This window comes from Bradyrhizobium cenepequi (assembly GCF_020329485.1).
GTDB lineage: Bacteria > Pseudomonadota > Alphaproteobacteria > Rhizobiales > Xanthobacteraceae > Bradyrhizobium > Bradyrhizobium cenepequi.
Genome location: NZ_JAGKJI010000009.1, coordinates 107,068 through 164,203 on the forward strand (window position 1 = coordinate 107,068; position 57,136 = coordinate 164,203).

Below are 57,136 nucleotides of genomic sequence, written 5' to 3' on the forward strand. Positions count from 1 at the left end.
TGCCGCAATCCCTGAACTTCGCGAGATTCTCCGGCTTGAAGACCGTGTCCCAGCTATCGATCCGGCCCCCGGGGCCAAGAATCTTCTGAGCCATCTGGACGTTGTAGCCGATGCCGGTGGTGCCCCACATGTAATTGGCAGCGTAGTTGTTGCCCGGATCGTAGGTCGCGAGCTGGTTGGTCACCACCGGCCAGGCATTGGCGAGGTTCGGCAGTTTCGACTTGTCGAGCTTGAGGAAGACCTTTGCGGTGATCTGGCGCTGCAGGAAATAGCCGGTCGGCACCACGACATCGTAGCCCGACTTGCCCGCGAGCAGGCGCGTTTCCAGCGTCTCGTTGGCATCGAAGGTGTCGTAAGTCACCCTGATGCCGGTCTCCTTGGTGAAGTCCTCCAGCACCCCCGGCGCCATATAGTTCGACCAATTGTAGAAATTGACCGTGCGCTCCTCGGCGCGGGCGGATGGAGAGGCGAGCAGGGCCGCGGCCAGGAGGGCGGCGAAACGAATGGAATGACGGCCCTGCTCGTGCATGTCTCTACCTCTTGCGACGGTGCACCGCGTCCGACAGACGTTCCAACGCAGCGTCGAGGGTTGCGTCCTTCTTTGCAAAGCAAAAACGCACAACCGAGATCACCGGATCCTTTTCGTAGAAGGCCGAGACGGGGATCGCAGCCACCTTGTAGTCGGTCACGATGCGCCTGCAGAATGCCTCGTCGGTCTCATTGAGCCCGAGCGGCGACAGGTCGACGGTGAGGAAATAGGTGCCCTGCGATTTCAGGACGGGAAAGCCGAGGCTCTCCAGTCCTTGTGTCAGCCTGTCCCTGCTCCGTGCCAGATCCTTGCGCATATCGTGAAAATACGGGGCCGGCTTGCCGAGCCCATAGGCCACCGCCGCCTGCAGATTGGGCGCCGTGGTGAACGTGAGAAACTGATGCACCTTGGCGGCAACCCGCAGAAGCGGCGGCGCTGCACAGACGAAACCGATCTTCCAGCCGGTGAGCGAAAAGATCTTGCCGGCGCTGCCCACCTTGATGGTGCGGTCCCGCATGCCGGGCAGCGTGATCAGCGGAATATGCTCACGGCCATCGAAGACCACGTGCTCCCAGACCTCGTCGCAGATCGCGACCACGTCGAACTCCTGGCAGAACCGGGCCAGCAGTTCGAGATCTTCACGCGGATAGACCACGGCGGACGGATTGAGCGGATTGTTGAACAGCACCGCCTTGGTCTTGTGGTTGAAGACGCTCCGCAGCATCTCCTCGTTCAGCCGCCAGTGCGGCGGCTCCAGCCGCAACAGACGCGGAATGCCTCCAGCCTGACGGATGATCGGCAGATAGGAATCGTACACCGGCTGGAAGACGACCACTTCATCACCCGGTTCGACCATAGCGAGGATCGATGATGTCAGCGCTTCGGTGCCGCCCGAGGTCACCATCACTTCCGTCATGGGATCGAGGTTGAGCCCGTGCCAGCGGCCGTAATGAGTCGCAATCGCCTGCCTGAGCTCCGGGATGCCCATCATCGATGGGTACTGGTTGTAGCCGTTGATGGAGGCGTCCGCGGCCGCGCGACGGATGTCCTCCGGACCGGGATCGTCCGGAAAGCCCTGCCCGAGATTGATGGCCTTGTTGTCGCGCGCAAGCTGCGACATCGCTTCGAAAATGGTGACGGGAAGGTCCGCGAAGACCTTGTTCATGGAAGTCATGGAAAGGTCAGCCGCCCGCCTTGGTCGGCAATCCCGCCGCCTTCCAGGCCAACATGCCCCCTGCCAGATGCTTGTCGTAGGGCAACCCCGCCGACTGCGCCGCGAGCGATGCCGTCACCGAGCGCTTGCCTGAGCGGCAGGCGAACACGACCTCTTGCCCCTGTGGATCGGGAATCTCGTTCGGGTCAAACGCCGACAACGGCACCACGACGCCATCGGGATAGGCCTCGGCAGCGACCTCATTGGGCTCGCGCACATCGACCAGGAGATAGCGTCCATCCGCTATTCCCTTCGACACCTCCTGAGGCGTTAGATCTTGCACCTTGTGGTCCGCCACACGCGTTCTCCAGACAATTCATTGAGCTCAGCCAGCCGCTGTTTCGGGCGCAAAGTCGCCTCTTGCGCAGGGAAAATCAAGCACCGCAAACGGCTTAGGGAAGGCAAAAAGCTAGATCGTCACCTGCGTTCCAACCTCGACGACGCGACCGGTTGGGATCTGGAAATAGTCGGTCGCGTCGTTGGAGCTGCGGCTGAGGGCGATGAACAGATGGTCCTGCCAGCGCGGCATGCCGGACTGCGCCGCAGGCTTGAGCGCTCGCCGCGACAGGAAGAACGAGGTCGACATGATGTCGAAGTGCCAGCCGAGCTTGCGGGCAATCGCCAGCGTCTTCGGCACGTTCGGCGATTCCATGAAACCAAAGCGTAGCGTCACCTTGGAGAAGGTCGGGCTGATCTGCTCCATTCGCACCCGCTCGGACGGGTCGATCCGCGGCGTCGGCGCGGTCTCGATGGTGAGAATGACATTCTTCTCATGCAGCACTTTGTAGTGTTTTAGACTATGCATGAGCGCGGTCGGCGCGCTGGCGGGATCGCTGGTCAGGAACACCGCCGTGCCGGAGACGCGCTGCGGCGGCCGCTTCTCCAGCATCGCCACGAGATCTGTGAGCGGGAATTCCAGCTTGCGCGACTTCTCGAACAACAGCCGGCTGCCGCGCCGCCATGTGTACATCAACAGCATCACGGCTCCGCCGAGCGCGAGCGGCACCCAGCCGCCTTCCAGCACCTTCAACAGGTTTGCCGTCAGGAAGGTGAAATCGAGAAACAGGAAGGGTGCGATCAGCGCTGCGGCAGCGATCGGCGACCATCGCCAGACTTTCCACACTACGACAAAGCCCATCATGCCCGTGACCACCATGGTGCCGGTCACCGCGATGCCATAGGCCGAGGCCAGTGCGCTGGAGGAGCGGAACATCAGCACCAGCAACAACACCGCGATGAGCAGCAGTAGGTTGATGCGGGGGATGAAGATCTGCCCCGAATGAGCTTCCGAGGTATGGCGAATCTCGAAACGGGGCAGCAGGCCGAGCTGGATCGCCTGGCGCGTCAGCGAATAGGCGCCGGTGATGACGGCCTGGCTGGCAATGACGGTCGCGACCGTCGCGAGCACGACCATCGGGATCAGCGCCCAGTCCGGGAACATCAGGAAGAACGGATTCTCGATCGCCTTGGGATCGACGATGACGAGCGCGGCCTGCCCCATGTAATTCAGCACCAGCGCCGGCAGCACAATGAACAGCCAGGCGAACTGGATCGGCCGTTTGCCGAAGTGCCCGAGATCGGCGTAGAGCGCTTCCGCGCCAGTGACAGCGAGAAACACCGCGCCGAGAGTGACGAACCCGATCACGCCGTGATGGAGCATGAAGGAGACCGCGTAGAGCGGATTGAACGCCAACAGGACTTCGGGATGCCTGGTGATCTGCGGCACGGCTGCGATCGCCAGTACCGCAAACCAGATGCACATGATGGGTCCGAAGAATGCGGCGACCCGCGCCGTGCCGTGGGACTGCACCGCAAACAGCGCCACCAGGATCAACGCCGTGATAGGCACGACATAATGTTCGAAGGTCGCAGTGACGAGCTTGATGCCTTCGATCGCCGACAGCACCGACAACGCCGGCGTGATCACCGCATCGCCGTAGAACAAGGCCCCGCTGATGATGCCGAGCATCACGACCACGGCGGCGCCCTTGGCAACGGCGCGTTCGGCCAGCGCCATCAGCGCCAGTGTTCCGCCCTCGCCGTGGTTATCGGCGCGCAGCAGGATCACCACGTATTTGAGCGTGACCACGATGATCAGCGCCCACAGGATCAATGAGAGCACACCGAGCACAGCCTGCGTCGTGGCAACACCACTGTGCGCGCTGGCCGCGACGACGGCTTCGCGCAGCGCATAGAGCGGGCTGGTGCCGATGTCTCCGTAGACGACGCCGATGCTGCCGAGCGTCAGCGCCCTGAACCCCGCCGTGGAATGCGCTTCCCCATGTCCATTGGCCGCGGGCGTTTCCGCCTCGGTGACCGCACTCTCGGACGACATGGGAGGGAGCCTCTATTGTTCACAGCACAACGAAACAGAGTGGCAGGGCTATATCCCCCCACGAATGCATAGGTTAGGCAATAATCAGGCCTCCGCCATGCGCTTTACACATAGGTGGCGTTTTGGCCAGCCAGAATCGTGCCGCCGGTCAAATAGTTACCTGCGTGCCGACCTCAACCACTCGCCCGGTGGGGATTTGGAAATAGTCCGTGGCGTCATTGGCGGAGCGGCTCATGGCGATGAACAGGTGATCCTGCCACAGCGGCATGCCCGACTGCGCCGCGGGCTTGAGCGACCGACGCGACACGAAGAATGAGGTCGCCATGATGTCGAACTGCCAGCCAAGCTTGCGGGCGATCACCAGCGCCTTGGGGACATTCGGCGATTCCATGAAGCCGAACCGGAGGCGTACCTTGGAAAACTTGTCGCTGACGCGTTCCATGTGAACACGTTCGGAAAGATCGACGCGCGGCGTCTGCGCCGTCTCGATGGTTAGGATGACATTGTGCTCGTGCAGCACCTTGTTGTGCTTGAGGTTGTGCAGCAGCGCGGTCGGCACGAAGCCGGGATCGCTGGTGAGGAAGACCGCGGTGCCCTTGACGATATGCGGTGGCCGCTTTTCCAGGCTCTTGATCAGGTCATCGAGCGGCACCTCGATGCGCCTGGTCTTGGTGAGCAGGATGCCGACACCGCGGCGCCAGGTCCAGATCATGACCGTCATCGCAATGCCAAACAGAAGCGGCACCCAGGCGCCTTCGAACAGTTTCAGGAGATTGGCGCTCAAGAAAGTCATATCGACCACCACGAGCGGCACAATCACCGCGGCTGCGGTCGCCACACGCCAGTTCCACAATTTCCAGATCACGACAAAGCCCATGATGCCGTCGACGACCATGGTGGTGGAAACGGCGATGCCGTAGGCCGATGCCAGTCCGCTCGAAGTGTGGAACAGCAGCACAAGCAAGAGGACCCCGATCAGCAGCAAGCGGTTGACGCGCGGCAGATAGATTTGCCCGGCATGGGACTCGGAGGTGTAGCGGACCTCGAAGCGGGGCAGCAGGCCGAGCTGCACCGCCTGGCGGACCAGCGAATAGGCACCGGTGATGACGGCCTGGCTCGCGATCACGGTGGCCGCGGTCGCGAGCACCACCAGTGGCAGCAGCAGGAAGTCGGGAACCATCCGGTAGAACGAATTCTCGATCGCGGACGGATCGGCCAGCACCAGCGCCCCCTGCCCGAAATAATTGAGCAGAAGCGACGGCAGCACGAAGAACAGCCAGCCGGACTGGATTGGCTTGCGGCCGAAATGGCCGAGATCGGCATAGAGAGCCTCGCCGCCGGTGACGGCCAGGAACACCGCGCCCAACGTCACCAATCCGATGGTGCCATGCGTCAGCAGGAACTGCAGCGCGTAATAGGGGTTGATCGCCGCCAACACCGACGGGTCATCCCTGATGTGGACCAGTCCCATCACGGCGAGCGTGGCGAACCACACCACCATCACGGGCCCGAAAGCGGAAGCAACCAGCGCGGTGCCGATGCGCTGAACCGAGAACAGTACGATCAGGATGAAGATCGTGACGGGCACCACGTAGTGTTGCAGTGCCGGCGTCGCCAGCTTGAGGCCTTCGACCGCCGACAACACGGAAATCGCCGGCGTGATCATGGAATCGCCAATGAACATCGAGGCCCCGACCACGCCGAGCGCCAGCAGCAGCCAGCTTCTCCGCCCCATCGCGCGCTGCCCCAGCGCCATCAGCGAGAGCGTGCCGCCCTCGCCGTTGTTGTCGGCGCGCAAGAGCAGCAGCACGTATTTCGAGGTGACGACGATGAAGAGCGCCCACAGGATCAGCGAGAGCACGCCCAGGACAATGATTCGAGATACCGGCTGTCCGTGCGTGGCGCCAGCGACTGCCTCGCGGAACGCATAGAGCGGCGAAGTGCCGATATCGCCGAACACCACGCCAATACTGCCCAGCGTCAGGGCCCAGAAGTTGGAGGTGACCGGTCCCTCTTGGACCTCGCTGGATGAGGCGCTGACAGCCATGGCGGAGAAAACGCCCTATCTGCTGGTTTGATCCGGCGCGGCTATCCACGCTTCCGCGTTCCCTGTCAACCGTTGCGCCGGACGCGCATCCGTGGCAGGCGGACAGGCGGCAGATAGTAAATTCGGCGGATTACGGCTTCAAGCCGGGCGGCAGCGGCGGATCCTCACGCATCAAGGTAATGGTGACGCGACGGTTTGCCGCGAGCGAAGGATCGTCCGGAAACAACGGCTGGCTGTCGGCCTTGCCCGACACCGCAAAGATGTGTGACGGCGGCAACCCTTCGCGCTCGAGGATCTGGCGCACTGCATTGGCGCGGTCCGCCGACAGGTCGAACGCACCATAGTCGCTGCGCGCCGGCACGAAACCGGCGGCCGTGTGGCCGACGATGGATACGCGCAGCGGCGTTGCCTTGAGCGGCCCAGCAAGCTTCTGAATCAGCCGCCGCGTGCGGTCGTAAGGCACCTTGGAGCCGTCGGAGAACATCGAGCGGCCGTCCTGATCGACGATCTCAAGATTAAGGCCGTCCTTGGTTTCCTCGAACATGATGTGTTTGGACATTTCGGTCAATTCCGGCATGTCCTGCAAGGCCTGCCGGAGCGAAGCGGACGCCAACGCGAATGCGCGGTCGGTGTGCAGCTTGGCGCCGTTCTCCTGGTTGCGCTCCTTCTCGTCGGGCGTCGGCTTGTCCGAGGTTTCCTCCGGCGAGATATGCTCGACGTTCTTCAACTTCGGTCGCGTTGGCAGGCCGTCGGATTCGATGATGCCGGAATAGCGCACATTGGTCTGCGAGCCAAAGGCGTCGCGCATCGAGCCTGCAACGATCTTCAGCTTGTTGTTGTCCATGCTGGAGAAGGCGACGAGCATCACGAAGAAGCTCATCATCAGCCCCATCAGGTCGGCGAAGGTCACGAACCAGCCGTGCCCTCCGGTGTGTGCATCGCCGCGCTTTTTCTTGGCCATCGCGTGAAGCTCCGGACCATTCCCAGGCCGAAGGTCAGGCCGGAACCGGTTCGCCCTCTCCTTCGCGGTGCTTCTCCGGCAAATAGGCGAGCAGCATTTCGCGGACCAAGGCCGGGCTCTTGGAATCGCGGATCATCAGGATGCCGTCGATGATCAGCGTGCGGTTGGTCTCCTCGTCCAGGAGCTTGCCGTGCAGCTTGTCGGCGATGGGCAGGCAGAACAGGTTCGCAATCAGCGCGCCATAGAGGGTGGCCAGCAGGGCGGTCGCCATGAACGGGCCGAGCTTCGAGGGGTCCGTCATATTTGCAAACATCTGCACCATGCCGATCAGCGTGCCGATCATGCCGAAGGCCGGCGCGCAGTCGCCGATCGCGCGGTAGATCTTGCTGCCCTCATCGAGATGCATCAGAAAATTGTCGCGGTCGCGTTCGAGATTGTCGCGGATGAATTCGAGGTCGTAGCCGTCGGCGACGTAGCGGATTCCCTTGGCGAGGAAGGGCTCGTTGGTCTCGACCTTTTCCAGGCCAACTGGGCCCTGCTTGCGGGCGATCTCGGCGATCCGGGCCAGTTCGTCAACCAGGTCGCGCGCAGACAGCCGGCTCATGGTGAAGGCGAACTTCGCTCCCAGCGGCAGGCCATGGAGAATCGCACCCAATGGAAAGCGGATCATCGTGGCCGCGATCGATCCGCCGAAAATGATAATCATCGCATGTTCGGAAATGAACATGTGCAGGTCGCCGCCCATCAGCATCATCACCGAGATCACGATAATGCCCGTCACGAGCCCGACGCCCGTCATGATATCCATGGGAGACTCCAACGCGTACGCTACACACCGCCTGTCCTGGACGGTGCACGACCCAACCCCGGACCGCGCCGCAAAACCCTACGTGGCCGCCATTAAAGACGCGTAAAGGTTAAGCCCGAGAGGAACCGGTAAAATCCCTGGTAGCCGAGTGGAGCTTGGGCGCCGCGCCGGTCTCAATCTTTCGCTAACCATAATCTCGGGCGTGGCTCAGTGACGGTCAGCGAGCCCCGTGAGTTCGAAACTGAGTGCGCGCAGCCGTCTCCGTGCCGACGCGTCATAGGCTTGCGGATTGGCCCTGGTCTCGTTCATGCCGTTGAAGAACAGTCCGCTCTCATCGGCGACGTCGTCACCCGACACCAGATGCAGGATCGCTTCGCCGCCCTGCTCGACGGTAGAGATCGGCGTAATGCCGCCGGCGCGCACCATGGTGGTGTTCATGTAGGTCGCCGGGTGCAGCGAGTTTGCTGTGACGCCGGAGCCCTTCAGCTCTTCCGCGAGATCGATCGTGAACATGATCTGCGCAAGCTTGCTCTGGGCGTAAGCGCGGGAGCCGCTGTAGTTCTTCGTGATCATCACGTCGTCGAAGTCGATCGGATGCTGGCCGAGGGAAGCGACATTGACGATCCGCGACGGCGCGCTCGCCTTCAACAGCGGCAGCAACAGATGCGCGAGCAGGAAGCCGGCGAGGTAATTCACGGCAAAGCGCAGCTCGTGGCCGTCCTTGCTGGTCTGCCGCGCCGGCCCCTCGTTCTGCGAACCGATCCCGGCATTGCTGACGAAGACGTCGAGCCGCCGATGGCTCGCGAGCATAGCCTCCGCGAGCTTTCGCGTCTCGGCAAGCGAGGACAGATCGGCCTGATAGAAAACGGGCTCGTGGCCCCCTGCCCGCCTGATCTGTTCGATCAGCGATGTCGCGCGCGCCTCGTCGCGCCCATGGATCAGCACGTTGGCGCCGCCGATGGCGAGCCTGGTCGCGACATAACGGCCGACGCCATCGGTCGAGCCAGTGATGAACACGGTCTTGTCACGCATTTCCATCGCGCACGTTCCGTCTCTGCCCGCGTGGGGTTCCGCATGCGGTCGGAGGACAACTACACCCGTCTGCGGCGCTGCGCCACGGGTCAGAAACCTCCCGCACGCGAATGCGTTTTGCTATCAATCACTGTCGATAGCGTGCTGCTGGCAGATACTGCGCGGCTGTTGTCGGGGTGTATTCATTCAGGGAAACAGATGTTGACCTCCAGTTCAAACTGGATCATGCGAAATGCTCCTTCGTTGGAGCCTTTCGGCATGTTTGCGCTGTTCGGCGCCCTGACCTTGTTCCCCGCCATCCTGATGATCCGTGTGCTCGAGCCCGAGCTCGTGCTGCCCGCATTCAGCATCCTGCTGTTCGCGGAGGCAGCGGTGGCCGCCATCGTGGCGCACCTGATCCGGGCTCAGGAGAGCCTGGGGAACATTACATGGTGGGATTTCGCCGGCGCATTCACCTTTATGGGATGTGCGGCGGCAATTTTTGGCGAGCCGGACCAAGCGGCGCTGTTCTTCGAGGAAGAGGCTGTCGCGCGTTCGAATTCGCAACCCTAGAGCATGATCCGAAAAGATCGCGCTCAACCAAGAGATGAGATCATGATCCGATTCCGTCTAATCGGATCATGATCTACGTACCAGGCCGGGCCCCTCTGGCAGCCGATAGGCTGCGATGTCGGACTGGAGTTAAGTTGGAGTGGCCCTGCTTTGATCTGCGGCGTTGGATCGCGGACGTATCGGTGAATTCCTCACCGAAGACGTGCATCGCTATCAGGCCTGCATAATCCGGGGTCGCTCTCCCGACCAGAAGGGGAGCATGACCCGTGTCCGAATTTCTCGGTTTTGAATTCCTCGCCGCGCTGTTGCAGGTGGTCCTGATCGACCTGGTGCTCGCCGGCGACAATGCTGTCGTCATCGGTCTTGCGGCGGCTGGCCTGCCCGAGAAGCAACGCGGCAAGGCGATCCTCATCGGCATTATTGCCGCGACCGTGCTGCGCATTCTCTTTGCCGTCGTGGCGACGCAGATCATGCAGATCGTTGGCCTCTTGCTCGCCGGCGGAATCCTGCTGTTGTGGGTATGCTGGAAAATGTGGCGCGAGCTGCGAGCCACCGCGAAGGAGGAAGCCGACGCGGAACTCGGCGGCGCGTCTGCAGAGGGGGCACCCAGGAAGACCCTCTTCGAGGCCACGACGCAGATCATCGTCGCCGACGTCTCGATGTCGCTCGATAACGTCCTGGCCGTCGCGGGGGCCGCCCGCGAGCATCCGATTGTGCTGGTCTTCGGCCTGATCCTCTCCATCGCCTTGATGGGAGCAGCCGCGACCTTCATCGCGCGGCTGCTGCAGAAACACCGCTGGATCGCCTATGTCGGTCTGGCTGTCATCCTCTATGTCGCCGTCGACATGGTCATTCGCGGCGCCCACGACGTCGCCAAGGTCGCGCCGACCTGACGGCGGCCCGATCAGTGGATCTCGGCCGAGCGCTTCAGAGCTTCCTTCAGCTTCTCGAGCGAGAAGTCCGGGCTGCGCGCGATCTCCAGGATCGGCGTCTCGCGGCGGCCGCAGAGCTCGGCCGCATCCGGCAGCTTCGCGGCGACGTCGATCGGGATCACGATCGCGCCATGGCGGTCGGCGTGAATGAGATCGTTGGAGCGCACGGTCATCCCTGCAACCCGCACCTCGCCGCCAAAACTCTCGGCATGCACCCAGGCATGCGATGGCCCGATCGATCCGGCAAGCGCCTGGAAGCCCGGCGCCCATTGCGGGATGTCGCGGATCGAACCGTCGGTGATCACGCCGAGACAGCCCAGCGCCTTGTGCACATTGCTCTGCACCTCGCCCCAGAACGCGCCATAGCCGACGTCGGCGCCATCGATGTCCTGGATCACGGTGATGCGCGGCCCGAAGCCGGTGCCGACATATTCGTAATATTCGATCCGGCGCTTGGCCTGCTCGGCCCCCGGCAGTCCGGACTGAAGGACAGAGCGAATCGTCACCGTGCGGGCGTAGCCGACGATCGGCGGCAGGTCCGGGAACGGACAGACCAGCGGTTTGGTCGTGTAGCCGATCAACCGCCGCTCGGGAGCCACGATCTCCATCGCATTGCAGATCGTCGGCGTGTCATAGCGCGCCAAGGCTTCGAGGACGGACGCGGGCAGCGGGGCGGTGACGGCTTTGTTCACGGCGTTTCTCCTGGCAAATGGACGCTTCTTGGCGACACGATCTTGGCTCTGCCTATAGCCGAGATCGGCCGCGAACCCAACCGAGCTTCCGCTCATGGCTGATATTTGGACGAAAGCCAACCCTCGCCCCCTCATGGTGAGGAAGCGCGTCTTCGCGCCGTCTCGAACCATAAGGCCCCGTCTGTGGTCTCATCCTTCGAGACGCTTGCTGCGCAAGCTCCTCAGGATGAAGGTCTAGCGCATCAATTAAGGCGGGCCGGACGGCTGTCCTGATCGGCTTCAGTGACGCCCGGATAGCTCGGCGGCGGAGTTGACGCCGTCGAGGCTTCGGCCAGCACAGCCGCCTCCGCGGCGCGAGCATGGTCACGATACGTTTTCCAACCCCATGGCAAGCTGATCAGGTAGAGCACCGAGCCCGCGGAGAGGATGTGCCAGGGATAGCTGACCAGGAGCGCGATGAAGAACACCACCGAGACGAATACCGGCAGCAGCATTTCCGGCGGCACGCGCATGCGCATCGTCTTGCCGGAAAACACCGGCAGGCGCGACACCATCAGGAACGCGACCAAGAGCGTGTAGAAGGCGGTCAGCATCGCCGGCGGCATGGTAACGCCGAGGAAGGCCAGATAGACCGGCAGCAACACCGTGATCGCGCCAGCCGGCGCCGGCACGCCGGTGAAATAGTTTGCCGCGAACGCCGGCTTGCTCGGATCGTCGATCGAGGCGTTGAAGCGGGCGAGCCGCAGCCCGCCGCTGATCGCAAACACCATGGCCGCGATCCAGCCGCCATTGCCCAAATCGTGGAGTTGCCAGAAATAGAGGATCAGGCCTGGCGCCACGCCGAAATTGACGAAGTCCGCAAGGCTGTCGAGCTCGGCGCCGAATTTGGACTGGCCCTTGATCAGGCGTGCAATGCGGCCATCGATGCCGTCAAGCGCTGCGGCAAACACGATCGCGGCGACTGCAAGCTCCATCCGCCCTTCGGTCGACAGGCGGATCGCGGTCAGGCCGGCGCAGATCGCGAGCAGCGTGATGACATTGGGTACCAGCATCCGCACCGGAATCTGGCGAAACCGTCGGCGGCGCAGTTCCGGATATTTGGAGTCGATCGGCATCATGGCTCGCAATTATATAACAAGCGTAAGCTCCCTCCGCCATCATAGCGGCAAGGCGCCGCAACTGTTGGCGCCCCGTGGTTAATCAGCCCGATACGTCCACCCCGGCTCGGGGGTCCGGAAATCGGCCAGGACGGTCTCGCCGGCGATCGCCGTCTGGCCTTCGGAAACCAGCGGCGTGGTGCCTTCGGGCAGATAGACATCGAGCCGCGAGCCGAACCGGATCAGGCCAAACCGCTCTCCGGCGCCGATCGACTGGCCTTCGCGCACGAACGAGACGATGCGCCGCGCCACCAAGCCTGCAATCTGGACCACGCCAATGCGGCCGTTCGGCGTCGAGATCACCAGCGAGTTGCGCTCATTGTCTTCGCTGGCCTTATCGAGCTCGGCATTGATGAAGGCGCCCGGCCGGTAAGCGATGCGGTCGATCCGCCCTGCGACCGGGCTGCGGTTCACGTGGCAGTTGAACACGCTCATGAAGATGGAGACCCGTGGTAGCGGCCTGTCGCCGAGCCCGAGCTCAGCCGGCGGCAGGGTTTGCGTGATCATCGAGACGCGCCCGTCGGCGGGCGCCACCACCAGCCCATCCCGTACCGGCGTCACCCGCACGGGGTCGCGGAAGAACAGCGCGCACCAGATCGTCAGCACGGTGCCGATCCAGCCCAGCGGCGTCCAGATCCAGAACAGGATTAGGCTCGCCAGCGCGAAGCCGCCGATGAACGGGTAGCCCTCGGGATGAATGGGCGGAATCTGGGCGCGGATGGAATTGGCGATCGACATCGAATCTCACTCGGTTTCCCACGTCTGGCGACGGAGATGGACCCTATTCCGCAGCCGTCGGCAAGGGCTTCTCGACCGGGTCCGGCTCGGGTTCGAGTTCGTCGACCGGCGGCGGCTCACGGTTCGGCGTCGCGCTGCCGTCGTCGACCATCGCCAGCTTCTCCCGCGCCTCCTCGGCCTCGCGCTGCCTGTTCCACATACTGGCATAAAGCCCGCCCTGCGCCAAAAGCCGGGGGTGGGTTCCGCGCTCGGCGATACGGCCCTGGTCGAGGACGATGATCTCGTCGGCACCGACGATGGTCGAAAGCCGGTGCGCGATCACCAGCGATGTGCGGTTGCGCGAGACGCGCTCGAGCGCCGCCTGGATTTCGTGCTCGGTGTGGCTGTCGAGCGCCGAGGTCGCCTCGTCCAGCACCATGATTGGCGGTGCCTTCAGCACCGTGCGTGCGATCGCCACCCGCTGCTTCTCGCCGCCCGACAGTTTCAGGCCGCGCTCGCCGACCTGGGTCTCGTAGCCCTTCGGCGACATCCGGATGAAGGCATCGATCTGGGCGAGCCTCGCCGCCTCCTCGACTTCGGCGTCGGTTGCATCCCAACGGCCATAGCGAATGTTGTAACGGATGGTGTCGTTGAACAGCACGGTATCCTGCGGCACCATGCCGATCGAGGCGCGCAACGAGGCTTGCGTGACGTCGCGGATGTCCTGCCCGTCGATCAGGATGCTGCCACTGGAGACGTCGTAGAGGCGGAACAACAGCCGCGAAATCGTGGACTTGCCGGCGCCCGAGGGACCGACGATCGCGACCGTCTTGCCAGCCGGCACCTCGAACGAGAGGCCTTTCAGGATCGGACGGTCCGGCTCATAGGCGAACCGCACATCCTCGAAGCTCACGCTGCCCGCCGTCACCGCCAGCGGCTTGGCGCCGGGCGCGTCCTTGACCTCCGCCTTGCGCGCAAGCACGCTAAACATCTTCTCGATGTCGATGATGGCCTGCTTGATCTCGCGATAGACCATGCCCATGAAATTGAGCGGCTGGTAGAGCTGGATCATCATGGCATTGACCAGCACGAAATCGCCCACCGTGTTGCCGCCATTGCGGATGCCGATCGCGCACAGCAGCATGATCGCCGTCAGGCCGGCGGTGAAGATGACCGCCTGCCCGGCGTTGAGTATCGCCAGCGAGGTGTAGGTCTTGATGCTGGCGTGCTCGTAGCGTTCCATCGAACGGTCGTAGCGCTCGGCCTCGCGCGCCTCGGCGCCGAAATATTTCACGGTCTCATAGTTGAGCAGCGAATCGATCGCCTTGGTGTTCGCTTCCGTGTCGGAGTCGTTCATCTTGCGGCGGATCTCGATCCGCCACTCGGTAGCGACATAAGTGTAGCACATGAACGCGGTAACGGTGATCAGCACGACGCCGACATAGCGCCAGTCGAACTGCCACAGCAGGACAGCCGTCAATAGCGCAACCTCGACCACGGTCGGGATCAACTGCAGGATCACCATCCGCACGATGGTTTCGATGCCGGTGCGGCCGCGTTCGAGGATGCGCGTCAGGCCGCCGGTCTTGCGTTCCAGGTGAAAGCGCAGCGACAATTCGTGCATGTGCACGAAGGTGAGAAAAGCGAGCCGCCGCACCGCATGCATGGCGACGCGGGCAAAGATGCCGTCGCGCCATTGCGTCAGCATCGCCATCAGGACACGCACGGCGCCGTATCCCGCCGTCATCAGAAGCGGCGAGGCGATCAGCCACATCATCCAGTTCGACGGCTGCACCGGCGCGCTGGGCGTGCCGTTCAGCGCGTCGATCGCCCATTTGAAGGTAAAGGGCACTGACAGCGTCGCGAGCTTGGCGAGGAGCAAAAGCACCATCGACCACGCCACGCGCATCTTCAGATCGGTGCGGTCGCCGGGCCAGATATATGGCCACAGATGCGCGAGCGTGCCGATCAGGGTCGCCTTCTCGGCCCTGCTTCCGTCGGCAGATGGGCTATCGCTCAGGCGCAGTTGGGGTTGGGACGACATTAACCACTCGCCGACGTCAGGACGGCGCGCCGGTTCGCTATCACGTGATTTGCATGGATCTGCATTGTGCCCGTCATATAGGGGATTTTGATCTCGCGGAAACCCTCACGGAGCAGATCTTTCACGATTTTCAGGCATTTGCGCCACTTTTACGCCACGCCAGGTGAAATGCCGGGCTTGACGTTTTTTTCGTTGCAGTGCCACATAAGCGGATGAACCAAATCAGACCTATGAACCAGATCAAAACCGTCTGCGTCTATTGCGGCTCCGGCCCCGGCACCAATTCCAGCTTTGTCGAAGCAGCCAACACGCTCGGAAGGATTTTTGCCGAGAGTGATATCCGCCTCGTCTATGGCGGTGGCTCGATCGGACTGATGGGCGCGATCGCAACGTCCACGCTCGACCATGGCGGCAAGGTCACCGGCATCATCCCGGATTTTCTCCGCGCCCGCGAGAACGCGCTCACCCGCGTCCAGGAGATGATCGTCACGCCCGATATGCACGAGCGCAAGCGGCTGATGTTCGAGCGCTCGGATGCCTTCGTGGCGCTGCCCGGCGGCATCGGCACGCTGGAGGAACTGGTGGAGCAGCTCACTTGGCAGCAGCTCGGACGGCACACGAAGCCGGTGCTGCTCGCCAATATCGACGGTTTCTGGGAGCCGCTGCTCGCGCTGCTCGACCATATGCGCTCAACGGCCTTCATCCGCGCGAGCCTGCCGCTCGAGGTACTGACGGCCGACCGCGTGGAGGACATCGTGCCGCGCCTGCGCGCCGCTGCCGCCCGCGCGCCCGAAGCCGGCAAGGAACTCGCGCCTGACGTGGCGCGGCGGCTGTAGAGCATGATCCGGAAAAGTGGAAACCGGTTTTCCCTCGCGACAAACGCGAAGCGTTTGCGCGGAGATCATGCTCAAACAAAGAAACGAAAGGCTCACTCGCTCGGAAACGTCACCGCCTCGATGCGGTTGCCGTCGGGATCGGTGATGAAGGCCGCGTAGTAGCGAACACGGTCGTGCGGGCGCAGGCCCGGCGCACTGTCGGAGCGGCCGCCGGCGCTCAGGGCCGCGGCATGGAAAGCATCGACATCGGCGGTTGATTTGGCGCGCAGGCAGATGTGGCTGCCGGTGTCAGATGCGACCAGGTTCATGCCGGCGCGCAGGTTGATCCAGAATTCGGGATAGCTCTTGCCGAACCCGATCGTGGCCGGACGGGTGACCAGGCGCGACAGGCCAAGCGGCGCGAGCGTTGCCTCATAGAAGCGCGCGGAGCGTTCGAGATCGCTGACGCCGACGGAGACATGGTCGATCATGCGGGGCGCCCTCTCCCTCACCCTGAGGCGCCGGACTTCACCAGCTTGTAGAACACCGAATCCATCAGTGCCTGGAACGAGGCATCGATGATGTTCGGCGACACGCCGACCGTCGTCCAGCTCTCGCCGGTCTCATCTTCGCTCTCGATCAGCACGCGCGTCACCGCCTCCGTGCCGCCGTTGAGGATACGCACGCGGTAATCGATCAGCTTCAATCCATCGATGTATTTCTGATACTTGCCGAGGTCCTTGCGCAAAGCGACGTCGAGCGCGTTCACGGGGCCGTTGCCTTCGGCGGCCGAGATCAGTCGCTCGCCGGCGACGTCGACCTTCACCACCGCGAGCGCGACCGTGACGCGCTGGCCGAGCGCGTTGTAGCGCTGCTCGACATTGACGTCGAACTGCTCGACCTTGAAATATTCCGGTACTTTTCCAAGCGTGCGCCGCGCCAGCAATTCGAACGAGGCGTTGGCGGATTCATAGGCGAAGCCCGCAGCCTCCCGTTCCTTCAGCTCAGCGACGAGGCGCGTGAGCTTCGGGTCGTTCTTCTCGTAGGGAACGCCGGCGCGGTCGAGCTCGGCGATGACGTTGGAGCGTCCGGCCTGGTCCGACACCAGCACTTTGCGGTGATTGCCGACGGATTCCGGCGACACGTGCTCGTAGGTGTGCGGGTCCTTCAACACGGCGGAAGCATGGATGCCGGTCTTGGTGACGAAGGCGCTCTCGCCGACATAAGCCGCGTGCCGGTTGGGCGCGCGGTTGAGCATGTCATCGAGTATGCGCGACACCTTCACCAGCGTCGTCATCTTCTCGGCCGTGACGCCGATTTCGAAATTGTCGGAGAACTCCTTCTTCAACCGCAGCGTCGGGATCAGCGAGCAGAGGTTGGCGTTGCCGCATCGCTCGCCTAAGCCGTTCAGCGTGCCCTGGATCTGGCGCGCGCCGGCGCGCACCGCGGCAAGCGAGTTCGCCACGGCCTGCTCGGTGTCGTTATGGGCGTGGATGCCGAGATGGCTGCCGGGGATGTGGCGCACGACATCGCCGACAATGGTTTCGATCTCGTGCGGCATCGTGCCGCCATTGGTGTCGCACAACACCACCCAGCGCGCGCCGGCCTCATAGGCGGCCCTGGCGCAGGCCAGAGCGAACTCGGCATTCTCCTTGTAGCCGTCGAAGAAATGCTCGCAATCGACCATCACCTCGCGCCCCGCAGCCGTCGCCGCGGCGACGCTGTCACGGATCGAAGCGAGGTTCTCCTCATTCGTGGTCTCCAGCGCGACCCGGACCTGATAGGCGCTCGACTTCGCGACGAAGCAGATCGCATCCGCCTTCGCCTCCACGATCGCCGCCAAGCCGGGATCGTTGGATGCCGAACGGCCCGGACGCCGCGTCATGCCGAAGGCGGTGAAGCGCGCATGATCGAATTTCGGTTTTGCCGAGAAGAACTCGGTGTCGGTCGGGTTGGCACCGGGATAGCCGCCCTCGACATAGTCGATGCCGAGTTCGTCCAGCATCTGTGCGATCACCTGCTTGTCCTGCAGCGTGAAATCAACGCCGTTGGTCTGCGCGCCGTCGCGCAAGGTGGTGTCGAAGAGATAGAGGCGCTCGCAGCTCACGATGCGCCTCCCGCGGCAGCGCCATTGGCCAGGGTCTTCTGCATCGTGGTGTTGGCGAGCCACTCCCCCTCAATGCTCAAGCTGTTGCGCTGCTTGGCGACGTAACCGCGTTTGCGGAAGAAATCCAGCGCGTTGTCGCTGGCATCGACCGAGAGCGTCTTGGTGCCTCGCGCGCCGGCGAGCTTTTCAAGGGCATCGCATAACATCGCGCCGACGCCCTGCCCCGCTACGCTCGGATGCACATAGAGCAGATCGATGTGGTTGTTGTTCTTCAGCGAAGCAAAGCCGACCGGCGAATTCTCAACCGTCGCGATCAGCGTCAACTCCCCCGCCAGCTTCTTGCCGAAGTCTACCTCGTCATCCGCCACGGCTGCCCAGGCTTCCTGCTGCGTTTCGCTGTAATCGTTCCCGGTCAGTTCCTGGATGGCGGCCACGAAGATCGCCGCCAGGATCGGTGTATCCGCCGGCAAGAACGGTCGGAGTGCCGGTTGCGGGAGTGCCTGTGCCATCGGGTCAAAAGACTCCCAGAAGTTTCAGGACGAGCAGGATCGCAGCGACAATCACCGCCCACTTGACGAAGATGTAATAGCGCCAGTGTTTCGGGAAAGGCGTGTCGGGACGGGTCATCATGCCAATTCCCATGTGGTCACGGGTTTGCCGTCGGCATCCTTGCCGTCCTTCAGCACAACGCCTTTGGCCGCGAGCTCGTCGCGGATACGATCGGACTCCTTGAAATCCTTTCGCGCCCGCGCGGCTGCCCGATCGGAGACCAGGCCTTCAACCCATTTCGGGTCGATGCCACTCGCCTGCTGCTTGCGACCCTTCCATTCCACGGCGCTCTGGCCAAGAAAGCCGAGGAACCGGAGCGACGCCGCGAAAGTTCCGCGCGCCTGTTCATCGTGCACAGCCGCGCTCCGCAATCCATGCAGCGCCGCGATGGTCTGTGCCGTGTTGAGGTCGTCGGACAATGCCTCGACAACAGCCTCCGCCGGCCGGCCGCCCACGGCATCGGCCGCGACCGCGTACCAGTCGTCGAGCGTCTTTTCGCTTTCTTCCAGCCCCTTCAGCGTCCAGTCGATCGGCGAGCGATAATGGGTCTTGAGCATGTTGAGGCGCAGCACTTCGCCCGGCCAATCCGCCAGCAATTCCCGGATCGTGACGAAATTGCCGAGCGACTTCGACATCTTCTCGCCTTCAACCTGCAGGAAGCCATTGTGCATCCAGGTGTTTGCCATCCGCGCTTCGTGGAAGGCGCAGCAGCTTTGCGCGAGTTCGTTCTCGTGATGCGGGAACACGAGGTCGATGCCGCCGCCATGAATGTCGAACTGCTCACCGAGGTGCTTCCAGGCCATTGCCGAGCATTCGATATGCCAGCCCGGACGCCCCTGCACGGCGATGCCTGATGGCGACGGCCAGGACGGCTCGCCGGGCTTCGAGGGCTTCCACAGCACGAAATCGGTATTGTCGCGCTTGTAGGGGGCAACGTCGACGCGGGCGCCCGCGATCATCTCGTCCAGGGAGCGGTTGGCGAGTGCGCCATACCGCGGCAGCACGCCATTGGTCGCATTCATCGCCTGCGGCGAAAACAGCACATGGTCTTCGGCGACGTAGGCAAATCCGTCCGAGACCAGCTTTTCGATCAGCACGCGCATCTCTGCGATGTGCTCGGTCGCGCGCGGCTCGACCGTGGGCCGCAGCGCGCTGAGCGCGTCGACGTCCTCGTGGAACTGCCGTTCCGTCTGCGCAGTGACCTTGCGAATCGCCTCGTTTAGCGGCAGGCCGGGAAAATCCCGCGCGGCGCGATCGTTGATCTTGTCATCGACGTCGGTGACGTTGCGGACATATTTGACGTGGTTCTCGCCATAGACATGCCGCAGCAGGCGGAACAGCACGTCGAAGACGATCACCGGGCGCGCGTTGCCAATATGGGCGAAGTCGTAGACCGTCGGCCCGCAGACATATATGCGCACATTATTGGGATCGAGCGGCACGAAGGCCCGCTTTTCCCGGGTCAACGTATCGTACAGACGCAATTGCATGGAATACCCGTCCGTTGTGGCCGGGGCGTCACGTGATCTCGATGTGAGAAAAGACGGCCTCAGCCAGCGAATCGCTAGCTAATAATCTCGCGGCAGATGCTGCAGATGGCGAGGTGGCCGTTCATGGTTCCACCATGGCGCCATCCGAGGGACGCCGTCAAGGGCTGTTTGCGCCCGTTTGAGGGCGATTTCGGCGCTTGCGATGATTCCAAGGACGGCATGGTTAATCATTATTAACGTCTTGGGCCTAATCGGATAGGCACCGGTTCCCTTCCCCTCTGGTGTCCCATGCGGTTTCGATCCGCATTTCTTGCCTGCACATTCATTTTCGTCTCCTCCGCCGCACTGGCCGACAGCCGCGTCTTCATCATCGCCAACCATGATGACGGCTATGGCGTCGACGAATGCCTCGCGCGAGGCGACAAATGCGGGGCGCACGCTGCCCGCTCCTATTGCCAGTCACGCGATTTTGCACAGGCCACCGCCTATCGCCGGGTCGATCCCGACGAAATCACCGGCGCCGTTCCAAAGGCCGGAGAAAATTGCGCTGGCGGCGCTTGCAGCGAATATATCGCCATCACCTGCCAGCGCTGATCCGGTCTGCGCTGCCAAGGTGCGATCAAGGGCCGGTATTCTCACGGGCTTTTGCCATATCGGGGCCCCGGAAACGACGTGACGCTGCCCTGAGAAACGGCTATTGCAGGCGGCCTTGCCCGCGCCATTCCGGCTTGCCCGCCGCGCGGCGTCATTCTGTGACTGGACATGCCCAATCGCCTGAACTCTTGCTTCTCCCAGTGGATTTTGACCTGCGCCCTCCTGCTCGGTACTGCCCTGCCGGGCGGCGATGCGTTGGCACAGACGCCTGACGATGCTTACGCGCAGATGCCCCAGGAGGCGCAGCCCCCGCAACAGAGCGCCAACCCGATCTGCATCCGGCTCGAGGGCCAGCTTGCGACCATCGACCGCGGCGGCGGCAACGGCGATCCGATCAGGGACGAGCAGATCCGCCGTTACCAGGATGCCGCCTCGAGACAGCAGGCCGAGCTCGACCGCGTGACCGCGCAGGCGCGGCGGATGGGCTGCGACTCTTCCGGCTTCTTCTCGCTGTTCAACAACAACTCGGCGCAATGCGGTCCGATCAACACCCAGATCCAGCAGATGCGCGGCAATCTCGACCAGATGACGACGAGCCTGGAGCGGATGCGCAGCGGCGGGCTCGGCGGCGCCGACCGCGAGAACCAGCGCCGCTCGGTATTGGCCGCACTGGCGCAGAACAATTGCGGCCCGCAATATGCCAATGCCGTGCGGGGGCCTGGCAATTTCCTCGACAACCTCTTCGGCAATCATAGCGATGATAGCAACGTGACCATTGCGCCGCCGACCGGCGACCTCGCTCCGCAATCCGGCACCTATCGCACGGTCTGCGTGCGCAGCTGCGACGGCGCCTATTTCCCGGTCTCGTTTGCGACGGTGCAGGCGCGCTTTGCTGATGACGAGAAGACCTGTAAGGCGCAATGCCCGGCAGCGGAAGCAACCCTGTTCGCCTATCGCAATCCCGGCGAGGACATCAATCAGGCGGTGTCGATCAACGGCCAGCCCTACACGTCGCTGCCAAACGCGTTCAAGTTCCGCACCGAGTTCAACCCATCCTGCTCCTGCAAGCCGGCGGGCCAGACCTGGGCCGAGGCGCTGAAATCGGTCGACGACAAAGCCGCCGTCGAGCAGCAGGGCGACATCATCGTCACCGAGGAGAGCGCGCGGAAGATGCAGTTGCGCGCGCAACAGCAGGCCACGAAGCAGGCGCCCGCCGGCAAGAAGGGCGCGGCGTCGGCGAATGCAGGCCCGGCACCCGAAACGCCGGCTGCGCCGGCCGATCCGACGCCGCCAGGCGATCGGCCGATCCGCACTGTCGGCCCGCCCTTCATCCCGCAGAAGCAGCAATAGCTAACTCTCAAATGCCTCCACTGAGGCGCGGGTGCCGCGGGTGGCCAGCTTCTCGTCCGGCTGCGGCAACGCCTCGCCGTGATCGCGGAAGCGGTTGGTGATGGGATAGCGGCGGTCGCGGCCGAAATTCTTAGGTGTGACCTTAACGCCGGGCGCGGCCTGCCGGCGCTTGTACTCGGCGATGTAAAGCAGGCGGTCGATGCGCGCGACCAGTTCGCGATCAAAGCCTACGGCGATGATCGACGCCAAAGGCTCCTCGCGCTCCACCAGCCGTTCCAGGATCGCGTCGAGCACATCGTAAGGCGGCAGCGAATCCTGGTCGGTCTGGTTCTCGCGCAGTTCGGCCGTCGGCGGCCGCGTGATGATCGAGGGCGGGATCACCACGCCGGACGGACCGAGCGCGCCTTCAGGTTTCCAGGTATTGCGCAAGGCAGCGAGCCGGAACACCTGGGTCTTGTAGATGTCCTTGATCGGGTTGAAGCCGCCATTCATATCACCGTAAAGCGTGGCATAGCCGACCGACATCTCGGACTTGTTGCCGGTGGTGACCACCATCGCGCCGGTCTTGTTCGAGAGCGCCATCAACAACGTGCCGCGGGTCCGCGCCTGCAGGTTCTCCTCGGTGATGTCGCGCGGCAGGCCCTTGAACGGCTCGGCCAGGATCTTCTCGAACCCGTTCACCGCGTCCGCGATCGGCAAGACCTCGTAGCGGATGCCGAGCATCTTGGTCAGGCCTGCCGCATCATCCAGCGACACCTGGGCCGTATAGCGGAACGGCAGCATCACGCCGTGAACTTGCTCGGTGCCGAGCGCATCCACCGCAATCGCCGCGCACAGCGCGGAATCGATGCCGCCGGAAATGCCGAGCAGCACGCCCGGAAAGCCGTTCTTGCGGACGTAGTCGCGCAAGCCGAGCACGCAGGCCGCGTAGTCCGCCCTGTCGTCCTCAAGCAGCGGCGTGATCGGCCCGTTGCAGCGCCAGCCCGCCTCACCCCTGGTCCAGCGCAGGGTCGTGACGCTCTCCTCGAAAGGTGGAAGCTGTGCCGCCACCGAGAGATCGGCGTTGAGCGCGAACGAGGCGCCGTCGAACACCAGTTCGTCCTGCCCACCGACTTCGTTTAGATAGATCAAGGGCAAGCCGCTCTCGGTGACGCGGGCGACCGCGATCGAAAGCCGGAGATCGTTCTTGTCGCGCGCATAGGGCGAGCCGTTCGGTACGACCAGGATTTCCGCGCCGGTCTCGGCGAGACATTCGACGACGTTCTCGTAGTCCTCGGACTCTTCGAGCCAGATGTCCTCGCAGATGGGCACGCCGACCCGGACGCCCTTCACCGTAACCGGGCCCGGCGCAGGTCCGCGCGCGAACAGCCGTTTCTCGTCGAACACGCCGTAGTTCGGCAAATTCGCCTTGAAGCGCAGCGCGGCGACGCGGCCGCCGTCGAGCAGCGCGCACGCGTTATAGAGCTTGCCGTCCTCGACCCAGGGCGTCCCGATCAGGACCGCCGGACCGCCATCGGCGGTCTCGCGCGCCAGTTCCTCGACCGCGGCGCGGCAGGCGGCCTGGAAGGCCGGCTTCAGGATCAAGTCCTCCGGCGGGTAGCCGGCGATGAACAGCTCCGACAGCACCATGAGATCGGCGCCAGCGGCCTTCGCCGTCTCGCGCGCGGCGCGCGCCTGCACGGCGTTGCCGGCGACGTCGCCGACCGTCGGATTCAATTGCGCCAGTGTAACAATGAACTCAGCTTCGCTCATGAGATCAATGGTGCCTTGCACCTATGTAAACTGCAATCGCCTGCGTTAGATCATGCCCATGCGCTCGGCGAGGGCGAACAGCCAGAACAGCCCGGCCATCACCAGGGCCACGCCGACCGCGGCGGAGCCCATGTCCTTGACCCGCCCGATCTGCGGATCGTGGTCCATGGTCAGGCGGTCGGCGAGCTTCTCGATCGCGGTGTTGAGCAGCTCGATCACGAGCACCAGCACCACGGTTGCAACCAGCTCAACCCGGCGCATTACCGTGGCGCCGATCAGCCAGGCCGCCGGCACCGACAATAACAGCGCCACCACCTCCTCGCGAACCGCCTGCTCCGAGCGGATCGCGAAGCCGAGGCCGTTCCACGAGTTGATGGTGGCCCGCCAGAACCGCAGCAAGTGTCAGAGCCCCGCGGCTGCCGGCATCGGTTTGACCTTGCTCGCGCGCTCCTGTTTCAACAGCTCCGCAATCAGGAAGGCCATGTCGATCGACTGTTCGGCGTTGAGGCGGGGATCGCAGACCGTGTGGTAGCGGTCATTGAGATCCTCGTCCGTGATCGCGCGCGCCCCGCCGATGCATTCGGTGACGTCCTGCCCGGTCATCTCCAGGTGAACGCCGCCGGCATGAGTGCCTTCGGCCTGGTGGATGGTGAAGAACGACTTCACTTCCGACAGCACCCGGTCGAACGGGCGGGTCTTGTAGCCGGAGGTCGAGGTGATGGTGTTGCCATGCATGGGATCGCAGGACCACACCACCGTGCGCCCTTCCCGCTGCACCGCCCGGATCAGCGCCGGCAGGTGCTCGCCGACCTTGTCGGCGCCGAAGCGGGCGATCAGGGTCAGCCGTCCGGGCTCGTTGTCGGGGCTCAGCACGTCGATCAATCTCAAAAGCTCATCGGCCTTCAGCGACGGGCCGCATTTCAGGCCGATCGGGTTCTTGATGCCGCGGAAATATTCGACATGGCCGTTCTCGAGCTGGCGGGTGCGGTCGCCGATCCAGAGCATGTGGCCGGAGGTCGCATACCAGTCGCCGGTCGTGGAATCGACCCGCGTCAGCGCCTGCTCATAGCCGAGCAGCAGGGCCTCGTGGCTGGTATAGAAATCGGTCGAGCGCAATTCCGGATGGCTCTCCAGGTCGAGGCCGCAGGCGCGCATGAAATTCAACGCTTCCGAGATGCGGTCAGCGAGCTCCTTGTAACGGCGCGACTGCGGCGAGTCCTTCAGGAAGCCGAGCATCCACTGATGCACGCTGCCGAGATTGGCGAAGCCGCCGGTGGCGAACGCCCGCAGCAAATTGAGGGTCGCCGCCGACTGCCGGTAGGCCATCATCTGGCGCTGCGGATCGGGCGTGCGCGCTTCCTTGGTGAAGGCGATATCGTTGATGATGTCGCCGCGATAGCTCGGCAGTTCGACGCCACCGACCTTCTCGGTCGGCGAGGAGCGCGGTTTTGCAAATTGCCCGGCGATACGCCCGACTTTCACGACGGGCAGCGCGCCGGCGTAGGTCAGGACGACGGCCATCTGCAGGAGCACGCGGAAGAAGTCGCGGATGTTGTTCGCGCCGTGCTCGGCAAAGCTTTCCGCGCAGTCGCCGCCCTGCAGCAGGAAGGCCTCGCCCGCAGCGACGCGTGCCAGCGCCTTCTTCAGGTTGCGCGCTTCTCCCGCGAACACCAGCGGCGGAAAGGTCGCAAGCTGCGCCTCGACGTCAGCCAAGGCCTTGGCATCGGGATAGTCCGGCACCTGCAAGACCGTCTTGGCGCGCCAACTGTCGGGTGTCCAGCGCTCGGACATGGGCGTTAACTCCTGAGCAAAAACCGCTACTTATCCGGGAAAGCGAAGCTATATATACAGGCTGTTCAAGGACCGCCAGCCGGATTTCCACCTGCCCGCTCAAGCCCTTGCGGCAACAGCCGAATTCGCATTTGTTAGAGCAAAACGCTAACGCCAAGGAAAACCCGTAAGTGGCCGAGGCTGCGCTCGACGACATCTTCTTCGACGACATCATTCTGCCCGCCATCGACGGCCATCCTCTCGGTGCGACGCTGTTCCTGCCCCGCGGCGCCAAGCGTAAAGCCGTTCTGATCAATTCGGCGACCGCAGTGCCGCGCAAGGTCTACAAGGGCTTTGCCGCCTATCTCGCCAAGCGCGGCTCCGTCGTCCTCACCTACGATTATCGCGGCACCGGCGATTCCAGGCAGAAGGCACCGACCGGAGCCAGCCAGCCGAAATCGCTGGCCGGCTTCAAGGCTTCGATGTCGGACTGGGCTGCGCTCGACGTTACTGCCACCGTGGCCTGGATGCGCGAGCGCTACCAGGCGCTGCCGCTCGCCTATGTCGGCCACTCCTTCGGCGGCCAGGCGCTGGGCCTGATACCGAACAACACAGAGGTGTCGCGCGCGCTCCTGGTCGCTTCGCAGGCCGGCTACTGGAAACTGTTCGCCTCGCCGGAGCGCTATCGCGTCTATGCCGCCATGAATTTCGTCCTTCTGCCGTTGACGCGCATGCTCGGCTACACGCCCGGTTGGGCGGGGCTCGGTATGGATTTGCCGAAAGGCGTGTTCGAGCAATGGACGAATTGGGTCAACAGCCCACGCTATCTGTTCGATGATGCCGCGCTCACCGCGGTGTCGAATTTTGCGAAGTTCACGGGCGCCTTGCGCGCGGTCTGCATCAGCGACGATCCCTGGGCGACGCGGCCCGCGGTCGAACTCTTGTGCTCGGGATTTGACGCCGCCAAGCCGGAGATCATCTCGATCACGCCTGACGAGGCTGGCGTCAACAAGATCGGCCATTTCGGTTTCTTTCGTCCCGAACACCGCGATACGCTCTGGCGCGGTGCCGCGGAGTGGATTGAGGCGAGTGAGTGAAGCTCGAGGACCGCAGATCGTAGGATGGGTAGAGCGCAGCGAAACCCATCGGTTTTGGAGCCAGCCGCGCGAATGATGGGTTTCGCTGCGCTCTACCCATCCTACGTCCGGTTCGATTTTCAAACAGCTTCTCCGGTCATCGTCCGGCTTGACCGGACGATCCAGTATTCCAGAGGCGTCCGAGCTTGAACCGAGAGGCCGCCGATTACTGGATGCCCGCCTTCGCGGGCATGACGGTGAAGAATGGTGAGAGGATGTGCGTCCGCGTTCTCGCGGCATGCATAGCCCGAGCTTTGCATCTCGTTTCACCCTCTCATTGAAGTGAGGGCGCAGGGAAAGCCGGGTGCCGGTCGCACCCGTGGGCCCCGTGCAACAAAAAGCACGGGGGTAGGACCACAGGTCAACCGGAGCAACACCGGCTTTCCCTGCGCAGTGGTTTTACGGCTTACTTCGTGCTCTTCCCGGTGACCGGGCTTTCTTGCCACCGTCATCTCTCGCGCAAATTTCTTCGCGCAAAAAACTTAGCGCCAGCGTCGGGGCGCCAGAACCACACGACTTCGCCGTCCGCTGATGCCGCGTTCGTCTTTCGCAACACCCGCGTCCACCGCATCCTACCGCAACGTTCGTGACGATCGCGAGCCGCCCCTCATTCGGGTGAGACGCGCGGAGTTAAATCACTGATTTGCCCGACGACGGAAGCGGAATATTTTTCGCTGAGAGTCTGGACAGACTTTCGGCTGATTTGCCCGTCGGGTTGATTTGTCGCACCGAAGGTGACCACATCGTCATTGCGAGCGGAGCGAAGCAATCAATAGCGCCGCGAGCGGAGGCATGGATTGCTTCGCTCCACTCGCAATGACGGGAGCCTGAGGCCCAATGGATTCCGGGCTCGTCCTTCGGACGCCCCGGAATGACGGCGTGAGTTGGTTCAGGCGAGCCGCAGAGTTGCACTTGCGCCTAGTGGCGGCAACGACGTCGTTTCGATTGGCCACGGGTCTTCTTTGCGAGCAAGCGTTTCAACTTGGCCCGCAGGCGAAGCACCTCTTCATACTGGGCGCGGAGATCGTTTCTGATCCACGGCAGTGATGGCGGCTCATTGCGGCGGTTGCGGTTTGGCATACCGCAACCCTAGTGCCAAGTTTTCCCGACCGCAGCACAATACCGCAATTAAGCTTGATGCCGCGGTTTCAGGTTAATTCTGGAACCAGCGGTTGCAGCAAAAGGAAAGCTTTCGCTACCGCGCCACTGGACTTGCGGGTGATTTGCCAGAGCTACGGTTCTGATTGAATCAGAACCGAAGCTCCGGATTCTTGTTTTGATGCGTTTTCTGCCCAGATAAGTCTACGCAATCTGCGTAAACTTGATTGCTATGCGAACCGGTCTCCACTTCGCTCGAAAACGCTCTAGTCCTCTCAATGCGCCATGCTGCGTCCGGCCGCTTCGCAGGCCTGCATGCAGCGGCGGCAGGCGTCGGCGCAGATGCGGCAATGCTCGTGCTCGCCTGCATGCTTCTGGCATTCGTCGGCGCAGAGCCGGCAGGCCGCAGTGCAAGTGTGCAGCATGCGGCGGATCATTTCGTCATCCCAGCCCGTCTGACGGGTGGCCATCCTGCCGGTGATATTGCACACGTCGGCGCAATCGAGGTTGAGGCGGATGCACTGCGTCAGCGACTTGACCATCTCCTCCGCGAGGCAGGCGTCGGCGCAAGCGGTACAGATCTGGGCGCAGGAATAACATTGCTCGATGCAGCGGGCGAGCAGGCCCTCGCCCTCGCCATGGGCCCGTGGATGGCGACTGATCATTTCCTGGACTTGCATGGAACTCTCCCAATTCGAGGATCCTCTCCGTTCGCCTAATCGCCGAGTTTCGGAAAGGTTCTCTGCGTGCATGAAAACAGGCTCATCAGCCCGCCACTGTGCCAATACACTCGAAGAAGCGTTTTCGAACGGCAGCATCGCAGGGCCGACCAAGTTCCATACGCCCCCGCGTCGCCTGCACGAGGCAACATTAGAGCGAGGTTCATCGATGCGATGGATTTGGGGCAGCCCTCAGGCCCGATCAGGTCAGGTCTCAATGACCTCGCCGTCTTCCTTGACGAAGCGGCCGATGTGCGGATTAGGCAGCAGCTCCAATACCGCTTCGGAAGGCCGACACAACTTGACCCCTTTGGGCGTCACCACGATCGGACGATTGATCAGGATTGGATGCGCGAGCATCTGATCAATCAACTCGTCATCGGACCATTTTGGGTCATTCAGACCGAGTTCGTGAAACGGCGTGCCCTTCTCCCGCAGAAGCGCCCGAACGGGCGCGTTCATAGCCTTGATGAGTTCGACAAGCCTTTCACGAGAAGGCGGCGTCTTCAGATATTCGATGACAACAGGCTCGACGCCGCTTTGCCGGATCATGGCGAGCGTATTGCGCGAGGTGCCGCAATTCGGATTGTGATAGATCGTGACGGTCATGGTCGTGTCTCCGCAATGGCGACAGGGCCGCGCACCGCGGGCCGCCCAAGCAGCCAGTTCATCAGAAGCATGCCGGCGATCGCCCCGCAGAGTTCGGCCAGAATGAATCCTGGAAGGTCAAAGGGGCGAATGCCGGAGAAGGTATTCGTCAGGGAGCGCGCGATTGCGACCGCTGGGTTGGCGAACGACGTTGACGCCGTGAACCAGTACGCCGCCGTGATGTAGAGGCCAACCAGCCACGGGACAGCGGTACGCTGGAAGCGGATGCCAGCCAGAATCGTAGCGACCAGACCGAAGGCGGCGACGGCTTCCGCAAACCATTGCGCTCCGCCGGTGCGGACCTTCATCGAGAAGTCGATCAGAGGGTGCGCGAACATCAGATGCGCCGCCATCGTGCCGATGGCGCCGCCGGCGATCTGCGCGACGATGTAGAGCGAGGCTTCATTCACGGGCAGTTCGCGTTTACCCGCGAAGACAAGCGTGACGGCCGGATTGAAGTGTGCGCCAGAAATCGGACCGAGGACGGTGATCAGAACAACCAGGATGGCTCCGGTCGGCAAGGTATTGCAAAGAAGCGCAAGAGCGACGTCCTTCGTCAGGGTCTCGGCCATGATGCCGGAGCCAACCACGGTGGCGACGAGAATGCCCGTGCCGAGGGCTTCGGCCGTGAGACGCCGGAAAAGATCGAACGTGTCCATCAGCCGGCCTTTGGCGTTGGATGTGTTGCGCCATCGGAGCGACCGATCTCGCGCAGCTTGGTGCCCAGCGAGAGCTTGTCGATGCTTCGCAGCGGGAGGCTCACGAAGGTGCCGATCCGGTTCTTGAGGTAGCGGAAGGCGGTCATGAACGCAGCCTGCTTTTCCAACTCCGTGCCCTGGGCCTCGGCGGGATCCTCAATGCCCCAGTGCGCGGTCATCGGTTGGCCCGGCCAAATGGGGCAGGCCTCACCCGCGGCGTTGTCACAGACGGTGAAGACGAAATCCATCACCGGGGCATCAGGCGCTGCGAACTCCAGCCAGCTCTTCGAGCGCATGCCGTCGGTCGGATAATCCATGCTCTCGAGCGTGCGCAGCGCCAACGGGTGCACTGCCCCCTTCGGGGCACTGCCGGCGGAAAAGGCCTGGAATCGGCCGGCTCCGTCCTTTCGCAGGATCGATTCCGCGAGGATCGAGCGCGCCGAGTTGCCGGTGCAGAGGAATAGGACATTGTAGGGGTGGTCAGCCACGGGTTCGCTCCTTTCGTTTCGGAGAACAGCAGGACTGCAGGCTCTCGACGACGGGCGTGCAGACTTCCGGTCGTCCGTCGCAGCAATCCCTGAGAAGGAAGAGAGCGATGTCGCGAAATTCGGTGAGATTGGCGCGGTAGACGATTGACCGACTGCGCCGTTCCGAAGTCACAAGGCGCGCGCGAGTGAGGATCGAGAGATGCGCCGAGAGCGTGTTCGGCGGAACTTCCAGCAGGCGGGCGAGATCACCCGCTGCGAGGCCATCAGGTTCGTGCCTGACCAACGTCCGGAAGGCCTCCAGACGGGTTGATTGGGAAAGCGCCGCGAGGGCGAGCACCGCTTCTTCAGTTTCCATATATCCAGAGTTATGGAAATATTGGGATCGAGTCAACCGGATTCATCCGGTTGACGGACGCTGCCCTTATTTCCAATATACTAGAAATACCGTTTGACAAGGGCACTGATCGGGCCCATCTTCCCGACATGAAGATCGATGATGCAGCCGCGCGCCTGGAGGCATTGGGCAACCCGACCAGGCTCAAGATTTATCGAACGCTGGTCCGCGCCGGGCGTGCCGGCATGCCGGTTGGGCGCCTGCAGGAGCGGCTCAAGATTCCGGCGTCGACGCTGTCGCACCACGTCAAGGCGCTTGTGTCCGTAGGACTGATCTCTCAGGTGCGCGAGGGCACGACGCTGGTTTGCCACGCCGAATATGACACGATGCGAGGCCTCGTAGATTTCCTTGTGGCGGAGTGCTGCGCCGAAGAGAAGCAATGCAAGGAGGCGCAGACGGCGGCCTGATTTTTTGACCCGATTATTCGCCAATTCTAGAAGGATAGGATCAGCAAAATGCGCGCAGGAAAGACGGTCGCGATCATCGGAGCCGGTCCCGTCGGACTCGCCGCGGCGGCGCACGTGATCGAGCGCGGCATGACGCCCGTGGTGCTGGAGGCTGGGAGTGAGGCCGGTCACGCCATGCGCCAATGGTCGCATGTAAAGCTGTTCTCGCCGTGGCAATACAATGTCGATGAAGCCGCGCGCCGGCTGCTGGAGCCCAATGGCTGGAATTCGCCGGACCCACAAGCCTATCCGACCGGCGGCGAACTGGTGGAGCGATATCTGGAGCCTCTCGCCGCCAGGACCGTCCTTCAAGACCACATCCACGTTTCCGCGCGCGTGACCGGCATCAGTCGGGTTGGATTGGACAAGGTGAAGACCAGGGGTCGGGGCGATGCCCCCTTCGAGCTTCGCTACCAAAACGGCGCGGGCGAAAAGACGCTGCGTGCCGACGCGGTGATCGATGTGTCCGGCACCTGGTGGTCACCCAACCCTGCTGGCGCCAATGGCCTGCCCGCGATCGGTGAAAGGGAAGCTGCCATCCGGATCGCCTATGGCATGCCCGACGTTCTCGGTGCACAACGAGCACGGTACGCATCCAAGCGCGTCGCCGTGCTCGGGGCGGGACACTCGGCCGTCGGCACCTTGATTGATCTTGTCACGCTGGCTCAATCAGCTCCGGGCACCGAGGTTTGCTGGTTGATCCGTGGCGATGATCCGGCAAAATCCTTTGGTGGCGGCGCCAACGACAAGCTCGAGGCGCGCGGCGCACTGGGCAGCATGTTTGCCGAACTCGTGCAGCGCGGAAGCGTGCGCGTCGAGCCAGCTTTCCGCGTTACGCATTTGACCGTGGTGGAGGACGGGCTTCGGATCGGCGCCGGCTCCGCCTGCTGCGGCCGATCGCTCATTGTGGATGAACTGATCGTTGCGACGGGCTTCCGTCCCGACGTTGGCTTTCTCAGCGAACTGCGCCTTTCGCTGGATCCCGCACTCGATTGTCCACCCGCACTGGCGCCGCTGATTGATCCGAATGAGCATAGCTGCGGAACCGTGCGCCCGCATGGTGCGCTCGAGCTGGCACATCCCGAACCCGGATTTTACATCGCCGGAATGAAGTCGTACGGGCGGGCGCCGACTTTCCTGATGCTGACCGGCTACGAACAGGTCCGGTCGATCGCGGCGGAGCTTGCGGGCGACATTCAGGCCGCACGCCGGGTCGAGCTCGTGCTTCCGGAAACCGGCGTCTGCAACGTTTCGGCTTCGGTGAAGGATGGTGGTTGCTGCGGCGGCCCCGCTGGAACAGATGCATCGGCCTGCTGCGCCGCCGACGAGACAGCCCGGCAATTGGGCGATTCCGGTTGCGGCTGTTCATGAAGGAAGCCGCGGTCGGCTCGCTGCCTGTCATCGTCGCGCTCGGCACCACGCAGACCATCGCATGGGCGTCGAGCTACTACCTTCCCGCCATTCTGGCAGCGCCGATCGCGCGTGACCTGTCGATAGAGCCGACTTACGTGTTTGGTGCACTGTCGGGCGGGCTCGTCATCGCCGGCCTGCTCGGGCCACGCGTCGGCCACGCCATCGATACGTTCGGCGGGCGCGGATTGCTGGCGAGCTCGAATCTCGTCTTTGCGAGCGGTCTGCTGTTGCTTTCGATGGCAGGTGGACCGATCGTCCTGATCGCGGCTTGGATCGTGCTCGGGATCGCGATGGGAATGGGCCTGTATGAGGCCGCCTTTGCCACGCTCACCCACATCTATGGCGCCGCGGCGCGACGGCCGATCACCGGCATCACCCTGATCGCAGGTTTCGCCAGCACAGTGGGATGGCCGATTTCGACCTGGCTTGATTCCGAACTGGGCTGGCGGGCGGCCTGCCAGATCTGGGCTCTTGTTCACATTGGATTGGCACTGCCCCTCAACCTTTCCCTGCCGCGCCTGACGCCGCTTGCGAAGATCGATGCCCCGCAGCCGCAAGTGGGCAATGGGTCGGGTCAGAGCGAGACGTTTGCAATGGTGGCGCTCGCCTACATGTTCGCCGCCTCAGGGTTTGTGAGTTCGGGCCTTTCGGCACTTCTGCCGACCATCCTGGTGCAATTGGGCGCGACGCCGGCGGCGGCGCTGTTTGCGGGAACACTGGTGGGGCCGGCCCAGGTCGGGGCACGCATCATCGAAGCGGGATGGCTGGCGCGCTACCACCCGCTGTTGTCAGCGCGGCTTGCGACGTTGATGAATCCGCTTGGCGTGGTGATCCTCACTCTCGGGGGTCCTGTGTTCGCACCGCTCTTTGCGATCTTCTATGGCGCAGGGAACGGCATCATCACGATCGCCCGTGGTACGTTGCCGTTGGCCTTGTTCGGACCCAGGGGATTCGGGAAACGTGTCGGACTGATCTCCCTTCCCGCGCGTGCGACCGGAGCGCTGGCACCGCTCGCCGTGGGCTTGACAGTGGAACACTTCGGCGCCAGCGCGCTTTGGGTCAGCGCCCTGGCCTCGCTATCGGCATTCCTCGCCTTGCTCCTGTTACGTCCGGCCCGCACCGCGTGACGGATAGATGACGGGCAAAGCGTCCGACGCGCTCTCGCTTCTATAGTCGCAGGGCGCCGGCGTCGCGGCGGGTTGATCAGCATCAAAGGAGCGAAGGCGCCGTTCGGCTAACCATGATAGCGAAGCCGGGAAATGCCAACAACAGGGGAAGTCCTGTGATGTCGCCTGCAGCCGCAACGAATTTCGTGCCCATCGGCAAAGCCGCACCGCAAGTGGATGCAAGGCAAGCGATGTCCGCCATCGTCAACGGGAAGAGCGTGAGCAGTCAGACGACGGAAAAGATCAGCGTCAGGAACCTCAACTTCTATTACGAGGACGGCAACCAGGCGCTGCGCGATGTGACTGTGCCGATCTACGACAAATGCGTCACGGCGTTCATGGGTCCCTCGGGCTGCGGCAAGTCCACCTTGCTCCGCGTGCTCAACCGTATGCACGATCTCTATCCGGGCCAGCGCGCGGAAGGAGAGATCCTGTTCAACGGCGAGAACATCCTCGGACGTATCGACGTCTACCAGCTGCGGGCGCGGATCGGCATGGTGTTTCAGAAGCCGACGCCATTCCCGATGACGGTCTATGACAACATCGCGTTCGGGATCCGCCTGCAGCGCGAGGTCTCGAAGGGCGAGATGGACGAGCTCGTCGAAGCGGCGCTGCGCCGCGCGGCGCTATGGGACGAGGTGAAGGACGATCTGTTGCGCAACGGCTTCGAACTCTCGGGCGGCCAGCAGCAGCGGCTGAGCATTGCCCGTGCGATTGCGGTAAAGCCGGAAGTGCTGCTACTCGACGAGCCCTGCTCGTCGATCGATCCGATCTCTTCGGCCAAGATCGAGCATACCATCGACGAGATCAAGCAGGATCATGCGATCGTCATCGTCACGCACAATCTGCAGCAGGCAGCGCGGGTATCCGACTTCGCCGGCTTCATGTATCTCGGCGAATTGATCGAGTTCGGAACCGTCCAGGATATTTTCGTCAGCCCGAAGAAGCAGCAGACGGAGCGGTTCCTGACCGGCCGGTTTGGATGAGATGTTCTTGTCATTCCGGGATGCGTGCGAAGCACGCAGGCCCGGAATCCATTGGGCCGCAGACGCAAGTGATGAATAGATTCTCTGATGTGCAATTGCACATCAGAGCTCGCGCTTTGCGCGCCCCGGAACGACGGATGAAGTGAAAGAGAAATCGACGGGTTACGCTTCGCTAACCCGCCCTATGACCCTGCTACAGCCCTGCCCTACTATTTCAGGCAACTTCCAGTGTCGGGATATTCTTGATCTTCTCGCCAAGCTCCTGCTGCGCCTGATGCAAATCGCAGCGCTTCTGCAGATTGAGCCAGAGATCGGGACCGTTTCCGCACAGCTTCCCAAGTCGCAACGCCATGATCGGCGTCACCGGCTGCCTTTCCATCAGCACATCGTAAAGCGTCTGGCGCGAAACGCCCAGCAGCTTGGCGATCTCCGTCTTGGGTCGACCGATGGCCGGCAAAATCTCCTCGCGAAGAAGTTCGCCCGGATGCATCGGCGGTAAACCTCGTTTCGGAACCTTCCTGGCCATGAACTTGTCCTCAGTGATAGTCTTCTAGATCGACATCGACGGCATCGCCCTCGATCCAAACGAACGTGATACGCCAGTTTCCGCTCGCGTTCACAGCGTAGCGACCTTTTCCGCGGCCAACGAGCGCATGAAAGCGGGCCTTCGCTACTCCGCAGCCTGTCTCACATAACGCGCGGTCGGGGTGCGCATGGTCACGAGTTCTTCGGCGGCCGTCGGGTGGAGCGCGAAGGTGGCGTCGAAATCGGCCTTGGTCGCTTTCATCTTCACCGCGATCGCAACCGCCTGGATGATCTCGGCGGCGCAATCGCCGACGATGTGACAGCCGAGCACGCGATCGCTGGCGCCGTCGACCACGAGCTTCATCAGCACGCGGGTGTCGCGGCCTGACATCGTCGCCTTGATGGGGCGGAAACTGGTCTTGTAGATGTCGACGCGGCTCACTTGCGCGCGCGCCTCGGTTTCGGTCAGGCCGACCGTGCCGACCTCGGGCTGCGAGAATACCGCGGTCGGAATGCTGGCGTGATCGACCTGCACCGGGCGCTTGCCGAACACGGTGTCGGCAAAGGCGTGGCCCTCGCGGATCGCGACCGGCGTCAGGTTGTGGCGATGGGTGACATCGCCGATGGCGTAGATGTTCGGCACCGAGCTTTTCGACCAGGCATCGACCGCGATGCCGCCGTTGTTCGGATTGATGGCGACGCGCGCCTTCTCCAGGCCGAGATTGGCGACGTTCGGATGGCGCCCGATCGCGAACATCACCCTCTCTGAGGCCAGGCTCGATCCGTTCGACAGATGCGTGGTGAATTCCTTGCCGTGACGGTCGACCTTGGTGACGGTGCAGCCGGTCAGGATGGTGATGCCACGCTTCTCCATCTCGGCGCGGACATGCTCCCGGACGTCCTCATCAAAGCCGCGCAGGATGTTGTCGCCGCGGTAGATCACGGTGACGTCGGAGCCGAGGCCGGCGAAGATGCCGGCGAATTCCAGTGCGATATAGCCGCCGCCCTGGATCACGATGCGCCTCGGCAATTCAGCCAGGTGGAACGCCTCGTTCGACGAGATCACGTGCTCGATGCCGGGAATCTCGGGCCCATGGTTGGGCGCGCCGCCGGTCGCAATCAGCGTGTAGTTGGCCTTGACCGTCTCACCGGTCGCAAGACGCAGCGTGTGCGCATCCTCGAAGACAGCCCGCGTCTTGACGATGTGCGCGCCGGATTTCTCGACATTGGTCGTGTAGGCCGCCTCCAGCCGCGCGATCTCCTTGTCCTTGTTGGCGACCAGCGTCGGCCAGTCGAACGAGGCCTGCGGGATGGTCCAGCCGAAACCGGCGGCATCCTCGATCTCCTGCTGGACGTGCGAGCCCATCACGAACAGCTTTTTCGGCACGCAGCCGCGGATCACGCAGGTACCGCCCATCCGGTACTCTTCGGCGACCATGACCTTCGCGCCATGGCCTGCGGCGATACGGGCGGCGCGAACCCCGCCCGAACCGCCTCCGATGACGAACAGATCGACGTCGTAATCAGCCATGGCGCCTATGTCCTAAACCAGAGCATGATCCGGAAAAGTGGACACCGGTTTTCCGAAAAGATCATGCTCAAACAAAGAGCTAAAGCGGGATTACATTTCGAAGAAAAGTCATCCCCGCTTTGGATCAGATCTCCTTGCCGCGCTTGCGCATCTCGGCCCGGAACTGGGCGTTCACGACCTCCGCGAACTGCTGTGCCCATTGGTTCATATAGGACATCGAGAACTGGATTGCGCGGGGCTCGCTGGCGAGCAGCTTCTGGCCGAGCGGCGACTTGTAGAAGGTGACGAGGTCCTTCAGTTCCTGCTCGGTGAATTCGTTGGCATAGACCTTGGCCATGCCCTCGCCGATCTCCTGCTCGCGGCCGGCCAGGTTCTTGGCGACGATGGCGGCGACCTCGTTGAGGTCCTTCTGGTAGTTGAGGTTGGACTGCAGCAGACTTTCCTTGGTCTGCAGCACGATGTTGGGAACGGCGTTGGCGTACATCGCGCTCGCGTTCTTCATCTTGAGGATTTCCTTCGCCGCTGCGATCGCCGCAGGCGAGCCTTCCTTCAGCGCCGGCGCCGGTGCGGGAGCCGGCGCCTTCTGCTGCGCGCTCACCGATACGGCGGTCAGGGCCACACCCACTGCCAGGCCGGCGGCCGCCAAAATCCGTACAAAGCTCGTCATTCCAACTCTCCCAGAATTTACGGCGTCAACGCCGTTCAACAACGCGAATTCCCTGCGTGCCCGCCAGCACGACCATGCCGGCGAGACCGATGAACAACCCGTGCTCGACGATGCCGGGGATCACGCTCAGCAGCCCGGCCAAGCGCGGCGCGTCCCCTATCCGTGCAAGGTGGGCGTCGACAATCCAGTGGCCGCCATCAGTGACAAAAACGTGACCGTCTTTGGCCGTCCGCAGCACCATCTGCCCGGCAACGCCGGCTTCCGCAAAGGCCTTCGCGATCGCCGCCTTGGTCGCCGCGAGCCCGAACGGGATCACCTCGATCGGCAGCGGGAAACGGCCGAGCGCATCGACCCATTTGCTGTCATCGGCGATCACGATCATGCGATCGGATGCGGCCGCCACGATCTTCTCGCGGAGCAGCGCACCGCCGCCGCCCTTGATCAGGTTGAGCGCGGGATCGACCTCGTCGGCGCCGTCGACGGTGAGATCGAGATGGTCGATCTCGTCCAGCGTGGTGAGGGCAATGCCGCAGGCTTCCGCCTGCACGCGGGTCGCCTCCGAGGTCGGCACCCCCACCACCTTCATGCCGGCCCGCACCTTCTCACCGAGCAGGTCAACGAAATGCTTGGCAGTGGAGCCGGTGCCGAGCCCGAGCTTCATGCCGTCGCGCACCTCTTCAAGGGCGCGCGCCGCGGCCTGTCGTTTCAATCCGTCCATGTCCACGTTTCGACGATTCCCAAGCGCTTGGGAGCGGACCACCCCGCTCCGGCGGGCGCATATCTAGCCGCCTTTTGCGCGCAGGGACAGCGCCAATAGCGCCCTGCACGGCCGCCGGCCGCAGTTTTCACATTCGATCAGAATCGGGCGCCAGCGTCTTGTTTTTTCACGCTTTCTTCGGGCGGCGACATGCTTCGTCCTAAACCGAAAGATTAACTGGAGACCTCGTCCATCGCGGCCAGGATCGCGGCAAACCGGGTCTCGACCTCGGCCCGCCTGCCGGGATGGGTGAATACGTAGAGGCGGTCTTCCCGTATCGCGGCAAGGACGCGCGCGGCGACGTCGGCGGGATCGATGCCGGCCTGAAGCTGCCGCGCGATCTCCGCGACCATGGCGGCCGCGGGGCTGTCGGGATCGAGCGTCGGTGCGGGACCATAGCGCGGAGGCCGGTTGCGTCCGCTCTCGCCGATACGGGTCCGCACGAAGCTCGGGCACAGCACGCTGACGCCTATACCAAGCGGCTTGAGCCGCAGGGCCAATCCCTCCGACATGCTCACGACTGCGAATTTCGTCGCCGAGTAAGCGCTGAACCCGAGGTCCGCGTTCATCCCAGCCATCGAGGCGGTGTTGACGATGTGTCCGCCCTCGCCGTGTTTGCGCATGTGCGGCAGGAAACTTGCGATGCCATGCACCACGCCCATGAGATTGACATCGACCACCCAGCGCCAGCTTTCCAGCGAGATGGCATCGATGCCACCACCACCGGCGACGCCCGCATTGTTGCAGAGAATGTGGACATTGCCGAAGGCGTCGAACGCGGCGCCGGCGGCGTCCTCGACACTGGCGGCATCGGCGACATCGCAGATCGTGCCTCTGACGTTCGGGCCGAACTCGGCCAGGCTTCCGACCGCACGCTCCAGCGCCTCCGCCTCGATATCGGCGAGCATCACCTTCATGCCGGCCGCCGCGAACGCGCGACCGAGTGCAAGGCCGATGCCGCTCGCCCCACCCGTGACAAAGGCTGTTCTGTTGGCAAGTTCGTGCATAGCGCCTTCCCTTACCCTCTTCCCTTGCACGACGGCGCCGGAAACGATAGCCACAGGAAGATGAAATCTCCCGGCATTGTCGTTTTCGATCTCGACGGTACCCTCGTCGATACCGCGCCCGACCTGATCAGCGCGCTCAATTACGTACTGGACCGTGAGGGCTTGGCCCCACTGCCGCTGCAATCAGCGCGCACCATGATTGGCGCCGGCGCACGCAAATTGATCGAGCGCGCGCTCGAGCTCGAGGGCCGCCAGGTCGGCACGGACGATATCAGCCGGCTGACCAAGGATTTCATCGACTATTACGCCGCCCACATCGCCAACGAATCGCGCCCGTTCGAAGGCTTGGAAACCGCCCTGGACGAGCTCGCCGAACAGGGGTTCCGCTTCGCAGTCTGCACCAACAAGCTCGAGTTCCTTTCAAAGCTCCTGCTCGATGAGCTCGGCCTGAGCGGGCGGTTTGCGGCGATCTGCGGCGCCGACACCTTCGGGGTCTCGAAGCCGGATCCGGCGATCCTTCGGCAGACGGTGGCGCGGGCAGGCGAACAATTGTCGTCCGCGATCATGGTCGGCGATGCCGGGACCGATGTCGGGGTCGCCCGACGGGCGGGCATCCCGGTGATCGGGGTCGCATTCGGCTATACCGAGATACCTATCGCCGAATTGAAGCCGGACAGACTGATCGGCCATATGCGCGAGCTGCCGGCCGCTGTCGACAGCCTCGCCAGGGCTGTGAATATTTCCTAACCTACTGAGCTATCGTTGCTTTTCTGCAACGCTACGCATCCTTATTAACCATCGCTTAGCGAATCCGCCCTGCGCCGTTGCGCCGCAGTGCCTGCCCTCCTATGGTCCGGCCGGGGATTGTGGCTCTCAGCCACAGTTAGGTGGATCAATATGCGTCGTGTCATCGCGATTGCCGTCGCCGGGGCAAGCCTGGCCGGCTGCTCGTCTTTTTCTTGGGATTCGTTCAAGTCGGCGCCGGCGCCGGTCCAGGTCCAACTCGAATCGACGCCTCCGGGCGCCGACGCGGTGACCTCGGTCGGACCGGGCTGCAAGACGCCCTGCACCGTCTCGGTAGCCGCTCCCGACAGCGGCTTCTCCGTCACCTTCAACATGCCGAAGTTCGAACCGGCGACCGTTCCGGTCACGGTGGTCCGCAACCCCGGCGACCTCACAACGCCCGCCTCGACCGTGCTCGATCCCAATCCCGTGGTCGCGGAACTGAAACCGGCAGCTCCGCCGCCGAGGGCGCGCAAGCCGCGGCCAAGACGGCCGAAACCGGTGGCTGCAGCACCTGCGGCTGAACCGGCCGCCGCCAGTGAGACGCCGTTCCCCGATCCGAACGCGCCAGTGCAGCGCTAGATTCTTATTTTGACGCGTTTTCTTGACGCGAACCGGCGTCCACTTCGCTCGAAAACGCTTTGAATTTGCATGTTCGCACAGCACTATTTGACGGAACGCATTGTCGGACGGCGGCAAGCTGCCTAGATTGTGCTAGCGGAGCGTTGCTTGTTTTTCCTCAGGCTCCGCCAAGCAAGGCGTGTGAATGAGCGCGATTTCGCTTCCTCCCTCCGAATCACTGTTCCGTCCGATGACCGATCCGTTCGGCCGGACGATCCGCTACCTGCGCGTCTCCGTCACCGACCGCTGCGACCTGCGCTGCTTCTACTGCATGTCGGAGGACATGACCTTCCTTCCGAAGGCCGATCTCTTGACGCTGGAAGAGCTCGACCGGCTGTGCTCGGCCTTCATCGCCAAGGGCGTGCGCAAGCTCCGCCTCACCGGCGGCGAGCCGTTGGTGCGACGCAACGTGATGTCGCTGATGCGCTCGCTGTCGCGGCATCTTGCGAGCGGCGCGCTCGATGAATTGACGCTGACCACCAACGGCTCGCAGCTCGCGCGCTTCGCCAATGAACTCGCCGATTGCGGCGTGCGCCGCATCAACGTCTCGCTCGACACGCTCGATGCCGACAAGTTCCGCGCGATCACACGCTGGGGCGACATCGACAAGGTCCTGGCCGGCATCGAGGCGGCGCAGGCCGCGGGGCTTGCGGTCAAGATCAACGCGGTGGCGCTGAAGAACATGAACGAGGACGAGATCCCCTCGCTGATGGAATGGGCGCACGGCAAGGGCATGGGGCTGACGGTGATCGAGGTGATGCCGATGGGCGACATCGGCGCCGGCCGTATCGATCAGTACGTACCGCTGTCACTTCTCCGCGCCCGGCTGGAAAAGCAGTTCACGCTGACCGATCTCGACGAGAGCACCGGCGGCCCTGCCCGCTATGTCCGGGTCAGCGAGACCGGCGGCAAGCTCGGCTTCATCACGCCGATGACCCACAATTTCTGCGAATCCTGCAACCGGGTGCGCATCACCTGCACCGGCACGCTGCACACCTGCCTCGGCCATGAGGATGCCTCCGATTTGCGCAAGCCGTTGCGGGCCTCGGCAGACAACGAGCTCTTGTCCGCCACGATCGATCGCGCCATCGGATTGAAGCCGAAGGGGCACGATTTCATCATCGATCGCCGCCACAACCGCCCCAGCGTGAGCCGGCATATGAGCGTCACCGGCGGCTAGCTCTACTTGCCGTTCTGCACCTTCCCATGAACTCGACGTCGGCAGGATCAGCGGTCCACAGGCCGAGCGTCAGCCGTTGAATTTAGTCCCACGCTAGTCAGTGGCGTCTGAGCATCGGCCACGGCCTCATGATGATACACGGCGGGGACCGGCGCTGCCGTACCGCACCGCCAATTCCCCTTCAATATCAACAAACTTCCGATTGACGGCGGCTCCGACCGCTGGTTTGGTGCGGCGGGCTTCACGCTAGCATGGCTGGATAAGCCACTGCGCCGGGCGGGCGCGGTCAAGACTGCTGAAGCTCCAAAGCGGGGAGGATGATCGGTTGCAATCGCTCTTGAAATTGAGCCGTGGCATTGATGCGTTCACACGGTGGACCGGCAAGCGCCTGGCGTGGTTGATCCTGGTCGCGGTCGTCATCTCCGCCGTCAACGCCGTCGTCCGTAAGACGCTCGATACCTCCTCCAATTCTTGGCTCGAGCTTCAATGGGTGCTGTTCAGCGTCGTGTTTCTGCTATGCGCGCCCTGGACCCTGCTCGACAACGAGCACATCCGGATCGATATCGTCAACAACGCCTTCCCCAAGAAGGTGCGCAACATCATCGACGTCGTCGGTCACGCGTTTTTCCTGCTGCCGCTCTGCGTCGTCATGATCATCACCGGCGGCCCGTTCTTCATGCGGTCCTATGAGCTCAACGAGCAATCCGGCAATGCCGGCGGCCTGCCGCAGTGGCCGGCCAAGTCGCTGGTCGTCATTGGATTTGCCTTTCTGTTTGTCCAGGGAATATCCGAACTGATCAAGCGCATCGCAGTGATGCGCGGTCTCATACCGGACCCGCACGACACGCAGGTGAATCCCATCGAGGCCGAGGTGGAACACCTCGTCGAAGCGATCGAAAAGCGCTGACAGCAGAACGATCACAAGGGATTTCTAGATGTCAGCTTTTCTCATCGACAATATGGCGCCGATCATGTTCGCGGCGCTGGTCGTCGCGCTCCTCCTCGGCTATCCGGCTGCATTTTCGCTCGGCGCGGTCGGACTTATCTTCGCCGTGGTCGGCATCGAGCTCGGACAATTCCATCCCGACTTCCTGCAGGCGCTGCCCGAGCGCGTCTACGGGGTGATGAACAACGATACGCTGCTCGCGATCCCCTTCTTCACTTTCATGGGGCTTGTGCTCGAACGGTCCGGCATGGCCGAGGATCTCCTTGACACCATCGGCCAGTTGTTCGGCACCGTCCGCGGTGGCCTCGCCTACGCCGTCATTTTCGTCGGCGCATTGCTCGCCGCCACGACCGGTGTCGTTGCCGCCTCCGTGATCTCGATGGGGCTGATCTCGCTCCCGATCATGCTGCGTTACGGCTACGACCGTCGAGTGGCGACCGGCGTTATCGCCGCCTCCGGCACCCTGGCCCAGATCATTCCGCCTTCGCTGGTACTGATCGTAATGGCCGACCAACTCGGCAAGTCGGTCGGCGACATGTACGAGGGCGCCTTCATTCCAGGCCTCGTCCTTGCAGGCCTTTATGCCAGCTATGCCTTCCTGGTCTCGATGTTGTTCCCGAAGGCGACGCCCGGCCTTCCTGCGGAAGCGGTCGGCTTCCGCGAGAAGAATGGCGGACGCGGACTTTGGTCACTCGGCGTGCTGTTCATCGCGAGCGGCGTGTTCGGCTGGTTCATGATGCGGAACTCCACCGTGGCGGGCGCCGACTACGTCGTGCTCACCATGTTCAACGGCATCCTGTTCGCGTTCTTCGTCGCCGTCGTGAACTGGATCATGGACAAGATCACGGGCTTCCGCTTCCTCTCGGCGATGGCGCAGCAGACCACGTTCGTGATGGTGCCGCCGCTCTTCCTGATCTTCCTGGTGCTCGGCACAATCTTCATCGGCGTTGCCACGCCGACTGAAGGCGGCGCGATGGGTGCCGCGGGTGCGATCATCCTCGGCACCATGAAGCGCCGGCTGAGCTGGGATCTCATCCGCCAAGCCGCGGAATCGACCGCGAAACTGTCGGCTTTCGTGGTGTTCATCCTGGTCGGCGCCCGCGTCTTCTCGCTGACCTTCTACGGCGTCAACGGCCATGTATGGGTCGAGCATCTCCTGACCTCGCTGCCCGGCGGCCAGGTCGGCTTCCTGATCTTCGTCAATGCCATTGTCTTCGTCCTCGCCTTCTTCCTCGACTTCTTCGAGCTCGCCTTCATCGTCATCCCGCTGCTCGGGCCAGCGGCCGAGAAGCTCGGCATCGACCTGATCTGGTTCGGCATCATCCTCGGCGTCAACATGCAGACGTCGTTCATGCATCCGCCGTTCGGCTTCGCGCTGTTCTATTTGCGCTCGGTGGCACCAAAGGAATCCTACACCGATCGCGTCACTGGCAAGCGCATGGACCCGGTGACGACGGGCCAGATCTATTGGGGCGCAGTGCCGTTCGTCGTCATCCAGATCATCATGGTGGGGCTGGTCATCCTGTTCCCGTCGATGGTGATGCACTACAAGGGCGCTGCGTCGACCGTCGATCCGAACTCGGTCAAGATCGAGATCCCGCAGATCGATCTGCCACCGCTGGATTTCGGACAGCCCAAGAACTGATCGGCGGAGCTATCTTCCGCAGCGTGAAATGCAGCGCCTGGGATCGACGTTCGCGACGACCGCGCCGTCATCGGGTCGATAGCAGCTCTAACGCTCACCGGAAGAAAATCAACGTGACCAGCGCAAAAGTGGGCAGCAGCAGCATCGCAGACCACGCCATATAGCCGAAGAAGCTCGGCATGCGGACGCCGCTCTTCTTGGCGATGGCATAGACCATGAAGTTTGGCGCATTGCCGATGTATGAATTGGCACCCATGAACACTGCGCCCGCAGAGATCGCCGCAAGCGTCAAGGCTCCGTTCGTCATCAATTGTTGCGGATCGCCGCCGGCTAGCTCGAAAAAAACCAGGTACGTCGGTGCATTGTCGAGAAAAGATGAAAGAAGGCCGGTGAGCCAGAAATAGGCGACATTGTTTGGAACACCATCGGCGTCCGTGACCATGGCTACGAGCGGCCCAAATACGCCGGAACGTCCCGCATTCAACATTGCGAGGACGGGAATAATGGTGACGAAGATCGCGGCGAAGAGCTTCGCCACTTCAACGATCGGCCCCCACGAGAAGCCGTTCGCTTCGTGATCCCGCCTCGGCGTCAATGCGAGCGAGACGAACACCACGCAGACCATGACGGCATCGCGCAGCGCATTCTCCACTGCCACGTGCGTGCCCAAGACCTCGAAGCTTCCAAGTTTGAACGACGCGCTGAGGAGAATGGCTGCAATGATGACAGCCATAAGCGCGAAGTTGACACCGCCGCTGACCCGCAATGGATTGTCGGGCGTCGGGTCGGGCTTGATGCGTCCCTCCTTGCGGTAGAGATATGCATCAATACAGAAGAAGACGACCAGTAGAACTCCCGCAGCAAATGCCGTCTCTGCTGCCAGATGCCTCGTCGTCCAGAAGAAATCGACACCCCGCAGGAATCCGAGAAAAAGAGGCGGGTCGCCCAACGGCGTCAGCGAGCCACCGATATTCGAGACCAGAAAAATGAAAAACACGATGACATGGGCATTGTGCCGACGGTCGTCATTGGCCCGGATGACCGGACGAACCATCACCATGGATGCTCCGGTAGTGCCGATCACGCTTGCCAGGAGAGCTCCCACTGCAAGTAGCGCGGTGTTCAAAGCAGGTGAGCCGTGCAGATTGCCCCGCACGACGATTCCGCCGGCAACCGTGAAGAGCGCCAGGAGCAGAAGGATGAAGGGAATGTATTCCAGCAGTGCGGTATGCGCCAGCGCATGCGTGGCTTCGACCAACCCGAGCGAGAGCGCGAGCGGGATCGCAGTCAGGGCACCCCAAGTCGCCACTATCTTGCCCTGATGGTGTTCCCAAAAATGCGGCGCAGCGAGAGGAAGCACCGCAATCGACAGAAGCACGCCCGCAAAGGGCACAACCCAGCCAAGGCGCAGATTGGCCCCGTCAAGCGTGGCGGCAAGCGCCTCCGAGGGAAATAAGAGAGCGACCAAGATACCGGTCAAAAAATAGCAGTCGACTCGCATTCGGTTCACGCTCGTTGCAGAAAATGCGACGCGAAACCTGCTTCGGCAGCCAACGAAAGAGCCAGCCACGGGGCAGGCACGCGAACGCGTTCCGCTCGCCATTGGCCGAAGCTGGAAAGAAGACCCATACCTGCTCGCTCCATCTTAAATGCGCGATATGACCATCCTCGAAATCCCGGACGGCGCTTCCGCTCTCTTGGCAACAGCTAGACCCTCTATAGCATGACGCGACGCAGCCTGTGCAAGCCTCCGCGGGCGCATCATCATCCGCATGTCAGCGGGCTCGGGTTATTGGCGATACGTCTCGAAGGATACTTCAGCATCCCTCCTGCTTGCGAACGGCCGCTAGTGGCCGTGCAGGTAGACGGCGTACGAGCTGAACAGATAGACCAGGAGCAGCGCCAAACTGACCCAGCCGATTACTCCGCGCACGCGTGTCTCCGGCTTGTACAGCATGGCAACGACGAAGATGCCTGACATGATTACGGCGGCAAACGCAGTGATGGCGTGAGCAGGCGAAACCGCTCCTAGCAGAGGACCCTTGGTGTAGGCGATGTCATCGGCTGCCAGGATCAGAATATCGAAGAGATTGCTGCCGAGCAGGTTACCGATGGCCATATCGACGGCGCCGAGCCGTAACGCACTGACCGTTACCACCAGCTCTGGCACCGAGGTGGCTCCGGCAATGAGCAGCGTGCCGACGAAAGTCGCCTTCCAGCCTGTCGCTTCTGCCAGTTCCTGTCCGACAAACGGCAGCCACGCGCCGGCCACGGCGATCACGCCGGCTGCGCGAGCGTAGCGGAGAGCCGCGACGCGCAAAGTGATATTGGCCTCCGCTTTGAAGGCATCTGGCGGCCTGGCGCGATGCTCATAGACGAAGGTCGCTCGCATAGCGACGAAGTAAATCACAATGATGAATGGGGTATAGCCACTGATGTGCAGGAGCTGGAAACTGGCGCTATTGTGGCCGAGCAACAGGAATGCGCCAACCGAGCCGATCAGGATCACGCCGAAACCGGCTGTGAGGATGTGACCTTGATCAATGCGCCGGTACATCGGCTCATCGCGAGTTAGCTCATCCAGGAGCACCAGCATCAACAGATTGAAGATGCAGCTTCCGAGCGCGTCGCCGACCGCGATGTTGGGTGTATCCGCAGCCGTTACTGCGCTGATGCCCGTGAACAATTCGGGAAGGGACGTGGCTGTTGCGAGCAGGATAAGGCCGATCCACGACCGAGATAGCCCGGTTATACGCCCAATGATATCGCCGTTCCGTATCAGCGCCGGGCCGGCAAGGCCGATCAGGATGATACAAAACGCAAACTTCAGCCAAGGCAGGAGGATTGGCATCATGACGTTCTTGCCCCCGAACGTCGTCGCCTATCAATGATAGACAAAGAGCGCGCAGGGCGGTGCCTCGACCAATGCATTTGTCGTCGAGCCAAACAGGGCGGTTCGAAAACCGCGATGTCCAAAAGAACCCATAACGAGCGTCCCGATCTTCCGATCTTCGATTTCCAACCTGATGACCTCTGCCGGATGAATTCCAGATGCGATGGGATGCGCCTCTGCTTCAAGTCCATGGCTACGAAGATATTCGGCCGCACCGGCGGTTCTGCGTGCAGCCAGTTCCTGACTTTCGTCAATCGATGTCACAGAGATGCGTCTTCCCGCACCAATTCCGAGCAGCACAAACATTTGGACGGCACGCATCGCCGGGATGCTGCCGTCATAGGCGATCAATATATCGCCATTAGCAGTAAGCTCATGCGGGCAAACAATCACCGGCCGCGGCGTTACAAGCAACAACTTGGCGAGAACCTCCGACAATTGCTCATGAACATTGCCGCAGAAGGCCGTATCGTGACCGGTGATCACCAAGTCCCTGGCCTCGGATGCCAGATATAGCGCCCCTACGGGATCGCCTTCGAATGACAGCCACTCAAAAGCAATACTACGATCACGACATTCCACCTCGAATGTGCTGCGTAAGCGCCGCCGGATGTCACTCGCTTGTGTCTTGAGCTGCTCCTCCAAGTCGACTTTATAGGCTGTAGTACCGATCCCTCCAAGCATCGGTGCTTCGATGTAAGTCAGATCGATACCGGCCAATCCCGTCAGGTCAGCTTCCGTGCGTCGTGCCAAGCCGAACGCGAAGTGCCGCGCCGATACGGAGGATGGTGTCTCGCCAAGCAGGACCAAAATTCGTTTCAGCATCGCAAATCCCAGTTCTGATATTCGTCAATCTAACTGTACCGCTCCGCTCACACTTGATGAAGGTCAAATCGTTGATCCCCGAACCGACCAGGATGGGCTCCTATTGAGGCTCACGCTTAACATTGAAGAGGCCAGACAGTTCGGCATAAAGCGCGCAGCATTTGCCGCCACGATCGGCAACATGCTCGAATTCTATGATTTCATCACCTACAGCTTTTTCGCCATACAGATCGGGCACACATTCTTCCCTGCACACGACGAGTATGGCAGCCTGATGCTGTCGCTCGCGACCTTCGGCGCGGGTTTCGTCACGCGCCCCATCGGCGGGATCGTGCTTGGCATCTATTCCGACCGTGTTGGCCGGCGGCCGGCAATGCTGCTCAGCTTTGCGTTGATGGGAATCGCGATCGTGGCGATCTCCATCACTCCATCCTACAACGCCATCGGCCTTGTAGCGCCGATCATTGTGCTCGTAGCGCGGATGCTGCAGGGATTTGCGCTCGGCGGTGAGGTCGGGCCGACCACGGCCTATCTCCTGGAGATCGCCTCGCCTGAGCGCCGGGCGCTGGTGGTCTCGTGGCAGCCGACGAGTCAGCTCATCGCCGCCACCGCAGGTGCGCTGGTCGGGCTCCTGCTGAGCAGGACGATGACATCAGAGGCGCTGGAATCCTACGGTTGGCGCGTGGCGTTCCTGATCGGGGCCGTCTGCCTGCCGTTCGGGTTCTGGATGCGCCGGGCGCTGCCGGAGACGATCCCGCAGGATAAAAGCGGCGCTCGGCGCATTGAAAGCTCGAGCCATCTCGCGCTGGCGGGCCGGCACATTCGCCTGATCGTATTGGCGCTGATGATTTTGGCGAGCGGAACGATTTCGACCTACGTGACGCAGTACATGACGACGTATGCACAGAACACACTGCATGTGGCGCCGTCTCTGGCCTTCGCAACGTCGCTTGTCAGCAATGGTATTGGAATCGCAGGCGCGTTGCTGGGAGGCTGGCTGGCCGACCTGCTTGGTCGCAAGCCGGTCATGATCTACCCGCAACTGGTCGCGCTCGCGCTGACTTATCCGATCTTCCTTTGGATCGCCGATGCACCGGGCGCATGGTCGCTGTTGTTCGGCTTCGGCGCGCTATCGCTGATCGGATCGCTGCCGTTCAGCGCTTTCTATGCGACCTTCACCGAGGCGCTGCCCCAACAAATCCGGGGCGGCGTGTTCGCCACCGTCTATGCGGTTGCAATCGCAAGCTTCGGCGGCACCGCGCAGCTCGTGGTCACGTGGCTGCTCCATGTTTCGGGAGATCCGCTGGCGCCGGCCTGGTATCTCCTGCTTGCGGCGATCGTCGGACTTATCGCGATGAGCCTGATGCCCGAGACGGCACCGGTGAAGGTGCAGGCTGCTGCATCGCAACCGTAGCCCGAGCGAATGCGTAACCCGGAACCTCGGCATCCACGATTGCAGGCGGTCCCGGGTTACGCTGCGCTTCACCCGGGCTACGGACCTCATCAGCCGCGGAGCGGCGGATTACCGATGCAACGAAGATCCGATCTGCTGCAACAGTATGGTAGCGCGCGTGCCCAAATCTCTCCCATCGGGCAATCGGCGGTCTGCTGTCGACCGGCTCGCTATAGCCGCTCCTGATCGATCGATGGGAAACAAGCCATGTCCTACAATTTCCTGGTGGCCTCTTGGGGCGGGCCTGGCCATCTCGGACCGACTCTGACGGCGGCACGGCAATTGCGCGCGAAGGGCCATGGCGTTCGCTTCATCGCGCGTGCGGACGCGCGCGCACCAGTCGAGGCGGCAGGCTTCCACTTCGCTACCTGGCAACGGACGCCTCACTTTTCTCCCATTGCGCGAACCGGCGATCCCCTTCACTACGCATGCGATAACTTGCTGTTTGGCCCAGCGGCCGCGCAAGGCGCAGACACTCGCGATGAAATTCGGCGGTTCCCCACTGACGGTCTGTTGACCGATACCGCCCTCTTCGGCGCTGTGCTCGCTGCGGAAGCCGAGAATGTTCCTTGTGCGCTGCTCTCACCCACCGTCAGCCTGCGACCTCTCCCCGGGCAGCCGCCAGTTGGCAGCGGTTTGCCGGTGCCCCGCACGCCAGACGAGCGTGTCGTTGTCGAGGCAGCAAGCAGCCGGTTCGTTGCCGTCATGAACGAATGGCTGCCGATGCTGAACGGGGCGCGTGCAAGCCTGCAGCTTGCCCCTTGCGCCCATGTCCTGGAGTTGTTCGACCGACCGGCGCGGCTCCTGATCGCGATGAGTGCGGCGTTTGACTTTGCCCCGGACTTCCTCCCCGGCAACGTTCGCTACATCGGACCGCTCCTGGATTCCTCGGATTGGTCGAAGCCGTGGATCTCTCCCTGGTTCAATGGGTCCGATCGTCCGCGCGCGCTAATTTCTTTCAGCACAACCAATCAAGATCAAACGGATGCGCTGCAACGCACGATCAACGCGATAGGAGGCGTCGAGATGGATGCGGTTGCAACGCTCGGACCAGCTCTGAAAGAGATAACCCTGCATGCGCCAGACAACGTCAGGCTGCTGCCGAGCGCCCCGCATGATGCGGTCATGGAGGAGGTCTCGCTGGTTGTGACCCACGGTGGCCACGGCACGGTGAGCCGTTCGCTCTCGCATGGCCTGCCGCTTCTGGTCATGCCGTTCGGACGCGATCAAAGCGACATTGCCGCGCGTGTGGAAGCCCGCGGCGTGGGGTTGATCTTGCCGCCAAACGCGGCCGAAGCGGAAATCGCCGCCGCGATTGCGCGCCTGATTCGAGAGCCCCAATTCCTCACCGCTGCCCGCCAGTTCAGAGACATCATTGCCGCCGAGGTCAGCGGAGCTCCCCTTGTTCGCGAACTGGAAGAAATCGTGCGTTGATCACGTCGCAGCGCGCAAAAAAGAGCCCGGCCCCCGCTCGGGGGGCCGGGCTGTTCGTTTACCGCTTAAGATCCGATCAGCCGCGGGTGCGCGAGCGGATCATGAAGCTGTCGTAGGTGTATTCGGCGACCTGCCACCACAGATATTCGTCGGAGCGATAGGCTTGCATCGCGTCGATCGACTTCTTGAAGTCGGGGTTCTTGCCGGAGATTTCGCTCCACAGCTCGTTGGTCGCCTTCAGGCAGGCTTCCAGCACCTCGTTGGTGAACGGACGGAGCTGCGTGCCGCCGGCAACCAGTCGCTTCAGCGCCGTCGGGTTCTGCAGGTCGTAGCGCGCGGCCATCCAGCTATTGGCGTTCGCCGTCGCGTTGGCGAGGATCGCCTGGTAGTTCTTCGGCAGCGCATTCCACTTCTCGAGATTGGTGAAGGCGTGCACGGTCGGGCCGCCTTCCCAGAAGCCCGGATAGTAGTAGTACTTCGCGACCTTCTGGAAGCCGAGCTTCTCGTCGTCATAGGGGCCGACCCACTCGGCGGCGTCGATGGTGCCCTTTTCCAGCGCCGGATAGATGTCGCCGCCGGCGAGCTGCTGCGGCACCACGCCGACCTTCTGCAGGACCTGGCCGGCGATGCCGCCGATGCGCATCTTGAGGCCCGAGAGATCGGCGACGGTCTTGATCTCCTTGCGGAACCAGCCACCCATCTGCGTGCCGGTGTTGCCGCAGGGGAAACCAATCACATTGAACTTCTTGAAGAACTCGTTGCCGAGCTGTTCACCGCCGCCCTGGTACCACCAGGAATTCTGCTGCCGCGCATTGAGGCCGAACGGGACCGAGGCGTAGATCGCAAAGGTCGGGTCCTTGCCGACGTAGTAGTAGGCCACCGTATGCGACATCTCGACGGTGCCGTTGGAGGTCGCGTCCAGCGCCTGCAGACCCGGCGCGAGCTCACCGGCCGCGAACACCTGGATCTGGAATTTGTTGTCGGTCATCTCGGCGACATATTTCGACAGCTGCTCAGCGCCGCCGTAGATCGTGTCCAGCGACTTCGGGAAGCTCGAGGTCAAGCGCCATTTGATTTCGGGAGAGGACTGCGCGATCGCCGGCGCGGCAACCGCGGTCGCGGCCGCACCGGCCGCAGAAACTTTCAAAAAGTCACGACGCTTCATCTTAAGGCATCTCCTTGCGGGGCGTTTCCCATTTGTCCCCAAAAGCATCTCCTCCGGGGCAGGCGAATCCTCAGGCTCCGGGGCGCTCTGGCGGGGGCCCTTTAACACGGATGAACGCTCGCGAAAACGCGACATTGGCATGACGGGACTGGACGAAAGTCGCAGGGGCAAGCCCCAAAACGGCCGTCAAGCCGCGGCGATCACACCCCGGAGCTGGTCGCGGACCTTGGCCCCGATCGCGCGGTAAATCGCCGCGTGCGGCCCGTCCGGCTCGCTTTCCACCACCGGGTTACCGGAGTCCGAGGTGGTTCGGATCGCCATATGGAGGGGGATTTCGCCCAGGAACGGCACCCCCAGCCGCTCGGCCTCATGCCGGGCGCCGCCATGGCCGAAAATGTCCGACCGCGTGCCGCAATGCGGGCACTGGAAATAGCTCATGTTCTCGACGATGCCGAGCACCGGCACGTTAACCTTCCTGAACATGGCGAGCCCGCGCCGCGCGTCGATCAAGGACAGGTCCTGCGGTGTGGAGACGATAATGGCGCCCTTGAGCGGCACGTTTTGCGCCAGCGTCAGCTGGGCGTCGCCGGTGCCGGGCGGCATGTCGACCACCAGCACGTCGAGCGCGCCCCAGGCGACGTCGCGCAGCATCTGCGTGATCGCCGACATCACCATCGGGCCGCGCCAGATCATCGCGGTGTCTTCCTCGACCAGGAAGCCGATCGACATGATCGAGAGCCCGAAGCGGGAGATCGGGATCATCTTCTTGTCGTCGTTGAGTGCGGGCTTCTCGCGGATCCCGGTCAGCCGCGGAATCGAGGGGCCATAGATGTCGGCATCGAGCAGGCCGACGCGCAAACCGACATCACGCAGGCCGAGCGCGAGGTTGAGCGCGGTAGTCGACTTGCCGACGCCGCCCTTGCCGGAGGCCACGGCGATGACCGCGGCGATCCCGGGGATTTCCGCCTGGCGCGACATTGGCGACGGCGCGCCCTGCGGCGGCCGATGAGCCGAGGCCGGCGGGACCCCGCCGCCGGCCGCGTGACGGTGCGGTGGCGGCGATGACGAGCCGGGTTTGCGCTCGGCGGTGAGCGCGATCATGGCGGCGGTGACGCCGGGAATGGCGCGCACGGCGCTCTCTGCCTGCGCGCGCACGCTTTCCCAGGCGCGCGCTTCCGCGGCATCGACATTGATCGAGAAGAACACCTTGCCGTCACTGACCGTGATCGGCGACAGCACGTTGGCATTGGTCAGGGCGACGCCGCGCGGCGACGTCACCCCCGCCAATTTCTCCAGAACCTGTTGGTGCGTCACGCTCACAGCCGCTCTCCTGCCGAATATCTTCATGCTGAGGTCACAGATATGACGGATCGGCGGAAAAGGGTAGTTGTGCCAGCGCAATAGATTCCGCGGTTGGCGCCGCGCCGCGGACGTTCCTACCTGCCGCCGACGTCGTCGGCGCGCTCGGCCGGCGCTTCGGCATCCTGTTCCTTGGCGACCTCGTAGTTCAATTCGATCATCACGCCATTGGGATCATGCACAAAGATCTGCCAGAGATCGCCGCCCGGAACTTGCCGGGAATCGAACGCCATGCCCTTGGACTGCAGGCGCCGCTTCATTGCCGCAAAACCGCTGCTGACGAAGGCCACATGATGAACCACGCCGGAGTCCGGCTTTTGCGGTTCATCCGTCAAGGATATGTCCACGAGGTGAACCACCGGCTTGCCCTCGCTGTACATCCAGGCGCCGGGAAAGGCGAAATTCGGCCGAGCCCCCTTCTCCAGGCCCAAAACATCCTCATAGAACTCGACGGTTTCGGCGAGTTTCCGGGTGCGGATGTTGAAATGATCGAGCACGCCTACGCTTGCGCCCATGTCTCACTCCCATTTTTGTGAGGTTCGTTGGTGACTGATCCTAGCACAAAACCGCTCGATCATGATCCGATTAGACAAAATCGGATCATGATCTCATCTCTTTGTTTGAGCATGATCTTTTCGGAAAACCGGTTTCCACTTTTCCGGATCATGCTCTGATATCGGCCAAATATCGGCCAAACGAAGCCGTTGCCCTCCGCGGCGCAGCGTTTATGGTGCGGCCTCCCGCCTGAAAAACACCGTCCGGCCCGTTCAATGTCGCCGGCAAAGTCCAAGGTAACTAGGCAAGAAACAAGGTAGCAGACATGGCTAAAGTCGCTTTTCTCGGTCTCGGCGTGATGGGTTTCCCCATGGCAGGACATCTCGCGAAAAAGGGTGGGCACGAGGTGACAGTGTACAATCGGACACCGGCGAAGGCGCAGGCCTGGGTCGAGAAGTTCGGCGGCCGCGCGGCGCCGACGCCGAAAGCCGCAGCCGAAGGCCAGGACTTCGTGATGTGCTGCGTCGGCAATGACAACGACCTGCGCGCGGTCACGATCGGCCCGGACGGTGCCTTCGCCGGCATGAAGAAGGGCGCGACCTTCGTCGACCACACCACCGCCTCCGCCGAAATCGCCCGCGAGCTCGACGCTGCCGCCCAGAAGGCCGGCTTCAAGTTCGTCGACGCGCCGGTGTCGGGCGGACAGGCCGGCGCCGAGAACGGCGTGCTGACGGTGATGTGCGGCGGCAAGCAAGATGCCTATGCCGGCGCCGAGCCCGTGATCGGGGCCTATGCCCGGATGTGCAAGTTGCTTGGACCGGCGGGCTCCGGCCAGCTCACCAAGATGGTCAACCAGATCTGCATCGCTGGCCTCGTGCAGGGCCTTTCCGAAGGCATCCACTTCGCCAAGAAGTCGGGCCTCGACGTTGCAGCCGTGATCGACGTGATCTCCAAGGGCGCGGCGCAATCCTGGCAGATGGAGAACCGCTACAAGACCATGAGCGAGGGCAAGTACGATTTCGGCTTCGCGGTGGAATGGATGCGCAAGGATCTCTCGATCTGCATCGCCGAAGCGCGACGCAACGGTGCCAATCTCCCAGTGAGCGCGCTGGTCGATCAGTTCTATGCCGAAGTCGAGAAAATGGGCGGCAAGCGCTGGGACACGTCGAGCCTGCTCGCGCGGCTGGAGCGCTGACGGCGCGCGTGCTGGGCTCCTTCCCCCTGCAAGGGGGAAGGTCGGGATGGGGGTCAAGCCACGCGCGCCGGCGTTCGGGGAGAGAGATGATCTCCACCCGGTTTGCGCTTTCAGCGCAAACCGACCTCCCTTTTCAAGGGGAGCGTCGGGCGCGCTCACTCACCCGGAACATCGTTTTCAAATCCAATCTCCAGTCGGCGGTCAGTTCGAAATTCCAGTGGGTATGTTCCAATTCGCAGCGTTCGAACGCCGTATTGATTTCAGCGACTTGATGGTTGATCTGGCCGCTCTCGTGGCTCACTTTGATACGTCGTTAAGTCAGATCAATAACGGCAGCTTCGGGAGTTTGCCCGGAAGAATAATTTGGAAGAAGATAAGGTGGTCAGCCAGCACAATGGTGCGTTGATGATAACCATGCAGGTGACGTTCCCTGCTGAAGGGTGAGAAGGAAGTCTGACCGACCTCGCGACCATCCGCACACATGCATTGAGATGTCGAAGCGTGCGGATCGATCCACCTATCGGTTTCAAACGCGGGTTAGGTCGTATCACTTTGAAAAAAGGCGAGGATAACCTGGCTAACAACTGTTGCGGGTAGCACATGGAGCGTTATTAGTCACCTCGATGTTTTTTCAACGGGGTGGATATCGAAATGAGGCGCTGCAGCTCCTGCATTCTCGCAATTGCGCTTCTTTCTTTCCTTAGCACCAAGCCTCATGCAGAAGCGCTTCCCAATCGCGCGAGCCAATCATGTTGAAAGCTACCGAAGAGGAGATCGAGGAAGTCCGAGAATACTTTGAATGGCAGGCGCCCGACCTCGAAGTGACATTCATGCAGAAGGTCTACTCTGAGGCCGTCGTTAACACGCGGCACGACGTATGGGACATTCACACCAACAAGGATCGCTGGTGGGTCATCACGGGCGGCACGAACCTTTACTCTCAGGAGCAGTTCCCAAATATGGACCTTGCTCTGACCTTCCATATTGGCCTGATCCTCCGCATCCCGCGCACGGAAGAACAACAGAAAGACGATCTACGCATCCTCCCATTCGGTCCCGTCTTTCAGAAGATGGAAGAAGTCGGCACCGCCGTGACACAGGCGCAGAGCCTCACCGACTATCAGACCGTCGGCGTCCGCTGCCGCGAGGTGCTACTCGAACTGATCGGCGTCGCGCAGGACGCGGCAATGTGGACCGACGAACCGCCACAGCGAGCGAACTTCCGCGCGTGGGTGGAAATCATCTGCAACCATCTTCTGCCGAGCGACACCAACAAAGAGCGTCGCGGGGTCCTCAAAGGTGCGCTTGAGTCCGCATGGACGTTTTCCAACTGGCTGACGCATTCGAAGTCGGCCGCCTGGAGCGATGCCGATATGGCGCACTCGTTGATCCAGCACGCCAGCGGCATGGCGACGGGATTGATCCTTCGCGCATTGCGCGGTGTGCCTGAGGAATGCCCCAACTGTGGCTCGCCGCATCTCGGACCCGAACAGGGCGAAAATGCCGCTGCACCCGGCGTGCTCTGGGAACGACCGCGTTGCGCCGATTGCGGATGGACTGGCAGGCCCGTCCCGATCCTCGACCGCGAGGACGGACAGCCCATCATCACTCGCGAAGGAGAAGAGTCCGACGAGCACGGCATCATGACAGTTCCGCTGCGCACGATCCTTGGGCCGGGCGATCCGCCGATTGAGCCGCTTAGGAAAATAGAGACCGGGCCACCGGAGCCGGTCGTCTATTTTGCCTACGGGTCTAACATGTCTACCGCCAGGCTGCGCAAGCGCATGCCGAGCTGCAAGCCGCTCGGCATTGCTACCTTGCCGGGTCATGCGCTTCGCTTCCATAAGCGTAGCGCGGACGATTCCGGGAAATGCAACGCATTTGCCAGTGGCAACAACGATAGAGTGATCGGAGTCCTGTTCAGCTTCGATCCTGCCGAGCGTGCCAAGCTAGATGAGGCCGAAGGCGTCGGCAGCGGCTACGAGCACGCGATGGTCACGGTCATCAACGAGAAAGG

The 57,136-nt window shown here is 62.6% G+C and carries 55 protein-coding genes (2 of these 55 running past the window's edge); 19 read left to right on the plus strand and 36 right to left on the minus strand.

All coding sequences use genetic code 11. From position 1 onward, the window contains the following. The 8 genes from J6497_RS13350 to J6497_RS13385 all read right to left on the minus strand — a co-directional run. Positions 1–529, minus strand: the 5' end (the start) of a protein-coding gene (locus J6497_RS13350) for a polyamine ABC transporter substrate-binding protein (RefSeq protein ID WP_225704726.1). 581 nt of this gene lie to the left of the window's left edge; only the first 529 of its 1,110 coding nucleotides appear in the window; its start codon is at positions 527–529; the stop codon falls past the left edge of the window. A 4-nt stretch (positions 530–533) separates the two neighbouring features. Beyond that, positions 534–1,703, minus strand: coding sequence for an aminotransferase (locus J6497_RS13355; RefSeq protein ID WP_225704727.1), 1,170 nt, complete (start codon positions 1,701–1,703; stop codon positions 534–536). Between the two features lie 7 nt (positions 1,704–1,710). Then, positions 1,711–2,040 carry a rhodanese-like domain-containing protein gene (locus tag J6497_RS13360; protein ID WP_225704728.1) on the minus strand — a complete coding sequence of 110 codons (330 nt, stop codon included), beginning with the start codon at positions 2,038–2,040 and terminating at the stop codon, positions 1,711–1,713. Positions 2,041–2,151: 111 nt separating this feature from the next. Beyond that, positions 2,152–4,077, minus strand: a complete 1,926-nt coding sequence (locus J6497_RS13365; protein ID WP_225704729.1) for a potassium transporter Kup — start codon at positions 4,075–4,077, stop codon at positions 2,152–2,154. 148 nt (positions 4,078–4,225) lie between these two features. Beyond that, positions 4,226–6,124 (minus strand): potassium transporter Kup, encoded by a 1,899-nt coding sequence (locus tag J6497_RS13370; RefSeq protein ID WP_225704730.1) that lies wholly within the window; start codon positions 6,122–6,124, stop codon positions 4,226–4,228. 130 nt (positions 6,125–6,254) lie between these two features. Further along, positions 6,255–7,085: an OmpA/MotB family protein gene (locus J6497_RS13375; RefSeq protein ID WP_225704731.1), complete on the minus strand. Its 831-nt coding sequence runs from the start codon at positions 7,083–7,085 to the stop codon at positions 6,255–6,257. Positions 7,086–7,119: 34 nt separating this feature from the next. Then, positions 7,120–7,893 carry a motility protein A gene (locus tag J6497_RS13380; RefSeq protein WP_225704732.1) on the minus strand — a complete coding sequence of 258 codons (774 nt, stop codon included), beginning with the start codon at positions 7,891–7,893 and terminating at the stop codon, positions 7,120–7,122. A 207-nt stretch (positions 7,894–8,100) separates the two neighbouring features. Further along, a complete protein-coding gene (locus tag J6497_RS13385) occupies positions 8,101–8,931 on the minus strand; it encodes an SDR family NAD(P)-dependent oxidoreductase (protein WP_225704733.1) in 831 nt (276 codons plus the stop codon). Positions 8,932–9,183: 252 nt separating this feature from the next. On the opposite strand from J6497_RS13385, the gene J6497_RS13390 reads away from it, so the two are divergent. Continuing rightward, complete coding sequence (locus J6497_RS13390) at positions 9,184–9,477, plus strand: hypothetical protein (RefSeq protein WP_225704734.1); 294 nt, start codon at positions 9,184–9,186, stop codon at positions 9,475–9,477. A 266-nt stretch (positions 9,478–9,743) separates the two neighbouring features. After that, positions 9,744–10,370 carry a TerC family protein gene (locus J6497_RS13395; protein WP_225704735.1) on the plus strand — a complete coding sequence of 209 codons (627 nt, stop codon included), beginning with the start codon at positions 9,744–9,746 and terminating at the stop codon, positions 10,368–10,370. 11 nt (positions 10,371–10,381) lie between these two features. Here the strand turns inward: J6497_RS13395 and J6497_RS13400 are convergent, their stop codons facing one another. From J6497_RS13400 to J6497_RS13415, 4 genes are all read right to left on the minus strand, one after another. Next, entirely contained in the window at positions 10,382–11,101 is a 720-nt protein-coding gene (locus tag J6497_RS13400; RefSeq protein ID WP_376708202.1) for an RraA family protein, read from the minus strand. Positions 11,102–11,343: 242 nt separating this feature from the next. Further along, positions 11,344–12,219: a CDP-alcohol phosphatidyltransferase family protein gene (locus J6497_RS13405; RefSeq protein WP_225704736.1), complete on the minus strand. Its 876-nt coding sequence runs from the start codon at positions 12,217–12,219 to the stop codon at positions 11,344–11,346. Positions 12,220–12,297: 78 nt separating this feature from the next. Beyond that, positions 12,298–12,996 (minus strand): phosphatidylserine decarboxylase, encoded by a 699-nt coding sequence (locus tag J6497_RS13410; protein WP_225704737.1) that lies wholly within the window; start codon positions 12,994–12,996, stop codon positions 12,298–12,300. Between the two features lie 43 nt (positions 12,997–13,039). Next, positions 13,040–15,019, minus strand: a complete 1,980-nt coding sequence (locus J6497_RS13415; RefSeq protein WP_225704738.1) for an ABCB family ABC transporter ATP-binding protein/permease — start codon at positions 15,017–15,019, stop codon at positions 13,040–13,042. 230 nt (positions 15,020–15,249) lie between these two features. On the opposite strand from J6497_RS13415, the gene J6497_RS13420 reads away from it, so the two are divergent. Continuing rightward, positions 15,250–15,855, plus strand: coding sequence for an LOG family protein (locus J6497_RS13420; RefSeq protein ID WP_225704739.1), 606 nt, complete (start codon positions 15,250–15,252; stop codon positions 15,853–15,855). 92 nt (positions 15,856–15,947) lie between these two features. Here the strand turns inward: J6497_RS13420 and J6497_RS13425 are convergent, their stop codons facing one another. The 4 genes from J6497_RS13425 to cysS form a co-directional block, all read right to left on the minus strand. Next, complete coding sequence (locus J6497_RS13425; protein ID WP_225704740.1) at positions 15,948–16,325, minus strand: VOC family protein; 378 nt, start codon at positions 16,323–16,325, stop codon at positions 15,948–15,950. Between the two features lie 17 nt (positions 16,326–16,342). Continuing rightward, a complete protein-coding gene (cimA, locus tag J6497_RS13430; RefSeq protein ID WP_225704741.1) occupies positions 16,343–17,941 on the minus strand; it encodes a citramalate synthase in 1,599 nt (532 codons plus the stop codon). Further along, entirely contained in the window at positions 17,938–18,450 is a 513-nt protein-coding gene (locus J6497_RS13435; RefSeq protein WP_225704742.1) for a GNAT family N-acetyltransferase, read from the minus strand. The genes cimA and J6497_RS13435 overlap by 4 nt, the downstream gene beginning before the upstream one ends. Positions 18,451–18,567: 117 nt before the next feature. Then, positions 18,568–19,980, minus strand: coding sequence for a cysteine--tRNA ligase (gene cysS / locus J6497_RS13440; protein ID WP_225704743.1), 1,413 nt, complete (start codon positions 19,978–19,980; stop codon positions 18,568–18,570). A 288-nt stretch (positions 19,981–20,268) separates the two neighbouring features. On the opposite strand from cysS, the gene J6497_RS13445 reads away from it, so the two are divergent. After that, positions 20,269–20,574 carry a hypothetical protein gene (locus J6497_RS13445; protein ID WP_225704744.1) on the plus strand — a complete coding sequence of 102 codons (306 nt, stop codon included), beginning with the start codon at positions 20,269–20,271 and terminating at the stop codon, positions 20,572–20,574. A gap of 168 nt (positions 20,575–20,742) precedes the next feature. Further along, positions 20,743–21,924 (plus strand): DUF2865 domain-containing protein, encoded by a 1,182-nt coding sequence (locus J6497_RS13450; protein ID WP_225704745.1) that lies wholly within the window; start codon positions 20,743–20,745, stop codon positions 21,922–21,924. On the opposite strand, the gene J6497_RS13455 is transcribed toward J6497_RS13450, so the two are convergent. From J6497_RS13455 to J6497_RS13465, 3 genes are read right to left on the minus strand one after another with little or no spacing between them, the layout of a single operon-like run. Continuing rightward, positions 21,925–23,676 carry an NAD+ synthase gene (locus tag J6497_RS13455; protein WP_225704746.1) on the minus strand — a complete coding sequence of 584 codons (1,752 nt, stop codon included), beginning with the start codon at positions 23,674–23,676 and terminating at the stop codon, positions 21,925–21,927. Between the two features lie 45 nt (positions 23,677–23,721). Next, positions 23,722–24,075: a diacylglycerol kinase gene (locus tag J6497_RS13460; RefSeq protein WP_225704747.1), complete on the minus strand. Its 354-nt coding sequence runs from the start codon at positions 24,073–24,075 to the stop codon at positions 23,722–23,724. Between the two features lie 3 nt (positions 24,076–24,078). Next, positions 24,079–25,467: a class II 3-deoxy-7-phosphoheptulonate synthase gene (locus tag J6497_RS13465; protein ID WP_225704748.1), complete on the minus strand. Its 1,389-nt coding sequence runs from the start codon at positions 25,465–25,467 to the stop codon at positions 24,079–24,081. Between the two features lie 170 nt (positions 25,468–25,637). Here J6497_RS13465 and J6497_RS13470 point away from each other — a divergent pair, with 170 nt between their 5' ends. Then, positions 25,638–26,543: an alpha/beta hydrolase family protein gene (locus J6497_RS13470; protein WP_225704749.1), complete on the plus strand. Its 906-nt coding sequence runs from the start codon at positions 25,638–25,640 to the stop codon at positions 26,541–26,543. A 1,412-nt stretch (positions 26,544–27,955) separates the two neighbouring features. Here J6497_RS13470 and J6497_RS13475 read toward each other — a convergent pair. The 5 genes from J6497_RS13475 to J6497_RS13495 form a co-directional block, all read right to left on the minus strand. Continuing rightward, complete coding sequence (locus tag J6497_RS13475) at positions 27,956–28,360, minus strand: four-helix bundle copper-binding protein (RefSeq protein ID WP_225704750.1); 405 nt, start codon at positions 28,358–28,360, stop codon at positions 27,956–27,958. 246 nt (positions 28,361–28,606) lie between these two features. Further along, positions 28,607–29,008 carry an arsenate reductase (glutaredoxin) gene (gene arsC, locus J6497_RS13480; RefSeq protein ID WP_225704751.1) on the minus strand — a complete coding sequence of 134 codons (402 nt, stop codon included), beginning with the start codon at positions 29,006–29,008 and terminating at the stop codon, positions 28,607–28,609. Next, positions 29,005–29,706, minus strand: a complete 702-nt coding sequence (locus J6497_RS13485) for an aquaporin (protein WP_225704752.1) — start codon at positions 29,704–29,706, stop codon at positions 29,005–29,007. The genes arsC and J6497_RS13485 overlap by 4 nt, the downstream gene beginning before the upstream one ends. Next, complete coding sequence (locus J6497_RS13490; RefSeq protein WP_225704753.1) at positions 29,706–30,233, minus strand: arsenate reductase ArsC; 528 nt, start codon at positions 30,231–30,233, stop codon at positions 29,706–29,708. The genes J6497_RS13485 and J6497_RS13490 overlap by 1 nt, the downstream gene beginning before the upstream one ends. Then, complete coding sequence (locus J6497_RS13495; RefSeq protein ID WP_225704754.1) at positions 30,226–30,588, minus strand: ArsR/SmtB family transcription factor; 363 nt, start codon at positions 30,586–30,588, stop codon at positions 30,226–30,228. Before J6497_RS13495 ends, J6497_RS13490 begins: the two co-directional genes overlap by 8 nt. A gap of 128 nt (positions 30,589–30,716) precedes the next feature. Here J6497_RS13495 and J6497_RS13500 point away from each other — a divergent pair, with 128 nt between their 5' ends. From J6497_RS13500 to pstB, 4 genes are all read left to right on the plus strand, one after another. After that, on the plus strand, positions 30,717–31,034 hold the full coding sequence (locus tag J6497_RS13500) for an ArsR/SmtB family transcription factor (protein ID WP_225704755.1): 318 nt from the start codon (positions 30,717–30,719) through the stop codon (positions 31,032–31,034). A gap of 48 nt (positions 31,035–31,082) precedes the next feature. Then, positions 31,083–32,444: an FAD-dependent oxidoreductase gene (locus tag J6497_RS13505; RefSeq protein WP_225704756.1), complete on the plus strand. Its 1,362-nt coding sequence runs from the start codon at positions 31,083–31,085 to the stop codon at positions 32,442–32,444. After that, on the plus strand, positions 32,441–33,613 hold the full coding sequence (locus J6497_RS13510; RefSeq protein ID WP_225704757.1) for an MFS transporter: 1,173 nt from the start codon (positions 32,441–32,443) through the stop codon (positions 33,611–33,613). Before J6497_RS13505 ends, J6497_RS13510 begins: the two co-directional genes overlap by 4 nt. A gap of 230 nt (positions 33,614–33,843) precedes the next feature. After that, positions 33,844–34,638 carry a phosphate ABC transporter ATP-binding protein PstB gene (pstB, locus tag J6497_RS13515; protein ID WP_225704805.1) on the plus strand — a complete coding sequence of 265 codons (795 nt, stop codon included), beginning with the start codon at positions 33,844–33,846 and terminating at the stop codon, positions 34,636–34,638. 214 nt (positions 34,639–34,852) lie between these two features. On the opposite strand, the gene J6497_RS13520 is transcribed toward pstB, so the two are convergent. The 5 genes from J6497_RS13520 to J6497_RS13540 all read right to left on the minus strand — a co-directional run bounded on the left by J6497_RS13520 (position 34,853) and on the right by J6497_RS13540 (position 39,125). Next, positions 34,853–35,164: a HigA family addiction module antitoxin gene (locus J6497_RS13520; protein ID WP_225704758.1), complete on the minus strand. Its 312-nt coding sequence runs from the start codon at positions 35,162–35,164 to the stop codon at positions 34,853–34,855. A 144-nt stretch (positions 35,165–35,308) separates the two neighbouring features. Next, a complete protein-coding gene (gor, locus tag J6497_RS13525; protein ID WP_225704759.1) occupies positions 35,309–36,694 on the minus strand; it encodes a glutathione-disulfide reductase in 1,386 nt (461 codons plus the stop codon). A gap of 124 nt (positions 36,695–36,818) precedes the next feature. Beyond that, positions 36,819–37,361 carry a DUF2059 domain-containing protein gene (locus J6497_RS13530; RefSeq protein ID WP_225704760.1) on the minus strand — a complete coding sequence of 181 codons (543 nt, stop codon included), beginning with the start codon at positions 37,359–37,361 and terminating at the stop codon, positions 36,819–36,821. Positions 37,362–37,386: 25 nt separating this feature from the next. Continuing rightward, positions 37,387–38,079 carry a ribose-5-phosphate isomerase RpiA gene (rpiA, locus tag J6497_RS13535; protein ID WP_225704761.1) on the minus strand — a complete coding sequence of 231 codons (693 nt, stop codon included), beginning with the start codon at positions 38,077–38,079 and terminating at the stop codon, positions 37,387–37,389. A 212-nt stretch (positions 38,080–38,291) separates the two neighbouring features. Continuing rightward, on the minus strand, positions 38,292–39,125 hold the full coding sequence (locus J6497_RS13540) for an SDR family NAD(P)-dependent oxidoreductase (protein ID WP_225704762.1): 834 nt from the start codon (positions 39,123–39,125) through the stop codon (positions 38,292–38,294). A 60-nt stretch (positions 39,126–39,185) separates the two neighbouring features. Between J6497_RS13540 and gph the strand changes: the two genes are divergently transcribed. The 5 genes from gph (at position 39,186) to J6497_RS13565 (ending at position 44,300) form a co-directional block, all read left to right on the plus strand. Further along, a complete protein-coding gene (gene gph / locus J6497_RS13545; RefSeq protein ID WP_225704763.1) occupies positions 39,186–39,872 on the plus strand; it encodes a phosphoglycolate phosphatase in 687 nt (228 codons plus the stop codon). A 150-nt stretch (positions 39,873–40,022) separates the two neighbouring features. Then, positions 40,023–40,490 carry a hypothetical protein gene (locus J6497_RS13550; protein WP_225704764.1) on the plus strand — a complete coding sequence of 156 codons (468 nt, stop codon included), beginning with the start codon at positions 40,023–40,025 and terminating at the stop codon, positions 40,488–40,490. A gap of 184 nt (positions 40,491–40,674) precedes the next feature. After that, positions 40,675–41,709: a GTP 3',8-cyclase MoaA gene (moaA, locus tag J6497_RS13555; RefSeq protein WP_225704765.1), complete on the plus strand. Its 1,035-nt coding sequence runs from the start codon at positions 40,675–40,677 to the stop codon at positions 41,707–41,709. A 325-nt stretch (positions 41,710–42,034) separates the two neighbouring features. After that, positions 42,035–42,616 carry a TRAP transporter small permease subunit gene (locus tag J6497_RS13560; protein ID WP_225704766.1) on the plus strand — a complete coding sequence of 194 codons (582 nt, stop codon included), beginning with the start codon at positions 42,035–42,037 and terminating at the stop codon, positions 42,614–42,616. Between the two features lie 28 nt (positions 42,617–42,644). Next, a complete protein-coding gene (locus J6497_RS13565; RefSeq protein ID WP_225704767.1) occupies positions 42,645–44,300 on the plus strand; it encodes a TRAP transporter large permease in 1,656 nt (551 codons plus the stop codon). Positions 44,301–44,394: 94 nt separating this feature from the next. Here J6497_RS13565 and J6497_RS13570 read toward each other — a convergent pair whose 3' ends face one another. The 3 genes from J6497_RS13570 to J6497_RS13580 all read right to left on the minus strand — a co-directional run bounded on the left by J6497_RS13570 (position 44,395) and on the right by J6497_RS13580 (position 48,018). Continuing rightward, positions 44,395–45,801, minus strand: coding sequence for a sodium:proton antiporter (locus J6497_RS13570; protein WP_225704768.1), 1,407 nt, complete (start codon positions 45,799–45,801; stop codon positions 44,395–44,397). Positions 45,802–46,146: 345 nt separating this feature from the next. Continuing rightward, positions 46,147–47,154 (minus strand): sodium:calcium antiporter, encoded by a 1,008-nt coding sequence (locus J6497_RS13575; protein ID WP_225704769.1) that lies wholly within the window; start codon positions 47,152–47,154, stop codon positions 46,147–46,149. A gap of 30 nt (positions 47,155–47,184) precedes the next feature. Then, a complete protein-coding gene (locus tag J6497_RS13580; RefSeq protein WP_225704770.1) occupies positions 47,185–48,018 on the minus strand; it encodes a universal stress protein in 834 nt (277 codons plus the stop codon). Positions 48,019–48,199: 181 nt separating this feature from the next. Here J6497_RS13580 and J6497_RS13585 point away from each other — a divergent pair, with 181 nt between their 5' ends. Together J6497_RS13585 and J6497_RS13590 are read left to right on the plus strand one after the other, a co-directional pair. Then, positions 48,200–49,432: an MFS transporter gene (locus J6497_RS13585; protein ID WP_249793546.1), complete on the plus strand. Its 1,233-nt coding sequence runs from the start codon at positions 48,200–48,202 to the stop codon at positions 49,430–49,432. 321 nt (positions 49,433–49,753) lie between these two features. Continuing rightward, positions 49,754–50,905 (plus strand): glycosyltransferase, encoded by a 1,152-nt coding sequence (locus tag J6497_RS13590; protein WP_225704772.1) that lies wholly within the window; start codon positions 49,754–49,756, stop codon positions 50,903–50,905. A gap of 76 nt (positions 50,906–50,981) precedes the next feature. Here the strand turns inward: J6497_RS13590 and J6497_RS13595 are convergent, their stop codons facing one another. From J6497_RS13595 to J6497_RS13605, 3 genes are all read right to left on the minus strand, one after another. Continuing rightward, on the minus strand, positions 50,982–52,070 hold the full coding sequence (locus tag J6497_RS13595; protein ID WP_225704773.1) for a TRAP transporter substrate-binding protein: 1,089 nt from the start codon (positions 52,068–52,070) through the stop codon (positions 50,982–50,984). Between the two features lie 186 nt (positions 52,071–52,256). After that, positions 52,257–53,390, minus strand: a complete 1,134-nt coding sequence (locus J6497_RS13600; protein WP_225704774.1) for an Mrp/NBP35 family ATP-binding protein — start codon at positions 53,388–53,390, stop codon at positions 52,257–52,259. A 116-nt stretch (positions 53,391–53,506) separates the two neighbouring features. Then, positions 53,507–53,944 carry a VOC family protein gene (locus J6497_RS13605; protein WP_225704775.1) on the minus strand — a complete coding sequence of 146 codons (438 nt, stop codon included), beginning with the start codon at positions 53,942–53,944 and terminating at the stop codon, positions 53,507–53,509. Positions 53,945–54,249: 305 nt separating this feature from the next. On the opposite strand from J6497_RS13605, the gene J6497_RS13610 reads away from it, so the two are divergent. After that, a complete protein-coding gene (locus J6497_RS13610; protein WP_225704776.1) occupies positions 54,250–55,119 on the plus strand; it encodes an NAD(P)-dependent oxidoreductase in 870 nt (289 codons plus the stop codon). Positions 55,120–55,252: 133 nt separating this feature from the next. Here J6497_RS13610 and J6497_RS13615 read toward each other — a convergent pair whose 3' ends face one another. Next, on the minus strand, positions 55,253–55,420 hold the full coding sequence (locus J6497_RS13615; protein WP_225704777.1) for a hypothetical protein: 168 nt from the start codon (positions 55,418–55,420) through the stop codon (positions 55,253–55,255). A 448-nt stretch (positions 55,421–55,868) separates the two neighbouring features. Here J6497_RS13615 and J6497_RS13620 point away from each other — a divergent pair, with 448 nt between their 5' ends. Continuing rightward, positions 55,869–57,136, plus strand: the 5' portion of a protein-coding gene (locus tag J6497_RS13620; protein WP_225704778.1) for a gamma-glutamylcyclotransferase family protein. The gene runs 223 nt beyond the window's last position; 1,268 of the gene's 1,491 nt are visible here — the first part of the coding sequence; it begins with the start codon at positions 55,869–55,871; its stop codon lies beyond the right edge, outside the window.

Coding starts and splice junctions, on each gene's coding strand:
- gor (WP_225704759.1), bottom strand. CDS start 36,694: ATGGCTGATTACGACGTCGATCTGTTCGTCATCGGAGGCGGTTCGGGC.
- J6497_RS13450 (WP_225704745.1), top strand. CDS start 20,743: ATGCCCAATCGCCTGAACTCTTGCTTCTCCCAGTGGATTTTGACCTGC.
- cysS (WP_225704743.1), bottom strand. CDS start 19,980: ATGCAATTGCGTCTGTACGATACGTTGACCCGGGAAAAGCGGGCCTTC.
- J6497_RS13465 (WP_225704748.1), bottom strand. CDS start 25,467: ATGTCCGAGCGCTGGACACCCGACAGTTGGCGCGCCAAGACGGTCTTG.
- arsC (WP_225704751.1), bottom strand. CDS start 29,008: ATGACCGTCACGATCTATCACAATCCGAATTGCGGCACCTCGCGCAAT.
- J6497_RS13415 (WP_225704738.1), bottom strand. CDS start 15,019: ATGTCGTCCCAACCCCAACTGCGCCTGAGCGATAGCCCATCTGCCGAC.
- J6497_RS13505 (WP_225704756.1), top strand. CDS start 31,083: ATGCGCGCAGGAAAGACGGTCGCGATCATCGGAGCCGGTCCCGTCGGA.
- rpiA (WP_225704761.1), bottom strand. CDS start 38,079: ATGGACGGATTGAAACGACAGGCCGCGGCGCGCGCCCTTGAAGAGGTG.
- J6497_RS13375 (WP_225704731.1), bottom strand. CDS start 7,085: ATGGCCAAGAAAAAGCGCGGCGATGCACACACCGGAGGGCACGGCTGG.
- J6497_RS13390 (WP_225704734.1), top strand. CDS start 9,184: ATGTTTGCGCTGTTCGGCGCCCTGACCTTGTTCCCCGCCATCCTGATG.
- moaA (WP_225704765.1), top strand. CDS start 40,675: ATGAGCGCGATTTCGCTTCCTCCCTCCGAATCACTGTTCCGTCCGATG.
- J6497_RS13455 (WP_225704746.1), bottom strand. CDS start 23,676: ATGAGCGAAGCTGAGTTCATTGTTACACTGGCGCAATTGAATCCGACG.
- J6497_RS13570 (WP_225704768.1), bottom strand. CDS start 45,801: ATGCGAGTCGACTGCTATTTTTTGACCGGTATCTTGGTCGCTCTCTTA.
- J6497_RS13365 (WP_225704729.1), bottom strand. CDS start 4,077: ATGTCGTCCGAGAGTGCGGTCACCGAGGCGGAAACGCCCGCGGCCAAT.
- J6497_RS13495 (WP_225704754.1), bottom strand. CDS start 30,588: ATGGAAACTGAAGAAGCGGTGCTCGCCCTCGCGGCGCTTTCCCAATCA.
- J6497_RS13435 (WP_225704742.1), bottom strand. CDS start 18,450: ATGGCACAGGCACTCCCGCAACCGGCACTCCGACCGTTCTTGCCGGCG.
- J6497_RS13500 (WP_225704755.1), top strand. CDS start 30,717: ATGAAGATCGATGATGCAGCCGCGCGCCTGGAGGCATTGGGCAACCCG.
- J6497_RS13530 (WP_225704760.1), bottom strand. CDS start 37,361: ATGACGAGCTTTGTACGGATTTTGGCGGCCGCCGGCCTGGCAGTGGGT.
- J6497_RS13425 (WP_225704740.1), bottom strand. CDS start 16,325: ATGATCGACCATGTCTCCGTCGGCGTCAGCGATCTCGAACGCTCCGCG.
- J6497_RS13410 (WP_225704737.1), bottom strand. CDS start 12,996: ATGTCGATCGCCAATTCCATCCGCGCCCAGATTCCGCCCATTCATCCC.
- J6497_RS13485 (WP_225704752.1), bottom strand. CDS start 29,706: ATGGACACGTTCGATCTTTTCCGGCGTCTCACGGCCGAAGCCCTCGGC.
- J6497_RS13520 (WP_225704758.1), bottom strand. CDS start 35,164: ATGGCCAGGAAGGTTCCGAAACGAGGTTTACCGCCGATGCATCCGGGC.
- J6497_RS13585 (WP_249793546.1), top strand. CDS start 48,200: ATGCTCGAATTCTATGATTTCATCACCTACAGCTTTTTCGCCATACAG.
- J6497_RS13445 (WP_225704744.1), top strand. CDS start 20,269: ATGCGGTTTCGATCCGCATTTCTTGCCTGCACATTCATTTTCGTCTCC.
- J6497_RS13540 (WP_225704762.1), bottom strand. CDS start 39,125: ATGCACGAACTTGCCAACAGAACAGCCTTTGTCACGGGTGGGGCGAGC.
- J6497_RS13550 (WP_225704764.1), top strand. CDS start 40,023: ATGCGTCGTGTCATCGCGATTGCCGTCGCCGGGGCAAGCCTGGCCGGC.
- J6497_RS13355 (WP_225704727.1), bottom strand. CDS start 1,703: ATGACTTCCATGAACAAGGTCTTCGCGGACCTTCCCGTCACCATTTTC.
- gph (WP_225704763.1), top strand. CDS start 39,186: ATGAAATCTCCCGGCATTGTCGTTTTCGATCTCGACGGTACCCTCGTC.
- J6497_RS13510 (WP_225704757.1), top strand. CDS start 32,441: ATGAAGGAAGCCGCGGTCGGCTCGCTGCCTGTCATCGTCGCGCTCGGC.
- J6497_RS13380 (WP_225704732.1), bottom strand. CDS start 7,893: ATGGATATCATGACGGGCGTCGGGCTCGTGACGGGCATTATCGTGATC.
- J6497_RS13475 (WP_225704750.1), bottom strand. CDS start 28,360: ATGCAAGTCCAGGAAATGATCAGTCGCCATCCACGGGCCCATGGCGAG.
- J6497_RS13605 (WP_225704775.1), bottom strand. CDS start 53,944: ATGGGCGCAAGCGTAGGCGTGCTCGATCATTTCAACATCCGCACCCGG.
- J6497_RS13420 (WP_225704739.1), top strand. CDS start 15,250: ATGAACCAGATCAAAACCGTCTGCGTCTATTGCGGCTCCGGCCCCGGC.
- J6497_RS13595 (WP_225704773.1), bottom strand. CDS start 52,070: ATGAAGCGTCGTGACTTTTTGAAAGTTTCTGCGGCCGGTGCGGCCGCG.
- J6497_RS13565 (WP_225704767.1), top strand. CDS start 42,645: ATGTCAGCTTTTCTCATCGACAATATGGCGCCGATCATGTTCGCGGCG.
- pstB (WP_225704805.1), top strand. CDS start 33,844: ATGTCCGCCATCGTCAACGGGAAGAGCGTGAGCAGTCAGACGACGGAA.
- J6497_RS13370 (WP_225704730.1), bottom strand. CDS start 6,124: ATGGCTGTCAGCGCCTCATCCAGCGAGGTCCAAGAGGGACCGGTCACC.
- J6497_RS13580 (WP_225704770.1), bottom strand. CDS start 48,018: ATGCTGAAACGAATTTTGGTCCTGCTTGGCGAGACACCATCCTCCGTA.
- J6497_RS13575 (WP_225704769.1), bottom strand. CDS start 47,154: ATGATGCCAATCCTCCTGCCTTGGCTGAAGTTTGCGTTTTGTATCATC.
- J6497_RS13610 (WP_225704776.1), top strand. CDS start 54,250: ATGGCTAAAGTCGCTTTTCTCGGTCTCGGCGTGATGGGTTTCCCCATG.
- J6497_RS13405 (WP_225704736.1), bottom strand. CDS start 12,219: ATGATGCCGATCGACTCCAAATATCCGGAACTGCGCCGCCGACGGTTT.
- J6497_RS13385 (WP_225704733.1), bottom strand. CDS start 8,931: ATGGAAATGCGTGACAAGACCGTGTTCATCACTGGCTCGACCGATGGC.